The sequence below is a fragment of the Halomonas sp. AOP27-A1-41 genome (assembly GCF_052378605.1).
Lineage (GTDB): Bacteria > Pseudomonadota > Gammaproteobacteria > Pseudomonadales > Halomonadaceae > Vreelandella > Vreelandella citrativorans.
Genome location: NZ_JBQSXT010000007.1, coordinates 55998 through 112981, shown reverse-complemented (window position 1 = coordinate 112981; position 56984 = coordinate 55998). Strand labels below are relative to the sequence as shown.

General features: G+C 55.5%; 52 protein-coding genes (2 of these 52 cut by a window edge). 23 read left to right on the top strand and 29 right to left on the bottom strand.

Annotation, left to right across the window (positions count from 1 at the left end; all coding sequences use genetic code 11):
• Positions 1 to 987 carry the 5' portion of a PDDEXK nuclease domain-containing protein gene (locus tag ACT3TC_RS07010; protein ID WP_444639579.1) on the bottom strand. Its footprint begins 39 nt before the window's first position, so only the first 987 of its 1026 coding nucleotides appear in the window; its start codon is at positions 985 to 987; its stop codon lies beyond the left edge, outside the window.
• A gap of 246 nt (positions 988 to 1233) precedes the next feature.
• Between ACT3TC_RS07010 and ACT3TC_RS07005 the strand changes: the two genes are divergently transcribed.
• Positions 1234 to 2109, top strand: a complete 876-nt coding sequence (locus ACT3TC_RS07005; RefSeq protein ID WP_441677690.1) for a pirin family protein — start codon at positions 1234 to 1236, stop codon at positions 2107 to 2109.
• Between the two features lie 11 nt (positions 2110 to 2120).
• Here the strand turns inward: ACT3TC_RS07005 and ACT3TC_RS07000 are convergent, their stop codons facing one another.
• On the bottom strand, positions 2121 to 2732 hold the full coding sequence (locus ACT3TC_RS07000) for a DNA-3-methyladenine glycosylase family protein (protein WP_444639578.1): 612 nt from the start codon (positions 2730 to 2732) through the stop codon (positions 2121 to 2123).
• A gap of 207 nt (positions 2733 to 2939) precedes the next feature.
• Here ACT3TC_RS07000 and ACT3TC_RS06995 point away from each other — a divergent pair, with 207 nt between their 5' ends.
• Together ACT3TC_RS06995 and ACT3TC_RS06990 are read left to right on the top strand one after the other, a co-directional pair.
• Positions 2940 to 4136, top strand: a complete 1197-nt coding sequence (locus tag ACT3TC_RS06995; protein WP_444639577.1) for an MFS transporter — start codon at positions 2940 to 2942, stop codon at positions 4134 to 4136.
• A 61-nt stretch (positions 4137 to 4197) separates the two neighbouring features.
• Positions 4198 to 4455, top strand: a complete 258-nt coding sequence (locus tag ACT3TC_RS06990; protein WP_441677696.1) for a hypothetical protein — start codon at positions 4198 to 4200, stop codon at positions 4453 to 4455.
• Positions 4456 to 4542: 87 nt separating this feature from the next.
• Here ACT3TC_RS06990 and ACT3TC_RS06985 read toward each other — a convergent pair whose 3' ends face one another.
• Positions 4543 to 5238, bottom strand: a complete 696-nt coding sequence (locus ACT3TC_RS06985; RefSeq protein WP_444627322.1) for an extensin-like domain-containing protein — start codon at positions 5236 to 5238, stop codon at positions 4543 to 4545.
• Between the two features lie 170 nt (positions 5239 to 5408).
• On the opposite strand from ACT3TC_RS06985, the gene gmk reads away from it, so the two are divergent.
• The 4 genes from gmk to ACT3TC_RS06965 all read left to right on the top strand — a co-directional run bounded on the left by gmk (position 5409) and on the right by ACT3TC_RS06965 (position 9136).
• Positions 5409 to 6041, top strand: coding sequence for a guanylate kinase (gene gmk, locus ACT3TC_RS06980; RefSeq protein ID WP_444621743.1), 633 nt, complete (start codon positions 5409 to 5411; stop codon positions 6039 to 6041).
• Positions 6042 to 6130: 89 nt separating this feature from the next.
• Positions 6131 to 6391: a DNA-directed RNA polymerase subunit omega gene (gene rpoZ, locus ACT3TC_RS06975; protein WP_087110274.1), complete on the top strand. Its 261-nt coding sequence runs from the start codon at positions 6131 to 6133 to the stop codon at positions 6389 to 6391.
• 26 nt (positions 6392 to 6417) lie between these two features.
• Positions 6418 to 8553 (top strand): RelA/SpoT family protein, encoded by a 2136-nt coding sequence (locus ACT3TC_RS06970; protein WP_172116787.1) that lies wholly within the window; start codon positions 6418 to 6420, stop codon positions 8551 to 8553.
• 193 nt (positions 8554 to 8746) lie between these two features.
• On the top strand, positions 8747 to 9136 hold the full coding sequence (locus ACT3TC_RS06965; RefSeq protein WP_087110278.1) for a RidA family protein: 390 nt from the start codon (positions 8747 to 8749) through the stop codon (positions 9134 to 9136).
• Positions 9137 to 9274: 138 nt separating this feature from the next.
• On the opposite strand, the gene ACT3TC_RS06960 is transcribed toward ACT3TC_RS06965, so the two are convergent.
• Positions 9275 to 10156 (bottom strand): SDR family oxidoreductase, encoded by an 882-nt coding sequence (locus ACT3TC_RS06960; protein WP_444621744.1) that lies wholly within the window; start codon positions 10154 to 10156, stop codon positions 9275 to 9277.
• 152 nt (positions 10157 to 10308) lie between these two features.
• Here ACT3TC_RS06960 and ACT3TC_RS06955 point away from each other — a divergent pair, with 152 nt between their 5' ends.
• Both ACT3TC_RS06955 and recG read left to right on the top strand, forming a co-directional pair.
• Positions 10309 to 11238, top strand: coding sequence for a LysR substrate-binding domain-containing protein (locus ACT3TC_RS06955; protein WP_444621745.1), 930 nt, complete (start codon positions 10309 to 10311; stop codon positions 11236 to 11238).
• Positions 11235 to 13313 (top strand): ATP-dependent DNA helicase RecG, encoded by a 2079-nt coding sequence (gene recG / locus ACT3TC_RS06950; protein WP_444621746.1) that lies wholly within the window; start codon positions 11235 to 11237, stop codon positions 13311 to 13313. The genes ACT3TC_RS06955 and recG overlap by 4 nt, the downstream gene beginning before the upstream one ends.
• Positions 13314 to 13331: 18 nt before the next feature.
• On the opposite strand, the gene yccS is transcribed toward recG, so the two are convergent.
• From yccS to ACT3TC_RS06925, 5 genes are all read right to left on the bottom strand, one after another.
• The gene (gene yccS / locus ACT3TC_RS06945; protein WP_444621747.1) at positions 13332 to 15548 is read right to left on the bottom strand and encodes a YccS family putative transporter; all 2217 of its coding nucleotides are present in this window, start codon (positions 15546 to 15548) and stop codon (positions 13332 to 13334) included.
• 108 nt (positions 15549 to 15656) lie between these two features.
• Entirely contained in the window at positions 15657 to 16661 is a 1005-nt protein-coding gene (locus ACT3TC_RS06940) for a zinc-binding dehydrogenase (RefSeq protein ID WP_444621748.1), read from the bottom strand.
• Positions 16662 to 16820: 159 nt separating this feature from the next.
• Positions 16821 to 17177: a hypothetical protein gene (locus ACT3TC_RS06935; protein WP_444621749.1), complete on the bottom strand. Its 357-nt coding sequence runs from the start codon at positions 17175 to 17177 to the stop codon at positions 16821 to 16823.
• Entirely contained in the window at positions 17177 to 17449 is a 273-nt protein-coding gene (locus ACT3TC_RS06930; RefSeq protein ID WP_009098191.1) for an HU family DNA-binding protein, read from the bottom strand. Before ACT3TC_RS06930 ends, ACT3TC_RS06935 begins: the two co-directional genes overlap by 1 nt.
• Before the next feature lie 105 nt (positions 17450 to 17554).
• Complete coding sequence (locus tag ACT3TC_RS06925) at positions 17555 to 18748, bottom strand: NAD(P)/FAD-dependent oxidoreductase (RefSeq protein ID WP_444621750.1); 1194 nt, start codon at positions 18746 to 18748, stop codon at positions 17555 to 17557.
• 85 nt (positions 18749 to 18833) lie between these two features.
• Between ACT3TC_RS06925 and ACT3TC_RS06920 the strand changes: the two genes are divergently transcribed.
• The 6 genes from ACT3TC_RS06920 (at position 18834) to ACT3TC_RS06895 (ending at position 24126) form a co-directional block, all read left to right on the top strand.
• Entirely contained in the window at positions 18834 to 19397 is a 564-nt protein-coding gene (locus ACT3TC_RS06920; RefSeq protein WP_192526813.1) for a chorismate--pyruvate lyase family protein, read from the top strand.
• A 35-nt stretch (positions 19398 to 19432) separates the two neighbouring features.
• Positions 19433 to 20329 carry a 4-hydroxybenzoate octaprenyltransferase gene (gene ubiA / locus ACT3TC_RS06915; protein WP_444639576.1) on the top strand — a complete coding sequence of 299 codons (897 nt, stop codon included), beginning with the start codon at positions 19433 to 19435 and terminating at the stop codon, positions 20327 to 20329.
• 130 nt (positions 20330 to 20459) lie between these two features.
• Entirely contained in the window at positions 20460 to 21149 is a 690-nt protein-coding gene (phoB, locus tag ACT3TC_RS06910) for a phosphate regulon transcriptional regulator PhoB (protein ID WP_087110299.1), read from the top strand.
• Between the two features lie 2 nt (positions 21150 to 21151).
• Positions 21152 to 22447, top strand: coding sequence for a phosphate regulon sensor histidine kinase PhoR (gene phoR, locus ACT3TC_RS06905; RefSeq protein WP_444639575.1), 1296 nt, complete (start codon positions 21152 to 21154; stop codon positions 22445 to 22447).
• Between the two features lie 301 nt (positions 22448 to 22748).
• Positions 22749 to 23129: a hypothetical protein gene (locus tag ACT3TC_RS06900; protein ID WP_444639574.1), complete on the top strand. Its 381-nt coding sequence runs from the start codon at positions 22749 to 22751 to the stop codon at positions 23127 to 23129.
• Positions 23130 to 23793: 664 nt separating this feature from the next.
• A complete protein-coding gene (locus tag ACT3TC_RS06895; RefSeq protein ID WP_444639573.1) occupies positions 23794 to 24126 on the top strand; it encodes a hypothetical protein in 333 nt (110 codons plus the stop codon).
• An 81-nt stretch (positions 24127 to 24207) separates the two neighbouring features.
• Here the strand turns inward: ACT3TC_RS06895 and cysZ are convergent, their stop codons facing one another.
• The 6 genes from cysZ to ACT3TC_RS06865 all read right to left on the bottom strand — a co-directional run bounded on the left by cysZ (position 24208) and on the right by ACT3TC_RS06865 (position 30111).
• On the bottom strand, positions 24208 to 24948 hold the full coding sequence (gene cysZ / locus ACT3TC_RS06890) for a sulfate transporter CysZ (RefSeq protein ID WP_172116799.1): 741 nt from the start codon (positions 24946 to 24948) through the stop codon (positions 24208 to 24210).
• 76 nt (positions 24949 to 25024) lie between these two features.
• On the bottom strand, positions 25025 to 25750 hold the full coding sequence (phoU, locus tag ACT3TC_RS06885; RefSeq protein ID WP_192526818.1) for a phosphate signaling complex protein PhoU: 726 nt from the start codon (positions 25748 to 25750) through the stop codon (positions 25025 to 25027).
• A 44-nt stretch (positions 25751 to 25794) separates the two neighbouring features.
• Positions 25795 to 26610: a phosphate ABC transporter ATP-binding protein PstB gene (gene pstB, locus ACT3TC_RS06880; protein ID WP_444639572.1), complete on the bottom strand. Its 816-nt coding sequence runs from the start codon at positions 26608 to 26610 to the stop codon at positions 25795 to 25797.
• The gene (gene pstA / locus ACT3TC_RS06875; RefSeq protein WP_444639571.1) at positions 26604 to 28013 is read right to left on the bottom strand and encodes a phosphate ABC transporter permease PstA; all 1410 of its coding nucleotides are present in this window, start codon (positions 28011 to 28013) and stop codon (positions 26604 to 26606) included. Before pstA ends, pstB begins: the two co-directional genes overlap by 7 nt.
• Entirely contained in the window at positions 28013 to 29128 is a 1116-nt protein-coding gene (locus ACT3TC_RS06870; RefSeq protein WP_193056994.1) for an ABC transporter permease subunit, read from the bottom strand. The genes pstA and ACT3TC_RS06870 overlap by 1 nt, the downstream gene beginning before the upstream one ends.
• Positions 29129 to 29226: 98 nt before the next feature.
• Complete coding sequence (locus tag ACT3TC_RS06865) at positions 29227 to 30111, bottom strand: PstS family phosphate ABC transporter substrate-binding protein (RefSeq protein WP_444639570.1); 885 nt, start codon at positions 30109 to 30111, stop codon at positions 29227 to 29229.
• 149 nt (positions 30112 to 30260) lie between these two features.
• Between ACT3TC_RS06865 and ACT3TC_RS06860 the strand changes: the two genes are divergently transcribed.
• Positions 30261 to 30674 (top strand): acyl-CoA thioesterase, encoded by a 414-nt coding sequence (locus ACT3TC_RS06860; protein ID WP_087110319.1) that lies wholly within the window; start codon positions 30261 to 30263, stop codon positions 30672 to 30674.
• Positions 30675 to 30758: 84 nt separating this feature from the next.
• On the opposite strand, the gene ACT3TC_RS06855 is transcribed toward ACT3TC_RS06860, so the two are convergent.
• The 3 genes from ACT3TC_RS06855 to hexR all read right to left on the bottom strand — a co-directional run bounded on the left by ACT3TC_RS06855 (position 30759) and on the right by hexR (position 35115).
• The gene (locus ACT3TC_RS06855; protein WP_172116804.1) at positions 30759 to 31847 is read right to left on the bottom strand and encodes a TRAP transporter substrate-binding protein; all 1089 of its coding nucleotides are present in this window, start codon (positions 31845 to 31847) and stop codon (positions 30759 to 30761) included.
• Positions 31848 to 31975: 128 nt separating this feature from the next.
• Positions 31976 to 34174 (bottom strand): DNA helicase II, encoded by a 2199-nt coding sequence (gene uvrD, locus ACT3TC_RS06850; protein WP_444639569.1) that lies wholly within the window; start codon positions 34172 to 34174, stop codon positions 31976 to 31978.
• 86 nt (positions 34175 to 34260) lie between these two features.
• Positions 34261 to 35115 (bottom strand): transcriptional regulator HexR, encoded by an 855-nt coding sequence (gene hexR / locus ACT3TC_RS06845; RefSeq protein ID WP_172116806.1) that lies wholly within the window; start codon positions 35113 to 35115, stop codon positions 34261 to 34263.
• A gap of 272 nt (positions 35116 to 35387) precedes the next feature.
• Here hexR and ACT3TC_RS06840 point away from each other — a divergent pair, with 272 nt between their 5' ends.
• On the top strand, positions 35388 to 35606 hold the full coding sequence (locus ACT3TC_RS06840; protein WP_087110325.1) for a PA3496 family putative envelope integrity protein: 219 nt from the start codon (positions 35388 to 35390) through the stop codon (positions 35604 to 35606).
• Between the two features lie 71 nt (positions 35607 to 35677).
• On the opposite strand, the gene ACT3TC_RS06835 is transcribed toward ACT3TC_RS06840, so the two are convergent.
• Positions 35678 to 37021, bottom strand: a complete 1344-nt coding sequence (locus ACT3TC_RS06835; RefSeq protein WP_444639568.1) for a sodium-dependent transporter — start codon at positions 37019 to 37021, stop codon at positions 35678 to 35680.
• Positions 37022 to 37173: 152 nt separating this feature from the next.
• On the bottom strand, positions 37174 to 38028 hold the full coding sequence (locus ACT3TC_RS06830; protein WP_444639567.1) for a DUF72 domain-containing protein: 855 nt from the start codon (positions 38026 to 38028) through the stop codon (positions 37174 to 37176).
• A gap of 110 nt (positions 38029 to 38138) precedes the next feature.
• Between ACT3TC_RS06830 and aroQ the strand changes: the two genes are divergently transcribed.
• On the top strand, positions 38139 to 38585 hold the full coding sequence (aroQ, locus tag ACT3TC_RS06825) for a type II 3-dehydroquinate dehydratase (RefSeq protein ID WP_172116809.1): 447 nt from the start codon (positions 38139 to 38141) through the stop codon (positions 38583 to 38585).
• A gap of 219 nt (positions 38586 to 38804) precedes the next feature.
• On the opposite strand, the gene ACT3TC_RS06820 is transcribed toward aroQ, so the two are convergent.
• From ACT3TC_RS06820 to glyA, 7 genes are all read right to left on the bottom strand, one after another.
• Entirely contained in the window at positions 38805 to 40187 is a 1383-nt protein-coding gene (locus ACT3TC_RS06820) for an L-serine ammonia-lyase (protein WP_444639566.1), read from the bottom strand.
• 154 nt (positions 40188 to 40341) lie between these two features.
• Positions 40342 to 41208, bottom strand: a complete 867-nt coding sequence (purU, locus tag ACT3TC_RS06815) for a formyltetrahydrofolate deformylase (RefSeq protein ID WP_442352854.1) — start codon at positions 41206 to 41208, stop codon at positions 40342 to 40344.
• 66 nt (positions 41209 to 41274) lie between these two features.
• Positions 41275 to 41922, bottom strand: a complete 648-nt coding sequence (locus ACT3TC_RS06810; protein WP_442352853.1) for a sarcosine oxidase subunit gamma — start codon at positions 41920 to 41922, stop codon at positions 41275 to 41277.
• Positions 41915 to 44956, bottom strand: a complete 3042-nt coding sequence (locus ACT3TC_RS06805; RefSeq protein WP_444639565.1) for a sarcosine oxidase subunit alpha family protein — start codon at positions 44954 to 44956, stop codon at positions 41915 to 41917. Before ACT3TC_RS06805 ends, ACT3TC_RS06810 begins: the two co-directional genes overlap by 8 nt.
• Positions 44953 to 45342, bottom strand: coding sequence for a sarcosine oxidase subunit delta (locus ACT3TC_RS06800; RefSeq protein WP_444639564.1), 390 nt, complete (start codon positions 45340 to 45342; stop codon positions 44953 to 44955). The genes ACT3TC_RS06805 and ACT3TC_RS06800 overlap by 4 nt, the downstream gene beginning before the upstream one ends.
• A 12-nt stretch (positions 45343 to 45354) precedes the next feature.
• Positions 45355 to 46605 carry a sarcosine oxidase subunit beta family protein gene (locus ACT3TC_RS06795; RefSeq protein WP_192526867.1) on the bottom strand — a complete coding sequence of 417 codons (1251 nt, stop codon included), beginning with the start codon at positions 46603 to 46605 and terminating at the stop codon, positions 45355 to 45357.
• Between the two features lie 46 nt (positions 46606 to 46651).
• Positions 46652 to 47980, bottom strand: a complete 1329-nt coding sequence (gene glyA, locus ACT3TC_RS06790) for a serine hydroxymethyltransferase (protein WP_444631032.1) — start codon at positions 47978 to 47980, stop codon at positions 46652 to 46654.
• Positions 47981 to 48417: 437 nt separating this feature from the next.
• Between glyA and fdhA the strand changes: the two genes are divergently transcribed.
• Entirely contained in the window at positions 48418 to 49605 is a 1188-nt protein-coding gene (gene fdhA, locus ACT3TC_RS06785; RefSeq protein ID WP_192526869.1) for a formaldehyde dehydrogenase, glutathione-independent, read from the top strand.
• Positions 49606 to 49770: 165 nt separating this feature from the next.
• Here the strand turns inward: fdhA and ACT3TC_RS06780 are convergent, their stop codons facing one another.
• Positions 49771 to 50877 (bottom strand): hybrid-cluster NAD(P)-dependent oxidoreductase, encoded by a 1107-nt coding sequence (locus tag ACT3TC_RS06780; RefSeq protein ID WP_192526870.1) that lies wholly within the window; start codon positions 50875 to 50877, stop codon positions 49771 to 49773.
• A 368-nt stretch (positions 50878 to 51245) separates the two neighbouring features.
• Here ACT3TC_RS06780 and ACT3TC_RS06775 point away from each other — a divergent pair, with 368 nt between their 5' ends.
• Entirely contained in the window at positions 51246 to 52532 is a 1287-nt protein-coding gene (locus ACT3TC_RS06775; protein ID WP_444627343.1) for an aromatic ring-hydroxylating oxygenase subunit alpha, read from the top strand.
• Positions 52533 to 52630: 98 nt separating this feature from the next.
• Here the strand turns inward: ACT3TC_RS06775 and ACT3TC_RS06770 are convergent, their stop codons facing one another.
• Positions 52631 to 52864: a hypothetical protein gene (locus ACT3TC_RS06770; RefSeq protein WP_444639563.1), complete on the bottom strand. Its 234-nt coding sequence runs from the start codon at positions 52862 to 52864 to the stop codon at positions 52631 to 52633.
• Positions 52865 to 53064: 200 nt separating this feature from the next.
• Here ACT3TC_RS06770 and ACT3TC_RS06765 point away from each other — a divergent pair, with 200 nt between their 5' ends.
• The 3 genes from ACT3TC_RS06765 to ACT3TC_RS06755 form a co-directional block, all read left to right on the top strand.
• Complete coding sequence (locus ACT3TC_RS06765; protein WP_444639562.1) at positions 53065 to 54642, top strand: BCCT family transporter; 1578 nt, start codon at positions 53065 to 53067, stop codon at positions 54640 to 54642.
• Positions 54643 to 54818: 176 nt separating this feature from the next.
• Positions 54819 to 56570 (top strand): sodium:solute symporter family protein, encoded by a 1752-nt coding sequence (locus tag ACT3TC_RS06760; protein ID WP_444639561.1) that lies wholly within the window; start codon positions 54819 to 54821, stop codon positions 56568 to 56570.
• A gap of 96 nt (positions 56571 to 56666) precedes the next feature.
• On the top strand, positions 56667 to 56984 hold the start of the coding sequence (locus tag ACT3TC_RS06755; RefSeq protein WP_444639560.1) for a DMT family transporter. 570 nt of this gene lie beyond the right edge of the window; the window shows 318 of its 888 coding nt (coding positions 1-318); its start codon is at positions 56667 to 56669; its stop codon lies off the right edge, out of view.

Here is a 56984-nt window from a genome sequence, read left to right as displayed (position 1 = left end):
CAGCTCACGTTTGAGCTCCTCCTCGGAGGGAAGGTACGGCAGATACTTTGCCGCAAACAGCTGCTTCTGGTCAGCGAGTACTGAGTACTTCACCACGGCTTCGCTTTTTTCACTGCATAGCACCAAGCCGATGGTGGGGTTGTCATCGCTCCCTTTGCGCTGTTCATCATATAGGCGCACGTAGGTATCCATCTGGCCGATATCCTGATGCTTTAGCTTGCCGAGCTTCAGGTCTACCAGTAAAAAGCACTTCAGTTTGAAGTTGTAGAACACCAGGTCGATGTAGAAATCTTCATCGTCAAAGCGGATGCGCTGCTGGCGCTCTACGAAGGCAAAGCCTTTGCCCAGCTCTAGTAAAAATTGCTGCAGGTTGCTGATGATGGCCTGCTCTAGCTGGCTTTCCTGGTAGGTTTTATCCTGCAGGTTAAGGAAGTCCAGAATGTAAGGGTCGCGCAGGTAGTCCTTGGCGGTTTCCGCCAGCGGCTGGGTGTTGTCTTTTGCTTCCTGTTCTACCAGCGCCTTATCCTGACTGGCTAGCAGACGCTCGTAGTAGAGGGTGCTAATCTGGCGCTCTAAAGCTCTCGCGCTCCAGCTTTGGTTGATGGTCTCTTGCAAATACCAGTCGCGGGCTTGAGAATTTTCCACCCGTAACAGGGTGCGGTAGTGGGTCCAGCTCAATTCGGTACGCACTGCGTTCCGTTTTGGATAGTTTTGATAAAACTGGCGCATATTACGTAGGTTGCGCACATCAAAGCCCTTGCCCAGCCGCTCGGTAAGCTGTTGCGAGAGCTGCTGTAGCTGCTGCTTACCGTATTCCGCACGGCTGTTGCCTTGCTGCTCATGCTCGATAATCAAGCGGCCTATTTCCCAGTAGCTTTGCACCATGGCTGTGTTGACGGCTTGGCGCACCTGTCCGCGTGCTTGTTCTATCTGCTGGGTAATTGCGCTAATAAGGTCGCTAAAGGCTGCTGGGTTCTGCTCAGTCATAGGCTTAACCTCAGGCGTAATAAAAGATGGCAACTAGGCCAGCCTCAACAATAGCAATTTTACCTGTGAAAATATAAGCGTAAGCCTCCGCTAAACTGACCGCTTGAAGAAGACATGAGCCGTCAAGCATTAGCCGATATGTAGATAAGCACCCATCAATTTCCTTGAACAATCCAAAGAAAACTATTCGCTCCTCATTCTTTAGCTTAGGTTTTAAGCTAAAGGTAATTTGTTAAGGAGTATTTTATGTCGGACTCATCCGTTAACTCAGTTCGCCGCGTTACCGCCCAGCACCCGGCACACCGCGATGATATTGGTGATCTGGTCACTCGGCGGCCGCTGCCTGGGCCTAGTCTTGATCAGTTGGATCCTTTTCTGTTTTTGAATCATCACGGCCCGCAGGTGTATCCGGCCAATAATCAAGGCTTGCCGTTTGGTCCACACCCGCACCGGGGCTTTGAAACGGTAACGTTTATTCTGGAAGGCTCGCTTGCTCATGCCGATAGCGCCAAGCACCAGAGCGTGATTCATAAAGGCGGCGTGCAGTGGATGACGGCGGGTAGCGGTATTGTGCATGCGGAAATCTCGCCCGCTGAGTTTTTGCGTGATGGTGGCCCGCTGGAAATCCTTCAACTTTGGATCAATCTGCCTGCGCGTTTGAAAATGAGCGAACCGCGCTATATGGGCCTTCAACAGGATTCAATCCCGGCAATTGCGCTACCAGGTGGCGGCGAAATGAACTTGATCGCCGGGGAGTGGGGCGATACGAGCGGCCCTATCGAGACGTTAACCAATGTGTTTATGTCGACGCTTAAGCTGTCTGCCGGTTCGCGCGAGCAGTTGCCCGTTGCCGCTGGGCGGCAGGTGTTTCTGTATGTGGTGAGTGGCGACGTGACGGTGAGTGGTGAATCCACCAAACCCCATCAACTGGTTGAACTGGACCGGGAGGGCGATAGCATTGTGATTGAAGCCGCAAGCGACGCTCAGCTGCTGTTTGGCCATGGCGATGTCATTGATGAGCCGGTTTACTCGCACGGGCCGTTTGTGATGAATACTCGGGAAGAAATTGTGCAGGCGGTCGAGGATTATCAGGCCGGTAAATTTGGCGGACTGAACGCCTAAATGCTTTATTCTTAAACCGGCTCGCCGCGATAGTAGTGCCACAGAAATAGCGACCCCACGCTGCGCCAGGGCGCCCAGTGTTCCGTAAGCTTTCGTGCCTGCTTGGGCGTGGGTTTGTCGTCTAAACCTTTTAAGCGGCCTAATGCCACGCGTAGGGCGAGGTCGTCGGCGGGGAAGATGTCGGGGCGTTTGAGTGAGAACATCAGGTAGATTTCCGCACTCCAGCGCCCAAAACCGCGCAGTTGAGTAATCGTGGCAATCACGTCTTCATCGCTTAGATGCTCAAGCCCGTCGGCACTGAAGGTGCCGGCAAGCTCTGCTTCGGCAAGCCCCTTGGCGTACTCGATTTTGCGCCACGAGAGCCCGGCATCACGCAGTGCCTGGCCCTGTGTGTCGAGGACGGCTTGGGCATGAAGCTCTGGTAGCAGGGTATTCACGCGACTCATAATCGCACGAGCCGCTTCCGTGGAAAGCTGCTGGCTGACGATGGTGGAGAAGAACGTCGCAAAGCCTTTATCACGCACACGTGGCGAGGGCGCCCCTACCAATGGAAGGGCACGGGCGATATCCGTGTCGGCCCTGGCGAGCGTTTTTAGGGCCTGTTCAATGGTGTCAGGGGTCATATACGCCTTACGGATGCAGAGTGTTAAAGGTGCTTTGTGGATTAAGCCTTTTAACGCAGGCCTGCTTCAAAGCGTAGTCTGTTAAAGTGAAACACTCGCCTGCTAATATTTCATTGAGCATATTTATACTTTCGTCTAATCCTGCGATCATCGCCCCACTATATGGCCGTTTGTTAAGCAGGCGTTTGGCGCGTCTGAGGAGAAAAAATGCAAGAGTCGCCCCAAGGGCTGGCGCGTAACCCGCGTTTGGCCGAATTCGCCTTGGCGCTAGGTGGGTTTGGTATTGGCACCAGTGAATTCGTCATAATGGGCCTGATGAACCGTGTCGCGAGCGACCTGGCGGTTAGCGTGCCGCAAGTTGGCTACGCGATCAGCAGCTACGCGTTAGGCGTTGTGGTCGGGGCTCCGTTGATTTCCGCATTGGCCGCGCGCGTGCCCAAGCGGGGGTTATTAATTGCGTTGATGCTGGTGTTTGCCATCGGCAATATTGCCAGTGCCATGGCGCCTGGGTTCTGGTCGTTCGTGGGGCTGCGCTTTGTGGCAGGTTTGCCGCATGGCGCCTACTTCGGCGTTGCGGCATTAGTCGCCGCGGGGGCGGTGCCGGTTGATCAACGTGCCCGGGCCATTTCCCGTGTCATGCTGGGCTTAACCACGGCCATTTTAATCGGCGCGCCGCTCGGTACCTGGGCGGGTAACCAGTTTGGCTGGCAAATCGCGTTTTCCGGGGTAGGCGTTATAGCGTTACTGACCGCGCTATTAATTCGCGGGTGGGTGCCGGTGCAGCCGTTTGATGCACTCGCAAGCCCGCTGCGTGAGCTGTCGGCACTGGCCAAGTCTCGCGTTCTGGTGACGATTGCCATTGCCTGTATCGGCTGTGGCGGTATGTTCTCTATTTTTAGTTATGTGATGCCCACTCTGACGCAACAGGCGGGCATGAGCGAGGCCTTGGGGCCGCTGGTACTAGTGATTTTCGGTGTGGGGTCGATTATTGGCAATCTGGTCGGCGGTCGCATGGCGGATAAGAACCTGATGAGGGCCATTCCAAAAATTCTGGTTTGGTGTGCCTTGATTCAAGGGCTTTATTACTTTGCTGCCAATAATGTATGGACAGGACTTCTGTGCGTTGGGCTTGTGGGTACCTGTATGGCCCTTGCCCCTTCGTTACAAACTCGCTTAATGGATGTGGCCGGGGATGCTCAAACCATGGCGGCCTCGCTTAACCATGCTGCGTTTAATGGCGCTAATGCATTAGGTGCCTGGCTTGCCGGGTTGGCAATTAGTGCGGGTTTGAACTGGTCGAGTACGGGGCTGGTGGGCACGGGCCTGGCGCTATGCGGGCTAGCGATTTTTGTGTGGGGGCGCTGGCTTGAGAAACGCACCGACAGCGTGGCTGTGGGGTTATAAAAGTGGCATAAATAGCCATTCATTCCTAGGGTATAAGGGTGCAACCCATAAGGAGGTGACTATGCATACTCAATTGATCAAGACATCGCGTGTTTTAACGTTGAGCGCTATTACCGCACTAACAATTGGTTTAGCTGGCTGCGGTACAACAACGGGTGAACGCTCCGCGAGTGGCGCTGGGGTAGGTGCCGCTGTGGGTGCGGGCGCTGCCGCTGCCACGGGTGGCAGTGTCACGGGCGGTGCCGCGCTAGGCGCAGGCGTTGGTGCCGCAACGGGCGCCCTGACCGATGAAGACGATATCAATCTAGACCGCGATTAAGCGTGAAAGCCCACTGCTCGTTCGTCATCGCTTATTTTTCTTAAGGGCCTGTTTCTCTTAAAGGATGATGTTCTTAAAGCACGGGTTTTAACGGCATAATCGGAAACCGCGCATGCCCATGTGAAAGTGATCGGCATGCGCGGCATTGTAATCAGGCCCCAATACGTTGCCAAATGTACGGCAAGCGCCATCCCGCGCTGCTCGCAAGAACTCTCCTGTTTCCCCTTCATCATCCCAGTGGTTGATCAGCGTTATACGTTGGCCGTTCTCAAACTGAAACCCGATAACATCCAGTGCTTCCGCCGTGGCATGCTCACTGCGCCGGTCGCTCTCACGATGGTAAATATTGCGGCAGGCAAAGCTGCCCACGTGATTTACCTGAGCCACGCGGCTTCCCATGATTGCTTGCGCCGCCGGCTGCAGTTCGTGACGCTCGTACATCACCCAGGCAAGCGCTAGCGGGCAGTAAGCCACAAAGCTTTGGTTAAAGCGCACGCTGCTGGCCTGCATACGTACAATATTGGTCAGTGGACAGTTTGCGGTGGGGGAGTAATCGGCAAGGGGGGTATAGCTCAGCTCGCTGTCTGGCACGGTATTCAGCGCGGCTAAACAGGCGTCTCTATTGTTGCTTAAGCGTTTGATTTTTAGCTGAGTAACGGGCGTTATCGGATCATCGATATGAAGAGGAGCCCACGGTGCCCAGTGACGAGGAGTGTCAATAATACCTTTTTGCACGGCCACACCAAGTGCAATAAGAGCCAATATAACCAGCGTGCTGCGCATCCAACCTCCTTGGGTACTTACGCAAACTCTACAGTCCGCGCAGAGGGTGTGCGATACTGCGCACCTTAAATAAGCGTGTTGCTTTGCTTGCTCCGCTAATGATCTTTTTGCTAGCTGTTTTCACTAACTATTTTTACTAACCGTTTTTTCGCTAACAAGGGAAGCGCTGTATGTCCCAAGGTACGCTTTTTATTGTTTCCGCCCCGTCGGGTGCAGGCAAAACCAGTCTGGTTCGCGAGTTGATTGAAAGCCTTGATGGCATTCAGGTCTCGGTATCGCATACTACCCGCGTTAAGCGTGACGGTGAGGTGGATAGCGTTAATTACCATTTCACCACGGTGGCTGACTTTGAAGCGATGATTAAGCGTGGCGACTTTTTTGAGTATGCCAAAGTCTTCGATAATTACTATGGTACGTCGCGCGAGGCGGTTCAAACGCTGTTGAAAGCGGGCCAGGATGTTATTCTGGAAATCGACTGGCAGGGCGCGCAGCAGGTACGCGAACAAATGCCTGAGGCGGTATCCATCTTTATTCTGCCCCCATCGCTTGGCGAACTGGAACACCGCTTGGCGAATCGCGGTACGGATGAACATGCAGTGATTGCACGGCGCATGCGTGATGCGGTTAGCGAGATGTCACACTTTAATGAGTACGACTACCTGGTCATTAACGATGACTTCACCACGGCGTTTCGGGAACTGCAGTCGCTGGTGATCAGTCGCCGCTTAACGCTTACCAAGGTGAGCGAGCGCCATGCGCCACTACTGGATGCGCTCTTGTCACAGGCGCCCAGCGTCGAGTAATCTATCAGGTTCTATCACTATTCTTTTTCGCTGGGCCGGTGGCGTTATCCAACAACATCGGCCCAGCGTCGTCATTACAGGAAGGCCCCATGGCTCGCGTAACCGTTGAAGATTGTCTGGAAAATGTCGAAAACCGCTTCAAGCTGGTGATGATTTCCACCCAGCGCGCCCGCCAATTGGCACGTGGCTCGCGTGATGCCCAGCTGGCTTGGGAAAACGATAAGCCTACCGTGATGGCATTGCGTGAAATTGCGGCAGGCCTCGTGGATCACACCGTACTCGACGAACCTGTTGAAGCGCCTGTTCGCGTGCGTCCCGCCATGGCGCCCAGCGCCCAAATCGACGACTAAGGCTGAAACGAGCAGGGGCGCGGTAAATGTTCACCATTGATGACCTGGCCGATCGACTCGGCGGCTATTTACCCTCAGATGAGATCCAGCAGGTCAAGCGCGCCTTTTATTACGCCGAGCAGGCCCATGATGGCCAGCGTCGGCGCTCGGGTGAGCCCTACGTTACCCATCCGCTTGCTGTGGCCAATATTCTGGCCAATATGCACATGGACCATCAAAGCCTGATGGCCGCCATGCTGCATGATGTCATTGAAGATACCGGTGTTTCCAAAAAGGCGTTGGCTGCCCAGTTCGGCGATCCGGTGGCGGAGCTTGTCGATGGCGTTTCCAAGCTGACCCAGATCACCTTTGAAGATAAAGCCGTTGCTCAGGCGGAAAACTTCCAGAAGATGGTATTGGCGATGTCGCGGGATATTCGCGTCATTATCGTCAAGCTAGCTGACCGCCTGCATAACATGCGTACGCTTGGTGCGCTCAGGCCGGATAAAAAGCGCCGTATTGCCCGAGAAACGCTGGAAATTTACGCCCGTATTGCCGGGCGGCTAGGCATCAATACGATCCGTATTGAGCTTGAAGATCTTTCGTTTCAAGCCATCCACCCCATGCGTTCAGAGCGTATCAAGCGAGCGGTCGCCAGCGCCCGGGGGAATCGGCGTAGCGCCATGCGTGAAATCCAGTCGTCACTGCAGCAAAGCCTGGATGAAGAGGTGTTGCAGGGCACGGTTATGGGGCGGCAAAAGCACCTGCTCTCGATCTATAAAAAGATGCGCGACCAGCGTAAACCGTTTGCTGAAATCATGGACGTATTCGGGTTTCGGATCATTACCGAGGATGTCGCCAACTGCTATCGTATCCTGGGCGTGGTGCATAACCTGTATAAGCCGGTGCCGGGGCGCTTTAAAGACTATATCGCCATCCCCAAGGCCAACGGCTATCAAAGTCTTCACACTACGCTGTTTGGGCCGCGCGGCATGCCGATTGAAGTGCAGATCCGCACCCGCGAAATGGAGGCCATGGCCAATAACGGTATTGCGGCTCACTGGCTCTATAAAGCGGGGCAGACCACGCATCCGATTGCTGAAGGCAGCCATGCGCGCGCCCGGGCATGGGTGAAAGGCCTATTGGAGATGCAGCGCCACGCCGGGAACTCATTGGAGTTTATCGAACACGTCAAAAACGATCTGTTCCCCGACGATATTTACGTGTTTACCCCAAAAGGCGACATCATGGAGCTGCCCCAAGGCGCCACGGTGATCGACTTTGCGTATAGCGTGCATACCGATATCGGCAATAACTGTATTGCTTGCCGAATTGATCGCCATTTGGCGCCGCTTTCAACACGCCTGGAAAGTGGCCAGACGCTGGAAATTATCACCGCGCCCGGCGCACGCCCCAACCTTGCCTGGCTTAGCTTTGTCTCGACGGCCAAGGCGCGCTCGGCTATTCGCCACGCGCTGAAGCATCAGCAGCAAACCGAAGCGATTACGCTTGGTCGGCGGCTCCTTAACAAGGCGCTGGCGCCGTTTGAAACCAGCCTGGAAGAGCTTGACGACAGCGTGCTTCAGCAAGCGTTAAAAGAGCTGGAAATAGCCTCACAGGATAGCCTTCTGGAGTCGCTGGGCCTGGGCAACCGTATGGCGCATGTGGTCGCCAGGCGCTTGATGGACGTCGCTCATGGTGATCATCCCGATTCCCGTTCAGGTACCTTTGATGGTGGCAAAGCCGTGCTGATAAGCGGCAGCGAGGGCATGGTGATTAACTTTGCTCGCTGTTGCCATCCGCTTCCTGGCGACCCGGTGCTGGGCCATCTTTCTATGGGTAAAGGACTGGTGGTGCATCGCGCCGAGTGCAGAAACCTGATAGAGCATAAAAACGATCCTGATAAGCTGTTTACGCTTGAGTGGTCTGACGCGATTGATGAAGACTTCCCGGTAGCATTGCGGATTGAAATTGAAAGCCGTCGAGGCCTCGTCGCGGAGCTTGCAGGGCTGGTGACCGATGCTGATGCCAATATCGAGCGAATTGGCATTGAAGAGCGTGATGCGCGCCTCTCTACGGTGAATCTCACGCTGTCGGTCAAAGGCCGCGTTCACCTTGCACGTATTATCAAACGCATTCGTAATTTGCCGAACGTCGGAAAAATTACCCGTATGACCAACTAAACCTATTAAAGCGGCCTGGCCGAATTGCCATCCGGCACCGGCCACGTATCGCTATTGCAGTCATTACCTATTTTTGAAAAAAACAGACCCCCTTTTAAACTTTATACAAACACGCTGGTTGGATAATTAACGCTTAATAATGACTGGTACTGAAGAACGACGAGTACTGAATAACTGAGGAGCGAAACACCGCATGAGCAATAAAGCCGTTATTAATACTGACAAAGCCCCCGCCGCGATTGGCCCTTACTCGCAGGCGATCAAAGCGGGTAATACGGTCTATCTCTCTGGTCAGATTCCGCTAGACCCAGCGACCATGGAGCTGGTGTCCGAGGACTTCGAAGCACAGGCGCGCCAGGTATTTACCAACCTGAAAGCCGTTTGCGAAGAAGCCGCAGGCTCGCTTGGCGATGTGGTGAAACTGAATTTGTACCTGGTCGACCTGGATAACTTCGCCATCGTTAACAAAGTAATGGAAGAGTTTTTCTCTACACCGTTTCCTGCCCGCGCCGCGGTGGGTGTTAAAGCGCTGCCTAAAGGCAGCCAGGTAGAAGCCGAAGCCGTAATGGTCATCGGTGACTAAACCGTTCACGACGTTTTTGCTATAAAAAAACACCGGCTGAGCGTTTAGCGCCCAGTCGGTGTTTGCGTATTGATTATCTCGTCTGCTATCGACTGCTTCGCTATCTGAAGTAACGCTTTTTTACCCGGAAGTTTTCAATCAGGCTTTCTGAGTCTCTAAAAAGCCGCCCTCTTTGAGTATCTGAGCGTAGCCTTCACGGTAGCTTGGGTAGCGAAACTGATAGCCGGTTCCAAGGATACGTTGGTTATTACAGCGCTTACTGGCCCGGCGGCGCAGCGGCGACTGCATGGTATCGGTTGATTCCACCTTCAGTTGCTTGCCTATCCAGGCCATCACGTTATGCATGGTGACCGGCTCGCAGTCGCTACCCAGGTAAAGTTCCGCCAGCGGTTGACCGCTTTCCTGGCTGCGAATTAAATGCGCCAGAATACCGGTGCAATCATCCCGGTGAATACGGTTGGAGTAGATAACCGGCGTAACCGCAGCGATGCGGCCTTCTGCTACCTGGTGAATCAAGCGGTCACGGCCAGGCCCGTAAATGCCTGAAAAACGTACCACAGTGCCGGGTAGCGAATGGTTAAGCAGTAGTTGCTCCGCTTCATACATCAGCATGCCAGAGAAGCTGGTGGGGCCGGTTGGGCTATCTTCGGTCACCTCCTCGCCTTCCTGCTGACCATATACGCTGGTAGAGGAGACAAAAAAGACCCGACGCGGTGGTTTTTTGTGCTGTTCCATCACGCTCAGTACGCGCTTTAGACCGTCCGGATAGGCGCTTTGGTAAGCGCTCTCTTCAAAGCGGTCAGCGCTTACGCTATAAATGATGTAGTCCGCTTGGGGGAGTGCAGATGCATTGGCCTCATCAAGATCATTAAGGTCAAGCGCCAGGGGTTCAATGCCGGTGTCTTCTAAAGCCGCTGTTTTACGACGTGCGCCAATGACGTGGTGCCCCTCATCAATCAACTGGCGTCCTAAGGTAATGCCGAGATCACCACAACCGATAATCAGTATCGTTAGCTTCACCTTGTCCACTCCTTTTGATAAATATTCCCTATTGGATACAAACTCGCTGCGAGATGTGACATCGTCATCAGGATTTCCTGTCCCTTTTCGTCCCGCTGACTGCCATGATATTCGTCATGAGCTGCTACGAGAGGATGCCCACTGGCGCCGTTATGACTTTAACAGAACTTCGCTACATCGTAACCCTTGCCCAGGAGCGCCACTTTGGTCGCGCGGCTGAACGCTGTCATGTGTCGCAGCCCACGCTTTCTGTGGCGGTGAAAAAACTGGAGGAGGAGCTTGATATACCGCTGTTTGAGCGCTCCAAATCCACGATTCAAGTAACCCCCCTTGGCGAGAAGATCATTGCTCAGGCTCAGCGCGTGCTGGAGCAAAGCCGGCTGATTTATGAAATGGCCAGCGCGGGTAAGGATCAGCTATCCAATCCACTACGCATTGGGGCTATTTACACGATTGGTCCCTACTTGTTTCCGCACCTGATTCCTGCGCTTGCCAATATTGCGCCGCAAATGCCGCTGTATATTGAAGAAGGTATGACCGGAACGTTACGTTCCAAGTTAAAAAATGGTGAGCTGGATGTCATTATTGTGGCACTACCGTTCACGGACACCGATATTGTGACCAAGCCCATTTACGAAGAGCAGTTTGAAGTCTTGATACCGGCAAATCACCGCTGGGTAGAGCGCGAGGCTATTCGTAAAGAGGAGCTGCTGGAAGAGCGCTTGCTGCTGTTGGGTGAAGGCCACTGCTTTAGAGACCAGATTCTTGAGGCGTGCCCGGCGATTAGCCAAAAGCTTAACAACCCGAATAACACCTTGATTGCCGAGGGTGGCTCGCTGGAAACCATTCGGCATATGGTGGCGTCACGGCTAGGCATTACCGTATTGCCGCAGTCAGCGTTAGGTACCGACCAGTATGAAAACGCGATGCTTGAGAGCCGACCCTTTGTGGATCCCGCCCCTTCACGGACGGTAGCGATCGCCTGGCGAGCCAGCTTTCCGCGCCCTAAAGCGATCGACGCCCTGGTGGATGCCATCAGCCAGTGCCAACAGCCCGCCCAAAAGGGTAAAGCGCGCTCATGAGCGATCTTAATGGCCCCGTCACTGCGCTTAAAGGCGTCGGTGAAGCGTTGGCGCTCAAGCTTTCGCGGTTGGGCATTGAACACGTAAGCGATCTGCTTTTTCACTTGCCGCTACGCTATCAGGATCGCACCCGCTTAACGCCAATCGGCCTGCTACGCGCCGGGCAGGAAGCGGTGGTAGAGGGTGAAGTGACCGCCTCTGATGTCGTAAAAGGGCGGCGGAGAAGCCTATTGGTACGCCTGCGCGATGGTAGCGGTATTCTAAGCCTGCGTTTTTTTCACTTTTCGCCTGCCCAACAGCAGCAGTTGCGCCCGGGCGTTTCGGTACGTGCGTTTGGTGAAGCGCGGGCTGGGGCCACCGGGCTTGAAATTTACCATCCCGAATATCGCTTGAATGCAGCGGGCGAAACGCCGGTCGATGAGTATTTCACCCCCATCTACCCCACCACCGAAGGCTTGAATCAAGCCCGCTTGCGCGCATTGACGCAGCAGGCGCTTGGCGTACTGGATAGCGCGCCCGAAGCGCTGCCGGATGTCATTCCTGACGTGCTGCGTCAGCGTTTTCACCTGCCGGGGCTGCACGCCTGCCTACATTTGCTGCATCAACCCCCGCCTGATGTGGACATCGAAAAGTTGACCAGCGGCCAGCATGCCGCCACGCGCCGTCTGGCGGTGGAAGAGCTTTTAGCGCATCAACTAAGTCTGCGTGAAGTGCGCCTGCGTATTCAGGCCGACGGCGCTCCTCAACTGTCTTCCGGGCGCAGCCTTCAGGCACGCTTTTTAGCCCAGTTGCCGTTTGCCTTAACGGGGGCCCAAAGGCGAGTGCTTGAGGAGATTGCGCTGGATTTAAGCCGCCCTGCCCCCATGCTGCGCCTGGTGCAAGGCGATGTGGGGTCGGGGAAAACCGTGGTGGCCGCCATGGCAGCGCTAGCGGCCCTGGCAGGCAATTGCCAAGCGGCGATAATGGCACCTACCGAAATCCTTGCTGAGCAGCACTACCGGGCGTTTAAGGCGTGGTTTGAGCCACTGGGTATTGAAGTCGCCTGGCTTGCGGGCAAGTTAAAGGGCAAAACCCGCCTGGATGCCAAGGCAGCCATCGCCGATGGTCGCGCACGTATGGTGGTCGGCACCCACGCGCTGTTCCAGGACGACGTTCATTTTCAGTGCCTGGGGCTGGCCATCATCGACGAGCAGCACCGCTTTGGGGTCCACCAACGCTTGGCTCTGCGTGAAAAAGGCGAAGCGGGTGGGTTAACGCCGCACCAACTGATCATGACCGCGACACCTATTCCCCGCACGCTGGCCATGAGCGCCTATGCGGACCTGGATGTCTCGGTGATTGACGAGCTACCGCCGGGGCGTACGCCGGTTAAAACGGTAGTGGTGTCTGACGAGCGCCGCCCGGAGGTTGTTGAGCGGATTCGCCGTGCCTGCAGCGATGGTCGCCAGGCCTATTGGGTGTGCACGCTGATTGATGAGTCCGAAGTGCTGCAGTGCCAGGCGGCGGAAGTCACCTGCCAGGAATTAACCGACGCGTTACCGGAGCTTGCCATTGGCTTGATCCACGGGCGAATGAAGGCCAGCGAGAAGGCCGACGTGATGGCTGCTTTTAAAGAGGGTGAACTGGATCTGTTGGTCGCCACCACGGTGATTGAAGTGGGGGTAGATGTACCGAATGCCAGCTTGATGATTATTGAAAACCCGGAACGCCTGGGGCTTTCTCAGCTTCACCAATTGCGTGGTCGCGTGGGCCGAGGGAGCACGGAAAGCTTTTGTGTACTGCTTTATCACCCGCCGCTCTCCAAAAGTTCTCGCCAGCGCCTAAGCGTCATGCGTGAGACCACTGATGGTTTCCGTATCGCTGAAAAAGATCTGGAAATCCGCGGCCCGGGCGAGGTGTTAGGCACCCGACAAACGGGCCTGGCACAGATGAAAATAGCCGACCTGGAACGCGATGCTGACCTGTTAGAGCGCGTCACCGCGTTAGCGTGCGAGCTGCAAAGCGAGCCGCAAATAACCGCCGTGCTGGTACGGCGGTGGTTGGGCGAGGCCGCAGGCCGCTACGGGCAGGTATAGCGGTCAGTAACGGTGCGTTTAAACGCTAGCGTTAGGGCGGGTAGCTTCCTCGATGAAGGCTGATGTGCGGGTCAAGCGATTCGCCGCCTCACCCAAAGGCGCTAGCTGTTCGGTGATGAGGCGTAGCTGGCTTTGAATAGGGCGATACATCACCACGGCTTGTTCGTCAGAGCTTGTCTTGCCGGACTCATCCAGCTGTGTGAGTAGCTCGCTGACGGGCTCATTGAGCGGGGCAACCAGCTGACGCTTGTCCAACTGCTCGGCAAGCTGGCCCAGAAGTTCGCTGATCCGTTTAGCGGATGGCATCAAGGCGGCGTCATCCTCGCCTTCCAGCAAGCGGTGCCGGTGGGCGCCCAGGGCCGAGAGGTGGCTAAGCAGCGTATTGGAGAGCACCAAAAAGCGTAGGCCATTATCGGCATCCTGTTTGCGGTAGTGGCCCGGCTCGTGAAGCATATTGGTGAGCAGGGTAGAAAGCGCGGCATCGGCATTGTGGGCATTGCGCCGTGCCAAGCGGTACGCAAGGTCGTCCTGCTTGCCCTCTTCGTATTGATGAATAATTTCATCCAGATAGCGGCGGTGGTTGGTAACCGTCTTCGCCGCTTCCCGATACAGCCGGCGGCCCTGCCAATCGGGCAGAATAAAAAACACCGCGAGTCCTGCAATCAGCGAGCCAATTAAGGTGTCAAACAAGCGCGGCCAGATAAGGTCGAAGCCGTCGCCTACCTGGTTAAAGCTGCACAGCACCAGCAACGTGATGGCCGCTGTCGCCACGACATAGCGTTTTTCCCGGTTGGCAAAAAAGGTGACGCCAGCGGCCACCGCAATCACGCTCTGCACGCTTGGCTGGGGAAACAGGCTGATCGACACCCAGCCTGCCGTAAGGCCAAGTACCGTGCCCAAAATGCGTTGGGAAAGAAAGCGTCGCGTCGTGGCGAAGTTAGGCCGACATACAAACAGGGTAGTCAGCAAAATCCAGAAGCCTTGTTCGGGGTCCAGCCACTGAAGCAGGCCGTAGCCCGCCATGAGCGCGGTTGTCAGGCGTACCGCGTGGCGAAAGGTGGGCGAGCCAAGGGTAAAGTTAAGCTGTACTCGCTTCCACGCTTCCAGCAGGCTGGAGGGCGAGCGATCATAGAGCGCGCTATCTTCGCGGTCGTTGGTGGTATCCGGGTTATGAGCACTGGCGATCTGTGCTTCGAGCGTTGCGAGGTTGTCCGCCAGCGCATTAAGCGGGTGCATCAGTTTGCGCCATTCGGGTTTGCCGCGTTCGCTCAAATTATCGATAGAGGCCCTAAGGTCGGCCAAGGCTTGTTCACTCTGCTTATGGTCAAAAGCGCGCTTCAGCAGTAACGATTTGGCTAGCTGACGGCAGGCGCGGCCCTGCTGATCCAAAAGTCGCTGGCAGCGAAACAGCACGTCATGGTGAAAAAATGCTTCGGTGAGGGCGCTGTAGGGGTAATGGGTCGAGCTTGCCCGTTCATGAATATCCTGAGCAATAAAGTATATCTGCAGGTAACGGTTAAGCTTTTGACTTCCTCGCTGGCCTTCCAGACGACGAAAAATCATCTCTTTTGCCTGGTTGAGGGCATCCACCACTTTGCCGTTCTGGCGTGCCAGCGCCACGCGACGGGCTTCTACATCGACCCCGCGTACGGGTTCAAACAGCGCTGATTTAAGAATCAGAAACTCGCCCAGCGTCTTGTACACGCGCGCCATGCTCTGCTTGACGGGTTGACGAGAAAAAAGAACACACCAGACAACGGAAATAACCCCGTACCAGGCCGCACCCGCCAACAGCAGCAACTGGCGTGAGGCCACATCGGCATCCACACCGCCGTGCTGCTCAATATTGATCATTGAGTAGATCGATAAAATCAGCGTGCCTGAGGCAATCGTGGCGTATCGCTGGCCGATAGCGCCCAACATGATGAGGGTGAACGTGGATATTCCCAGCCCCAGCGCAAACAGCCATGGCCAAGGAAACAGCCACTGCACGATAAATGAGGCTGAGGTAAAACATACCAGGGTTACCAGCAGCGCCTGTAAGCGGCCTTGCCAGCTGTCATCGGTTTCGGAGAGCGCGCAGGCGATAATGCCCAGAAACAGCGGTATTACCAGGGCGATGTCGCCAAGATAAAGGCTAAATAGCAGGGCTGCGCTGAATGCGATAAAAACGCGCAGGCTATAGGCAAACTTATCAAGTGTCCAAAGACGCCGAAGCGGCAGTGAAATAGGCATAGACGCTCTTATTGTCAGTCGTTGTTAGACTTTAGTGTAAGCCATGGGGCTGGTTCGTTGCTATGGTTTTGGGGTTATCACGTTATGCGTTTTGGAGCAGATAAGCTCCTACCATTCGACCACACGCTTGCCTATATTATCGCCATTGAGCAACCCAATGAGCGCTGGAGCCACGCTGTCGAGTCCACCGCTTACTCTATCGAGCCGCCATGCGATACTTTTTTGATCAACCAGAGGCGCCATAAAACGCTGAAAGTCGTTCCAATGCGTTAGATAATCGGGCACGACAAAGTGATGGATTGCGACCCTTTTTTGCCTCAGCTGGGCAAAATTATCCGGACTTTTACGCGGGCTGCGGGTTTGGTATTGGCTTACTAACCCGCAAAGCACGAGGCGTCCATTCGGTCTCATTGCGTCAATCGCAGCAATAAAAGCGCTGCCCCCGATATTTTCAAAATTGAGCGTAATACCGGAAGGCGCCGCGTTATTAAGTTGCCTGGCGTAATCAGGATGGCGGTGATTAAGTACGGTCTTGAACCCCAAACGGTGTAGCCAATCACGCTTGTCGGTACGTCCGGCTGTCACGATCACGTTTGCCCCTTGGCGCTGTGCAAGCTGTGCGGCAATAGAGCCAACCGCACCGGCAGCGGCACTTACCAGTACGGTATCTTCAGCGGTGGGCTGCCCCAGTAACTGCATGCCTACCCAGGCAGTAAACCCCGTCATTCCTAATGGATGCAAGTAGGCGTCGGGGTCACTGCCCGCCGGTACGCGCATCAGGTGCTGTCCGTCAGTGGCAATGAGCTCCTGCATGGGGAGGTGGCCCACGACGAGATCGCCCCGCTTAAACCCCGGCTCACTGCTGGTGACTACCTCGGCCATGGTCCAGCCTGATAGGGTGCTGCCAGCCTTCCAGCGCTCAATATAGTCATACCCGCTGGGCTGCATCCGCGTGCGCATGTAGGGGTCAACACTGATCGCGAGAGGTTTTAGCAGTAATCGTGTTATGTCTGGCAGGCTAATCTCTGTCTTTTCGATGTGCTCGCAACGCAACTCCCCCTCAGGTAAGTGAGCAATCGTTAAGCCTGTCGTTTTTTTCCTGGATACGGTCATAGCGGTCCGTTCATGACATTAATAGCGCTAACGCTACCGGGAATAAACGCAAAAGGCCTGTTTAAAATCGCTGTGCAAACGTTATGGAGGGAGAAAGGCAGGTGAAACGCGTAGGAACCCGCCACCAACGGGTGGCGGGTAGAACCGCTGGAAGAAGCGTTACAAATACTTCAGCAGTTTTTGCAGCTTGTTCATATCGGTGGAGTCACCGACAAGGCGTACCTCGCCGTTGAGCATTCCATCGAGGAAAGCTTGCTGCGTTGGCTTTCTAAGGATACGTAATGCGGCTTCCTGATCGCGAAAGCGCAATTCAAGATCCAAATCGACTGGCAGGCCTTTACCTGAAGAGACCCCTTTGGGGGTCATCCGGTAGTAGCGAGCAATGCTCAAGTCTTCCGTCGCAATGCCCCAGTCCAGGTGACGCATCCTTTCAAGCTGTTCACGAAAGCGTGGCTTGCGGCGCAGGGCATGTTTGAGCATTAGGCTCAATAGCCACAGCGTCAGCTTGAGTTTCATTAGGAAACGGCGTCCTTAAGCGCTTTACCCGGCTTAAAGGCAACATTTTTGCTGGCCGGAATTTGTAAAGGTGCGCCCGTTTGCGGGTTTTTGCCGGTACGTGCTGCACGCTCACGTACGGTAAAGGTACCAAAACCAATCAATGCCACATCTTCGCCTTTCGCAACGCTGTTGGTGATTTCATCCAGAATAACATTCAGGACTTGGCCTGCTTTGTCTTTGGATAGGTCGGCACCCTCAGCGATGGCAGCGGCGAGTTCAGGTTTGCGCATAGGAAATTCCCCTCATTAAAAGTAAGCGTAAAGCATCGTGGTGTTGTTAAAAGCACTCACTAGGCCAAGCTAGCTTATCCAGCCTAGACGTGAACGCGATAAAAATCAGCCCAGCAGTGTGGGAGCTGCTCGGGAAAGCTCCACTTTCCGTCTCACGCAGCCGCCTGTCAACGCAAAACCGACTAAATTCCCGTCTTTATCTTCGGCAAGCGCCGTCATATCACCCCCTTCGCCCTCAATTCGCCAGTGTTCGGGTATCGCCGAAGGCGGATAGGCCACTACGGGCAATAGCGGCGTTTTCACAATGATGGGCCAGGCGCCAAAGCTGACCTGCGTTGGTGAGCCGGCAAGCGTTGCCGAGAGTGCTTTGGCACTGGCTTGTAATGGCTGGACGTACATGGCATTGAGGCCTTCTATGCAAGCAACATCGCCCAAGGCATAAATATGCGGGTGCGAAGTGCGCAAATATCGGTCTACCTGAATACCTTGTGGTGAAACGGCAAGCCCGGCAGCCTTTGCCAGCGCGGTTCTTGGCGTAAGGCCGGTTGCCAGTAAAACAATATCGGCGTTGACGGTGTCATCGTTGCTAAGCGTTAGCCGAACCGTGCTGTCATTATGCGGGGCTAACTCTTTAATCGTGCGGTGAAGCGCAAGCTTTATACCGGCTTCCTGAAAGGCATCACTCAGCGCAAACCCCAGCGGTTCTGGTAATAGCCTGGGTAACGGCGTGGCCTCTGGAGCAATCAGAGTGACTTGATGGCCACCTGCCTGCAGGTCGTTGGCAAATTCACAGCCAACTAATCCTGCGCCGATAACGGCAATGCGCGCAGGGCGATCGTTCAGCGCGTGATGGAACCGGCGATAGTCGTCGAGATCATTAATGGTAAAGCAGTAGCGAGCAACGCTTTCTGGAATGGCAAACGGCACCCGGGGTTCAGCTCCGGTCGCCAGCACCAGCGTATCGTAGGCAAGTGTTTGCCCGTCACTAAGCTGTACGGTGTGCGTGTCTGGTGTCACGTGTTCTACTGACGTATGGGTAAGCACATGGGCATCCAACTCATCGGCCAGTACTGCGGCTGAATGCCTGGCCAGTTGGTGGGGCGAGAGGCGTTTTGCAAAGCCGGTAGATAACAGCGGCTTGCTGTAGTCCTCGCCGCTGTCTGCGCTCACCAAAATAATCGAGCGCTTATCGCCTTGGCGACGTAGCGCACGGGCAAGCCCAATGCCTGCCATGCCGGTACCAATGATGATCAACTCAGCGTGGCCAGTCGGGTTGCTAACCGGATGTGATGCAGGCATGCCATCCCCAAATAATCGGTGTCGTAAAAGCTTTTAAGACCACCATGTTACACTAGCTTCTCTGTTTTTTGCCCAGGAGTATCTGGTGGTGACGTTCTCTTTTCGGCAAGCGTATGCCTTTCCTGTTTGGCAGCCCGTGGCTGCGTTACGCCCCGCCATGAGCGCTGCCTGGTGGAAGTGGGTTGCGTCTACGGATTCGCTAACGGCTCGCTTACAAGCGGCAGGCGCAGGGCAACCATTCCGTGTTCGCCTGCTGCGCCAAGGCGCCGGCGTGCCTCTGCATGATGAAGCGCAGGCGTTGGGGATTGAGCTTCGTCGCTATGCCTGGTTAAGGGAGGTCGCCCTGTGCGTGGGTGATAACCCTTGGGTGGTCGCACGTTCGGTTGCCCCCTTAACACAGCTAAAAGGCCAGCGATTGGAGCAACTTGGTGAGCGCTCGCTGGGCAGTTGGCTGTTTCGCCAGCCAGATTTAGTACGCGGCCCTCTTGAAGCTACGAGCGGTGCGCCACGCTTTGCCTTCCCTCAGGTTGCTGGCGTGAAAAGTCGTTGGGGGCGGCGCTCAGTGTTTCAACATGGTGGGTTATCGCTACTTGTACAAGAGTACTTTTTATCCACCATGGCAGATGACCTTCGTTTGTCTTCGCGGTAGGCTTGCTCGGCATCTCTTCTTTACGTGAGGTAGGCATGGATCGTTCTTTGTTGCGGCCAGTCGGATGGGCGCGAGTCGCTGATTTTTTACACTTAATGCGCCTGGACCGCCCCATTGGTACCTGGCTATTGATGTGGCCTACCTTATGGGCGCTTTGGGTGGCTACAAACGGGGTGCCTGGTCGCAACGTGCTGCTTATTTTTGTGGCAGGTGTTTATGTTATGCGCGCTGCTGGCTGCGTTGTGAATGATTACGCTGACCGCCATGTTGATGGCCACGTTAAGCGCACGAAACATCGTCCACTGGCGACGGGGCGAATCAGTGAAACCGAAGCCCAACTGCTGTTTATTGGGCTGGTCACTATTGCGTTTGTGTTAGTGCTGCTGACCAACTGGTTTACGGTGCTGCTGTCGATTGGTGGCGTGATCCTGGCGTTTATCTACCCCTTTATGAAGCGTTACACCCATCTTCCTCAGGTGGTGCTGGGGGCGGCTTTTTCGTGGGCAATCCCCATGGCGTTTGGGGCGGTGCTGGGCTATGTACCTGTGGAAGCCTGGTTGCTGTTTTTTGCGAACGTACTGTGGACGGTTGCCTACGATACCCAATACGCCATGGTCGACCGTGACGACGACCTGAAAATTGGTATTAAATCAACGGCGGTGCTGTTTGGTAGTGCAGACCGCTTGATGATTGGATTACTGCAACTGGCGACGTTGGTGCTGTTAGCCTTTGTGGGTGTTCGTGTGGGGCTGGGTGGTTTTTTCTGGCTGGGCCTTGCCGGTATGGCGGCCACCTTTATTCATCAACAGCGCCTGATTCGGCATCGTGAACGCGACCCGTGTTTTCAGGCTTTTTTGAATAATTACTGGTCAGGGCTGCTGGTTTTTGCCGGCATTGCGCTAAGTTGGTGGCCAGTGGCCGGGCCGCTCTAGCAAAGCGTGATTAGCGCCTGTCATTCGTTCTTGTTATTGGCTATTGTCATATAAGTGTCATCAAGTCATGGTGTTATTGTCACTGAGATGTCATTGAATTACCTTTCATTGAGCACCGTGAGGCCCTGGAATGACCGCCAAGACCGTTTTGATTGTCGATGATGAAGCACCTATTCGCGAAATGATCGCAGTGGCGCTGGAAATGGCTGACTATCGTGTGCTTGAAGCGGATAACGCCCAGGATGCCCACGCGTTAGTCGTTGACCATCAGCCTGACTTACTGCTTCTGGATTGGATGATGCCAGGTACCAGTGGTATTGAGTTGGCGCGACGCCTTAAGCGTGAAGAAGCCACCGCCGAAATGCCGATTATTATGCTCACCGCCAAGGGTGAGGAAGACAATAAGATTCAAGGCCTTGAGGCGGGCGCGGACGACTATATCACCAAACCCTTCTCGCCCCGTGAGTTGGTCGCGCGCTTGAAAGCCGTATTGCGACGCACCACCCCGCGTGGCGTAGAAGACCCCATTGAAATTAACGGCCTTCTACTCGACCCCGTCAGCCACCGTGTTAGTGCGCATGGCAAGGCGCTGGAAATGGGACCCACTGAATATCGCCTGCTGCAGTTCTTTATGACCCACCAGGAGCGAGCCTATACGCGCAGCCAACTGCTGGACCAGGTATGGGGCGGCAATGTGTATGTTGAAGAACGCACAGTGGATGTACATATTCGGCGCTTGCGTAAGGCGCTAGGCGATGTGCATCAAAACCTGATTCAGACGGTACGGGGTACCGGTTATCGTTTCTCAGCCCGGGTGTAACTGTGCGCCTATGGAGCCGTGAGCTTTGGCGTATTGCCTGGTTAGCGACCATAGGTGTTTGCCTGGGGTGGCTGCTAGGCTCAGCGGGCCTTGGCTTGGCAGCCGGGTTGGCCGTTTGTCTTTTTTACCATTTACGCCAGTTGCGCGTACTCTTTCAATGGTTAACCCTTAATCCTCATAACGAGCCCCCGGCTGCGGGTGGCATGTGGGGGGATTTGCTTGATCGTCTTTACCGCTACCAAAAAAGCCAGCGCATTACACAAGGTCGATTGCGGTCTACGCTTGCGCGTATCCAAGAATCCTCAGAGGCCATGCGCGACAGCGTGGTAATGCTCGACCGCCACGGTGATTTGGAGTGGTGGAACAGTGCAGCGACGGATATGCTGGGCCTACAAACCGCGCACGATCGTGGCCAGCACATTACCAATTTGTTGCGTGACCCACGCTTTATCAGCTACTTCAACGCCCGCGATTACAGCGAACCGCTTACGCTGACCTCACCCATTGATGAGCGCAGCATCCTGCAATACCAAATTACCTTATATGGCGACGATGAGCGTCTGGTGATGGCGCGGGATATCACTCGTTTGCACCGTCTTGAGGAGATGCGCAGAGACTTTGTGGCCAACGTCTCCCATGAGCTGCGTACGCCGCTAACCGTTCTTTCTGGCTACCTCGAAACCTATGGTGACTTGGCTGAGCAGCTTCCGCCTCGTTTGGGCCGGGGGATCGAGCAAATGCAGGACCAAACGCAGCGCATGCAAAATCTGGTTAACGACCTGCTACTTTTGTCACGCTTGGAAATTGATCAAGGCGGGCAAGACCATCAGGCGCTGTCGGTTGAGCAATTGCTTAATAGCGTCTGCCAGGATGCATTGGCGCTATCGCACCGTAAGCATGTTGTCCGTGTTGCTATTGAAAGTGATGTCCAGCTCATAGGGAGCGAGCAGGAAATACGTAGCGCCATTTCTAACCTGGCCTTCAATGCGGTGCGATATACCCCAGAGGGTAGCCAAATTATACTGCGCTGGGCGCCCATGGAAGATGGAAGCGCATGCATAGAAGTAGAAGATGATGGAGAGGGCATCGATCCTGTCCACCTCCCCAGGCTGACGGAGCGCTTTTATCGGGTTGATAAAGGCCGAAGTACCGCGACAGGCGGTACTGGGCTTGGTCTTGCCATCGTTAAGCATATCCTGCTGCGCCATGATGCTCAGCTTCAGGTTGAATCGCATCCTGGAGAAGGTTCGCTATTTCGCTGTACTTTCCCCGCCACTCGGCTGGCTGCAACCTCCTAGCCGCCTTTCCCTAGTCTTCTGTATAACCTTTATCCAAGCGTGCGGACAGCCATCTATGGTTCAAGTCTGCTCATGCGTCATTTTTAGTCAGTTATGGTGGCCCCTTATACACGATCAGCGAGCATGATTGGCACGCGGAATTTGTTTTAAGTTGTTTATTAATAATAGGTATTTTTTTATTTTTGTTTTTTGGCATTACATCTGCATTGAGTTGGGCAAGGAAGATTACCGCAGGAAATGGTACGCCAGGAGGGCACTTCCTTAAGGTAGGCGGTATCAACAGCGATCGAGGAGAAGGAACATGATGTCCAAGGAACTACTCAAGAAAGCTGGGATTTTAGGTGTAACATTCGGTTTACTGGCAAGCCCCTTCGCTTTTGCCCAAGAACCAGTAGATCCGAGCCACGATATTACAGCTGATGAAGAACCCGTGCAGCCGCAATCATCTGGTACAGGTGCAGGTGGTGATGCGTCTACCTATGAGGCAGACGACCTTTCAGATATGAACGGTGAAAGCGCAGGCGATACTACTCGCCCCGGTGTAGGTTCTTCTCAACATGAAACTCATAATGAGTCGATGGATGGCGGACCAACGGGTGTAACAGGTGGCGGCGATACGTCATTTGAGCCGAGCGACCTGCCTGAACAAAATAGCTCTGTGACCACTGGTCAAGATCAGTGACCAGCGGTTTAAACACTCAGCGCTAAAAATTTGTACTGCAGTTTAGGAACGAGCACGGGATAAGGATGTCCCATCGCATGGATGCTCACCGATTCATGGATTGAATCAAGCGACAATCAGAGCGTTAGTCAGGGTAAATTCCAAGGTTGGAGTCCCGCAAAAGGAGTGGAAGCTAGCGCTAGATATTGTCCATAGATGCGAGGTTAGGGCCCTGCCATGGCAGGGCCTAATCTTGTTATGTAGCCCTTGATGAGCAGTCGCGGTTGGCTGGTTTTAAAACTGAATCCGCTCTATTTACGCTTTTAACATTACCCCCGCTCAAATGGTTTTTTCACGATTCTCTTGTCCCACGGCTGATGACCCCTTTCATGCTTTTTAAACGCAAAGGTTGATAACGAGCTTTTTAGCTTGTCCATACAGCGTTTTGTGCCAACATAAACAACTGTTATCTTGCTATTTAGTTGGGTGGCTTTATTTGTGTGGTCGTGATTAAAAATATTTTTTAATCATTCAGCATTTCATGAATTTGGGATGTTTTGGCACTTGGAACACCATCTTGCAGTCAAAGACTCTGACCGCTTCTCACTCTTCAATGCAATGGTATTTACGTTAGTGTGATAATAGCCAAGACAGGTGAGCGGCACCCCCACATCAGGAGAGCGTTATGTCATTTAAAGCAGTTTTAAAAACGGCAGGTATTTTAGGTGTTTCTATCGGTTTGATTGCAAGCCCGCTAGCTTTTGCCCAAAGCTCTATTGAGCGTACTAAAGATCGTGCAGTCGGCAGTGATGTCATCGACATGCCGCAATCCACTAGCACGTCTAGTCCTCACTACTCACCCAGTGAGCTTAATCATAGTCAGCGTGATCATATGAACGGCAATTATGCACCGTCAAGCCAGCGGCAGCGGAATCAGGATGGCACCCAGCGTCGTAACACCCATTCGTTCGAATCGACCGAGTTAAATCACAAAGAAGGCGATAGCCTGGACTGGTAAACCACGACTAAAAGCATTAAAAACCCCGTTAAAGCGGGGTTTTGCGTCTAAAAGCGTAGAAAAAGCATGGCTTTTCAGGTGTTACGAGGGCCGCTGGATCGTAAGCTCATTCGCCGTACGATAATATTGGTCCCACATGAGTACGGCTCCCGCTACGGCCCCCGGAATCAGAAAAAGATTGGCAAGCGGTATCCAGGTAACCAGAGTCACCAGCCCGCCGTAGCTGAGGCTTTGCCACCAGCGCCTGGAAAGCCGTTGACGCATATCCTTGAACGAGACCTTATTATTATCCATAGGATAGTCCAGATAGGTAATGGCCATTACCCATGCGGAGAACAGCCCCCATAGAATCGGTGCAAAGAGGTTGAGCCCTGGAATCCAGCTGATGATAAAGAGGGCAATGGCGCGCGGGGCGATATACGCGAGCTTGACCAGCTCTCGGCCTAGCGCATCAAGCGCCGTTTTGGTCAGCCCGCGATCATCTAGCGGTATACGGCCTGTTTCTTGAATTTCCACTTTAGCCGCTAAAAAGCCGTAAAACGGCGCCGCAATAAAGCTTGTTATCAGGGTAAAGGTGAAAAATACAATGACAATAAGGCTAACCACAAACAGCGGCCAGATCAGCCAGGAGAGCCAATCCAGCCAAGCAGGTACTAATGTCATCCAGTGATCAATCCAGCCCGAAAAGCGCGTAATCACAAAGCTGAACATGGCGGCATAAACAATAATATTGACGAGGATAGGAAGAAAAATATAACGCCGCAGGCCTTTTTGATAGACCAGCCGCGTACCTCGGCTAAGCGCTGTTATTGCATCCAACATTCAAGCAGTCCTCATCAATACAAACGTCCAGGCGGGTGTCCGCCCAGACGTATTGCAAGAGGAAATGCCTCATGGGTCAAGGCTTTTTCGTTACCCTCTGGTCGACGGTGTCCAGGTCGCTATGTCGAATATCGAGCCCCTTCACGAGATACACAACGTACTCCGCCAGGTTGTCGGCATGGTCGCCGACGCGTTCCAACGCGCGCAGCACCCACATAATGCTGAGTATTGAACTAATTGAGCGCGAATCCTCCATCATGAAGGTCATCAATGAGCGCATGGCACTGCCGTACTCATCATCGACCGACTCATCTTCACGCACTACCTTCATCGCCAAGTCGGTATCGAAACGGGCAAAGGCTGTCAGCGCATCGCGCAGCATTTTACGTACATGTTCACTAATATGGCGAACTTCAATTAAGCCACGAACCGTGCTGTTGTTTTCGCTGATCAGGATTGCATTACGCGCAATCTTGCTGGCTTCATCGCCGATACGCTCAAGATCTGAAGTGGCGCGAATAACGGCAAGCACCAGGCGTAAGTCTGATGCTGCAGGCTGGCGGCGTGCCAATACACGGGTGCACTCTTCATCAATTTGCAGCTGAAGGTCGTTCACTTGCTGGTCGTTATCGCGCACTTTTTCAGCTAAGCGGGTATCGTTTTCCAGCAGGGCGAATACGGCATCCTGAACCTGTTTTTCCACCAGGCCGCCCATGGCCATCAGGTGGGTTTTTAGCTCTTCCAGCTCCTGGTTGAACTGGCGCGAGATATGCTGGCTGTGGGTATCGCTCGTAATATCCATTGAGCACTCCTGATGTTGGGTGAGTTAGGCCTGATGATTGACGACTACGTCATGCGGCCGGTGATGTAGTTTTCGGTGCGTTGTAAATGCGGGTTAGTGAAGACCTGGTCGGTAGGGCCGTACTCAACCAGCTCTCCATTGTGTAGAAAGGCCGTGTAATCGGAGACCCGTGCGGCTTGCTGCATATTGTGGGTGACAAGGATAAGGGTTAGCTGTGATTTAAGGTTACGAATCAGCTCCTCAATCTTCAGCGTTGAAATCGGATCAAGCGCTGATGCCGGCTCATCCAGTAGTAGCACATCCGGTTGAACGGCTAGCGTTCGAGCGATGACCAAGCGCTGCTGCTGACCACCTGATAGCTGCCACGCTGAACGATGCAGGCGGTCTTTTACCTCATCCCATAGGGCTGCTGAGGTCAGCGCCCACTCGATAATGTCATCGCGTTGCCGCTTGGGTAGGCGATGCTGTAAACGCAAGCCAAAAGCGACGTTTTCATAGATCGACATGGGAAACGGATTGGGCGTTTGAAATACCATGCCTACCCGGCGGCGTAGCTCGGTCACGTTCATCTGCGCAGCGTAAATATCCTGCCCTTCAAGCTGAATATGCCCACTGTGTTCCACGCTCTCGTTAAGATCATGTAACCGGTTAATGGCACGTAGCAGTGTTGACTTGCCACAGCCTGAAGGTCCAATAAAGGCCGTTACCCGGTGGCGTGGCACACCCAACGTTAAATTACGCAACGCCGATTTCCCCGCATAGGCGAGGTTAAATTGGTCGATACTCAAGGCGCAGTGCTCGGATGAAAAGTGCGTCACCGGCGCCTGTGGGGCATTGGCTATATCTAATGACGCTAGCATTCGCTTCCTCGTTGGCGCCTAAAATAATGACGCAGAAATATGGCAGTTAGGTTAAGCACCAAAATAATAACCACTAAAAGAAGCGCCGTGGCGTAAACCAGAGGCATAGCGGCCTGTACATCCTCGCCATGAAAAGCAGTATCAAATAGATGATAGCCAAGATGCATAAATTTGCGCTCCAGATGCACATAAGGAAACTCACCGTCGACCGGCATTTGCGGAGCTAACTTGGCAACCCCCACCAGCATAAGCGGAGCGACTTCGCCAGCGGCGCGGGCGATAGCGAGAATAACGCCGGTTAGCATGGCAGGGGTAGCCATGGGCAGGACAATACGCGTTAGCATTTCCAAGCGGGTGGCCCCCAGCGCTACTGCCCCCTCACGCTGAGCATCGGGGATACGAGCAAGCCCTTCCTCGGTGGCCACAATCACGACAGGAAGCGTCAATAGCGCGAGCGTTAAAGAGGCCCATAAAAGACCGCCGGTGCCGAACGTTGGCGAAGGCAGAGTATCGCTAAAGAACCAGCTATCCAGCGTGCCGCCAATGCCGTAAACGAATACGCCAAGGCCGAACACGCCGTACACAATAGAAGGCACGCCCGCCAAGTTGCGTACGCCAATGCGTACTAACCGGGTAAGTCGGTTTTGATGGGCAATTTCATTAAGATAAATAGCGGCCAGTACGCCAAAGGGGGTGACGATTACGGACATTAAAATGACCATCAGCACCGTACCGAAAATAGCCGGCCATACGCCACCGCTGGTATTGGCCGCGCGTGGTCCCTCGCTTAAAAACTGCCAAACGTTAGTGCCCCAGGTGTGCGTTTTTTGCCACCAGGACATGGCGTTAGGCGCCAGTGCCTGGCTAACGCTGTCCAAAGGTTGGCGTAACGTCTCGCCCTGTGCCGTGACCAGCAGCAGTTGCCCCGGCGGGCGCTGATTAGCCGGTAGGGCAAGCGCGTTGTTTAAATAGTCCCACGCTTCGCGGCCATGCAGCGATTGTTGAACGGTTTCGACTGCGGCCAGACGACCAATAAAGCTGCCCCACGGGGCACGTTCCAGGCGGATCAGGTCGTGCGGTGTTGTACGTGAGGTAATATCGTCGATATCTACCCAGTGCCAACTGGCGCCGTCTACATCACGGTTACCTTTAAAATAGAGGCGCTCAACCCCGGCTTCCTGAGGCAGTGGTGTTTCGCGAATAGCTTGCCCTGCAACAACGCTACCCGAGCGTAGTGTGATTTCTTCAAGCGTGGCGGGCCAAAAATGGCCTAACCCACGAACAAGCAAGAGTGTAAGTAACGCGCTTAACATTAAAAGTGACAAGGCAACGCTAGCGGCGCATAGCCACGGCCATAATTTATCGAGCCGATGCTTGGAAGCGGAAGCGAATAGGCGGCTCATTAGTAATGCCCCACTTTATGGTAACGGCGGCGCATACGTAAGCGCACCGCTTCGGCCAGGGTGTTTACTAAAAACGTAAATAGAAACAGCACCAGCGCCGCTAGAATCAGGTGATGATAGGTAAACCCGCCGGGGGAGGCTTCTGGGAGCTCAATCGCGATGGCGGCGGCCATTGATCGCATGCCTTCAAAGGGGCTGGCGCTCAGCAGAGCGGTGTTGCCACTGGCCATTAACACAATCATGGTTTCACCTACCGCACGACCCATACCTATCATCACCGCAGAAAAGATACCCGGCCCCGCCGCTGGTAGCGCGACTTTCCATAGCGCCTGCCAGCGGCTGGCCCCGAGCGCTTGGGCGCCTTCCATCAGGGAGGGCGGGACGTCGGCAAGGGCATCTTCGGCAAGGGAGTAAATGCTGGGTATTACCGCAAACCCCATGGCGATACCTACAATCAGCGCATTGCGAGTGACGTAGTCCATGCCCCAGCGCTGTTCTAACCAGCGGCGCAGATCGCCGCCCAGAAAGAGTTGCTCCAGCAAGGGCGTCAACCACACCGCCAGTGCCACCATGCCGATAAGCCAGGGTACAAGCCATAGCCCGGCCCAGGAAAACGGCAGTCGCCTATGCCAGCGAGACGAGGCCATGTACCAGAGTACGCCCGCAAGCCCCGCGCTGATTGGTAGCCATACCAGCAGCACCAGCGTACTGGCCAGGTTTCGCTCCACCCATGGAGCAAGTACTAAACCGGCAATAAATCCCACTACCACGCCGGGCATTGCCTCCATCATCTCAAGAGTCGGCTTAATCCGGCTGCGCAGGCGTGCTGACATGAATAACGCCGAGTACATGGCGGCGCCCAAGGCGATAGGAAGCGCGAAGAGCATCGCCGCCAAGGCCGCTTTAAGCGTTCCCCATACCAGTGGCGAGAGCTTATCGAAGGCAAAGGTCTTATCCAATGCCAACAGCGGCAGCGTTTCCCAAAATAGAAACACGCCAATCGCCAGAATCGCGAGCAGCACCGCGATGCCTCCCGCCGTAATAAGGCCGGTGGCGACACGATTTTTAAACTGGCGTAGCGGCTGATAAGAAGCAGGAACGCGAGGTGGGATCATATCAACATCATAGGGAAGGCATGGCCGTCGCGAAGATGGGTTGCATGGTGAGTTCTCCTTACTCTAAGACACTTTTATGACAATTGGATGATAGTGAGCTACCAGTGTTGCTGATTTGCGAGTTCATCATCGGGCAGCGGTACAAAACCCGCCGCGCGGGCAATTTGCTGGCCTTCTTCCGATAAAATAAACGCTAAAAATGCCTGCTCGGCGGCGGGTAGTGACTCATCTGGCGGTAAATTAACGTAGAGGTAAAGATCGCGTGATAGCGGGTACTCGTTACGCTGAACAGCCTGCTCGCTGGGCGCGATTTCTTCCCCCTCCTCGGTAACAAAGTGCAGCGCATGTACCATCGGTGTCAGGTGATTATATCCGGCATATCCCATGGCGTTGGGCGACTCACCCACGGCCGCGACAACAGCAGAAGAGCCCGGGTGCTCGCTGATGTCGCGGCGGAAGTGGCCATCACACAGCACCTCGTCCTGAAACAACCCATAGGTGCCCGATGCCAGGTTGCGCCCATGTAGGGCGATATTTCCATAGGGCCACTCGTGTGTGGCGGCTAATTCGCTCCAGCGTCTTATCGGCTTATCGGCGCCGCACGCTTGGCCGGTGGAAAAAATGGCATCGGCCTGTTGGCGCGTAATGGCCCGCAAGGGGTTATGACGATGAACGACCAGAATAAGCGCATCTCTGGCCACCTTAAGCTCTAGCGGTGGATAACCGTAGCGATCGATAAACGCTTGTCGCTCTTGGTCATTCATGGGGCGTGACATGGGGCCAAGCCGTGCAGTGCCCGCCGTAAGCGCTGGCGGTACGCTGGCCGAGCCAGTAGCCTGAAACTGCACATTAATCTCTGGATAGCGCACGGCTAGCGCCTCGCCCCAGCGCAATATGAGTCCGGCCATGGTGTCGGAGCCAATCGCACTCAGGGTGCCGCTAACCGGTTGTGGTTGCCCCCAGGCAACTGATGCGAATAGCATTAGTACCGTGGTAAGCGTAAAACACAGGCGATTTTTCTTCCCTGACGACCAACCAATGCGCTTCAAACGTATGCCCTCGTATGATTAACTAATGCCTTATATTGCCATGCAGCAACCACACAACAATAACCCTATTAAGCGACCGACTTATGACACTTTTAGAAACCGACCTGGATGATGCTCCGGCCCCTCAAGGTCTGCTCACACTCAAATTACTGGCTTCTCGACAGGATACCAACCTTTACGGCGATATTTCGGGCGGGTGGCTGGTTAATCACATGGATCAGGCGGCAGAACTGGCAGCCGGTCGTGAGGCCGGCGGGCGTACTGCGACAGTGGCCATCGAATCGATGGATTTCTTAAGCCCTGTGCGCGTGGGTTCCATGGTGAGTGTTTACACTCATGTACAGGAAATTGGCCGCAGCTCTCTTAAGATCGATGTCGAAGTATGGGTGCGTATCCCTCATGGGCGGCGCCTTGAAGAGCGCCAAAAAGTCACTGAGGCGCGTTTCGTCATGGTCGCTCTGGACGATAATGGTCGTATCCGTGCCGTGCATGGTTAAGGCCTGCTGACCCTTCATAAGATGGCACAATGGTTTGCAAAAAAAGGGCGCCTGGGCGCCCTTTTTATCAACCGTGGGTAGCGATTAACCGCCAACGGCATCACGACCTTTCAGGTAGGCATACTCGCCGATATCACTAAACGGGCGGATAAGATTCTGGAAGTTAGCGTACGACTCATAAATGCGCCGTGAGTCTTCATCGCCCTCGACCTGGTTTTGGATCACGGTTTGCGAGGATTCGTAGAGTGCCTGAACAACATCGTCGGGGAATTCGCGTAGCTGAACGTTATGTTCATCAACCAGAGTCTCTAGCGCCTGCGCGTTGCGGTAAGCGAACTCTGTGTACATGGCCAGGTTGGATGCGCGTGCTGCTTCGCGAATAACGTCCTGCAGATCTTCTGGCAAGGCATTCCAGGCATCCAGATTGATCATCGTCTCGACGGTTGCGGTCGGCTCGTTCCACACCGTGGTGTAGTAGTAGTCGGCCACTTGATGCAGACCAAACGCCATATCATTGTAAGGGCCTACCCAGTCGGCGGCATCCAGAACACCCGTTTGCATCGAGGTGAAAATCTCAGAGCCTGGCATATTCACGGTGCTGACACCGATGCCGTTCATGGCTTCACCGGCAAGTCCTGGCAAACGCAGTTTAAGGCCCTGCATGTCATCCAGCGAGTTGATCTCTTTCTTGAACCAGCCCGCCATTTGAGGGCCAGTGTTACCCACTGCGAACGGCTTAAGATTATGCTTGGCGTAAACCTCGTCCCACAGCTCCTGACCACCGCCGTGATACAGCCACGCATTCATCTCAGTCGTTGACATACCAAAGGGCACGGCGGTAAAGAACTGGGCAGCCGGGAGCTTGCCACGCCAGTAATAGGGCGTGGAGTGGCCCATCTCTGCCGTTCCAGCCGATACCGCATCAAACACTTCCAATGCAGGTACCAGCTCGCCTGCGCCGTGTACGCGGATTTTCATACGGCCGTTGGAAAGCTGCTCAACGCGGCGAGCGAAGTCGTTGGCGCCCGTGCCTAACGCCGGGAAGTTCTTCGGCCAAGAGGTCACCATGTCCCAGGTATACGTTTCATCTGCATGCGCGGTCGCTACAAAGGGGGCGGCAGCGACACCGGCAGCACCTAAGCCAGCGGTTTTTAAGAATTGGCGGCGTTGCATGGCGGCTATAACTCCGAATAAATACGATTATTATTGCGTTACGCGTGAGCGTACGTGTCCGCTCGCCAGTATGCGCTAACCCGGTTTTATTGGGCAACCTGTTAAGACACTTCCCCTTAACATAGGCGTTACAGCGGGATTAGCTTGGCAAACCCCAGCACTAGCCACTTAACGCCCTCGCCTTCAAAGCTCACTTGTACTCTGGCGCGTGCGCCTTCGCCTTCGGCATTAAGAATAATGCCTTCACCGAAGACGGCGTGGCCAACACGTTGGCCCACATGCAGGGCAGGTAAGTCGCCATCGCTTTCAACACGCTGCTGCGCAAAGCTTGTGCGGGCGGCGGTTACCGGGCGTGAGATATGGCCGCGCAGGCGAACCTCTTCAAGCAGGTGCGGCGGTAATTCACGCAAGAAGCGCGAGGGGCGAGGAAACACCTCTTTGCCGTGTAAGCGGCGAGTTTCTGCGTGGGTCAGGTAGAGTTTTTGCATGGCGCGGGTAACGCCCACGTAGCAGAGCCTGCGCTCTTCTTCCAAACGCCCCGGCTCTTCGAGCGACATTTTATGCGGGAACAGACCCTCTTCCACACCGGCAATAAATACCACCGGAAACTCGAGGCCTTTGGCAGAGTGAAGCGTCATTAACTGTACGCTATCTTCAAACTCTTCAGCTTCATGGTCGCCCGCGTTAAGCGCCGCCTCGGAAAGAAATGCCTCTAGAGCGGCCATGCCTTCGCCCGCCTCGGGCGTTTCAAACGCATCACCCTGGGTAAAGGCTCGGGCAGCGGTGACCAGTTCTTCGAGGTTTTCGACCCGCGCCTGGCCTTTCTCTCCGCGCTCACTCTTATGGTGCTCAATCAGGCCCGTGTGCTCGGTGACGTGATCGATAATTTCGTAAAGGGTTAAGCCTGCCGCGTCGTTATCCAACTGCTCTATCAGGTTGGCAAACGTCTGTACCGCATTGGCCGCACGGCCCTTTAACGTACCGTCCTGAAGGGCATCATGCAGCGCCTGCCAAAGTGAAATACTCTGTTCGCGCGCGCGCAGGCGCAGAATTTCCACGGTACGTGTGCCAATGCCGCGGGTTGGCACGTTGATCACGCGTTCAAGCGAGGCGTCGTCATCGCGGTTAAGCAGTAAACGTAAATAGGCGAGGGCGTTCTTGATTTCCAGGCGCTCGTAGAAGCGGTGGCCGCCGTAAATGCGATAAGGCATGCCTTGACGAATCAGCGTCTCTTCCAACAGTCGCGACTGAGCATTGGAGCGGTAGAGAATCGCAATATCACGGCGGTTAACGCCTTCATCGACCTTTTCTTTGATAGTGTCGACGATATAGCGCGCCTCTTCCAGGTCGTTAAACCCGGCATAGACGGAAATAGGCTCGCCCTCGATACCATCGGTCCACAGGTTCTTGCCCAGCCGGTCACTGTTATGACTGATCAGCGCATTGGCAGCATCCAGAATGGCACTGGTTGAACGGTAGTTCTGCTCAAGACGCACCGTCTGCGTTTGTGGGAACTCCTCCTCAAACCGGCGAATATTCTCGACCTTGGCGCCGCGCCAGCCATAAATGGATTGGTCGTCGTCGCCCACTGCGGTCATGGGGGTTTGCATGCCGCTCAGCAGCTTTAGCCAGGCATACTGCAAGGTGTTGGTGTCCTGAAACTCATCCACCAATATGTGCCCAAAGCGCTCACGATAATGATTTAAAAGCGCCGGGTTATCCCGCAGAAGCTCAAGACTTCTAAGCAGTAGTTCACCGAAATCCACCAGCCCGCCGCGTTCACAGGTTAATTGATAGCGCTCGTAAAGCTCGACCATTTGCGCCATATAGGCATCGCCGTCCACGTTCACCTGGTGCGGGCGCAAGCCCTCTTCCTTGCAGCTTGAGATGAACCCCTGGACCTGACGCGGCGGAAAGCGCTCATCGTCAATGGCGTAATCTTTGAGCAGCCGCTTCACCAGCCGGAGCTGGTCATCGGAGTCAATGATCTGGAAGTTTTGCGGTAGCCGAGCGTCTTGCCAGTGGGTTCGAAGCAAGCGGTGAGCAATAGAGTGGAACGTGCCTACCCAAACATGGCGCAAGGAGATTCCCTGCAGGGCTTCAAGGCGCGTGCGCATCTCGCGGGCAGCCTTGTTGGTAAAGGTAACTGCCAGTAGCGCATAGGGTGACAGGCCCTCTGCCTGCATCAGCCAGGCAATCCGGTGAACCAGTACCCGGGTTTTACCGGAGCCTGCACCGGCCAGCACGAGAAGATTGCCCCGAGGAGCGCTGACTGCCTCACGCTGGGCTGTGTTGAGCTGATCGAGTATCGCCGTGACGTCGTCCATAAAAGCCGCTGCCGGATCGAAAAGGGGCGGCTAGTTTAGCACAGCAGGCAAACTGGCTGTGCATACAGGCGTTAGTGTACGACGATTTAGTTGTCTTCAGGGTAGCGCAGGGTATTCAGGCTTTTCTTCACCGATTTAAGCTGCTCAGCCAGTTTGGGGCCGCGGGTTTTGGCAACGCCCACGGCGAGCACATCAATCAATACCAGGTGGGCAATGCGAGAGCTGAGTGGCGTGTAAATCTCGGTATCTTCGTGAACATCAATATACAGCGGCAGGCTGACCTCTTCTGCCAAGGGGGAACCGCTGGGGCACAGGCCAATCACTGTAGCGCCCGCTTCACGGGCCAAGCGCACGCTGGCGACCAATGCTTTGGTCCGGCCCGTTTGAGAAATCGCCACCACCACATCGCCCTCTTTAAGGGTCACCGCCGACATGTTCTGCATGTGCGGGTCCGCATAGGCCGATGTAGATATCTGTAAACGGAAAAATTTGTGCTGCGCATCAAACGCGACAGCGCCTGAGGCGCCAAAGCCGTAAAACTCAACCCGATTGGCCATCGTCAGCGCATTAACCGCTTGGCCTAGCGCGTCGTTATCGAGCCGGTCACGTACCGAAAGCAGGGTGCCGACCGTGGAGTCAAAAATACTGTGTGAGAACTCAGCAACGGAGTCACTGTCGTTCATTGAGAACTGCGCGAATTGGCTGCCAGACGCCAGCATTTGCGCTAACTGCAGTTTAAAATCCTGAAAGCCATTGCAGCCCAGGGCGCGACAGAAGCGCACCACGGTAGGCTCGCTAACGTTGGCTTCGGTGGCGAGGTCAACGATCCGCATGTGGATAACCTCGTCAGGATTACGCAGTACAAAGCGTGCCACTTTTTGTTCGGAGCGGCGAAAGTGCTCCATGCGGCGTCTCATCTCATCGAACAGGGCGCGACTCACGTTCAGCTCCTCGATTATCCAGTGCGCGCGTTTTGCACTGCGCGCTTTGCTGTATTTGTCAGCATTTGCCACAGTATGCCTGAGTGATGGCATAAAAGGGCAGCGAAACGATGTTTAGGCATGCGTTTAAAAGGCGTTAACGCATTTCGCCAGGTTTCGTCATCATACTGTCAAGTAAGGTATAGTAAGAAGTGAAGTGTCGCACTGCATCATTCAACAGTCGCCACAGATGCAGGTGGACGAAGACATATTCACCTGGAGGCACGTCGATCATGAAAAACGTCGAACGAATTACCTCGGTCAAAAGCGAGTTGCTGGATATTTTTATGGGCATGGAAGTGGATGAGCATGCTCAGCGCCAGCGTAGCGCCGCACAACGCAATTTACGGGCTCGCCGAGGAATTGAGCTGCATCGGGAGTTTCAGAAGTTATACCGGGATATCGCCCCCCTGCCAGACGATGACGAACGGCAAGAGAGCGAGTTGCACTAACGGCATGTAGCTCGGTGTTTAAGCAGTACCCATATAGTGCTGCCCTGCCAAGCGGCAGGGCGTAGGTATCGCTAGATCAAGCCGGTCAGGAATACGATAATCACACCGAGTGGCGCCACGTACTTGGCGAGTAGATTCCACAAGGTGAAATCGTAGATATCTAACCGCAGCTCCTTGCGCGCTTCTTCTTTGTCCAAACATAGCGAGAAGAAGATAATCGCGCCCAGACCCGTCAGCGGCAGCAAAATCTTGCTGGTGAAGGTGTCGAGGAAGTCAAAAATGTTGAGGCCGAATAACAGTACGTCGGACCACACATTAAATGACAGCAGCGCCGCCACACCGAGTACCCACACCGCAATACCGCTCGCCAGTGTCGATCCTACCCGGCTCAAGGGCGTGCGCTCTTCGATTGTTTCAACGACCGGTTCCAGCAGCGAGATAGCCGACGTAATTGCGGCAAACGTCAGCAGCAGGAAGAACATCAAACCGAGAATAGTGCCGCCCGCCATGTTGCCAAAGGCCAGAGGCAGCGTTACGAAGATGAGTCCTGGACCTTCGCCTGCGCTTAGCCCGTTGGCGAACACAATGGGGAAAATCGCAAGACCTGCAAGCAGGGCAATGACCGTATCCAGGATGATAACGGTACGCGCTGTGCTAATCAGATTGACGTCTTCGCCCAGATAAGAGCCATACGCCATCATGATGCCCATACCCAATGATAGGGTGAAGAAGGCTTGGCCCATCGCCGCTAGTACGACACCACCGTCCAGTGCACCCCAGTCAGGGCTGAACATGAACGCAAGTGCTTCACCGAAGGAGCCGCTTGTTACGCCATAGCCGACCAGAATCAAAAGAAGCACGACCAGCGCAGGCATCAGAAGTCGTGAAGCGGCTTCAAGCCCCTTGGTCACACCACGCGCCACGATACCAATGACCAGCACCATGAACGCGGTGTGCCAAAGTAGAAGCGTTGTAGGGCTGCCCAGCAGGTCGCCAAAAATAGCCCCGACGGCATCAGCATCCTGGCCGTTAAACGTCCCGATCACCGACCCCAGCGTGTAATTGAGTGACCAGCCGCCGATAACACTATAAAAAGATAGAATTAAAAAGGCCGCCAGAACGCCACTAATACCGATAGTTGCCCAAGCCCTGGAGCGCCCGTGACGCGTAGCAAGGTCGGACATGGTGTTAATCGGGTTTTTCTGGCCCCGGCGACCAATCATCCATTCTGCTACCAGAATGGGCAGGCCAACCAGCGTTACGCATGCAAGATAGACCAGAACAAAAGCAGCGCCGCCGCTTTCACCGGTCATATATGAGAAGCGCCAGATATTCCCTAAGCCTACCGCTGAACCGGCAGCGGCAAGCACAAAGCCCATACGCGATGACCATTGTGCATGTGCAAGTTTTGCCATACATCACCTACTGTTAGTTGAATTGTAATAAGCCGCTATGCGTCCCATTTACGCATGTTCGAAAAGCACAGACGGCTCTGCGCTTTTCAAAGAGTATGCGCAATTTATCCGATCAAGAGGCCCCGTGCCAGTTAGGTTAAATTAATATTAGCTTAAAACAACAGGTTTTGTGCCTCACCTGGAAAGTCGCTAAGCGGGGGGAGGTCGGCAAGTTCGCCAAGCGCATTGTATAACTGACGTGCCATCTCGGGAGACTCGCGATTATCAGCAGTATGCACAAATAAGAAAGGGGTTTTCCCCTGACTTATCCACAGGTTGAGGCGGGCTTTCCAGGGGGCGAAGTAGTGCGTATTAATCGTTTTGTCAATATGGCCAATAAAGCGAACGACCGGAAAATTACCTGTGGAAAGCACGTGTAACGGGAGTTTCGGCTTTTCCTGCTGAGCATGGGCAAGCCCCGCGTGGCCCTCGGCAGGGGTTGAAAAGACAGGTCGTACATCCAGCATTACACGGTTGGCACAATAAGTTATCAACAATTGGTTAAGGGCTTTTTCAGCCGCGCCTTTGTGGAAAAAAGCAGGATGACGAACTTCAACCGCGCATGGTAAGTGAGCGGGCCAGGCAGCCAGTAAGGCCTCTAGCTTTGGTAGCTCATCGGGACCAAAGTCGCGCGGTAGCTGCACCATGGTAGGGCCGAGACGATCATGCAGTGGCTCAAGTGCGGCTAAAAAGGACCAGACATCATCCAAATGGGTAAGCCGCTGGTCATGGGTGATACTGGCAGGTAATTTAAAACAGAAGCGAAAATGAGCAGGTGCCTGGCGTGCCCAGGCGGCAACGGTCTCTGCTTTTGGCGCACCGCTATAAAAGGTCGTATTGCCTTCCACGCTTGAAAATACGCTGGCATAGTCGCTGAGCAGATCTGTCTTGGCGTGGCGGGCATACAGGCTGCCTTGCCAATCCTGGTTGGCCCACATGGGGAGGCCTAGGTAGAGGGGGAGGGTCATACGCCAACGAGCCTGCTGCATTTATAAAGCGTACTAATGTAGCATGAATAGATGTTTTAACGCCGCCGTATAACGGGTCGATAGCCCTCAATAACAGACAAGGAAATCCAATGCCGACTACGCCACGTGTCCTGGTGCTCCATGGCCCTAATCTTAATTTGCTGGGTGCTCGGCAACCGGAAATCTACGGTGCTGCAACGCTTGATGACGTCAACAGTCTGTTACTTGAAAAGGCGACGACTGCGGGGTGGAAAATTGACTGCCTGCAGAGCAATCATGAAGGCGTGCTGATTGATGCCATTCATGCGGCAAGGCTGGATGGAACCCTAGCGATCATTATCAATCCAGCCGCCTATACGCATACCTCAGTAGCCATTCTGGATGCGCTCAACGCTTTCGATGGGCGGGTCATTGAAGTGCATATTTCCAATGTGCATAAGCGCGAGAGTTTCCGGCATCACTCCTATATTTCGCTGCGCGCGGACGGTGTGATTGCGGGGCTAGGCATACAGGGATACTTGGCGGCAATGGATGCTGTCGTGAATGGCGTTTGTTAAGCGAGCTTGTTGGCTGGTGCTATCGCAGCCAGTCTTGGGTGGGCAAGATTATAAAAAGGTAGGCGTTTTAACTGGGAATGTGTGCATGCTTTGGAGGGCCGTGGTCAGTGTAAAAACAGATAACGTTCCCTGTCATACCGCTAGGTATGACAGGGAACGTTATTGATCCTACCAAAATGATCTGCAGACACACGTCTTCTCTTGTTGGCCAGCTTTTACCTAACACTCAATCGCATTAACCGCCAAACCACCCTTGGACGTTTCCTTATATTTGTCCAGCATGTCTTTGCCGGTATCACGCATGGTGCGGATAACTTTATCTAAAGAGATAAAGTGAGTGCCGTCGCCGCGCAAGGCCATTTGGGCGGCGTTGATCGCCTTGACGGTGGCAATGGCGTTGCGCTCGATGCAGGGCACCTGAACCAGCCCGCCTACTGGGTCGCAGGTCAAACCAAGGTTGTGTTCAAGACCTATTTCAGCCGCGTTTTCGACCTGCTCAGGCGTAGCGCCCATGACCTCGGCCAAGCCAGCGGCGGCCATGGCGCACGCTGAGCCCACCTCGCCCTGGCAGCCCACTTCGGCGCCGGATATGGACGCATTTTTCTTGCACAGAATACCGATGGCACCGGCGGCAAGCAGGAAGTCCACCACATTGCGGTCATTGGCACCCGCCTGGAACTTCATGTAGTAGTGCAGCACGGCGGGAATAATACCCGCCGCCCCGTTGGTCGGGGCCGTGACCATGCGCCCGCCCGCGGCGTTCTCTTCGTTCACCGCCAGGGCAAAGATATTGACCCACTCCATGGCGGAAAAGGTCGTGGCGATCAGGCAGTCGTTCTGCTCGGCCGCCTGCAAGCGCTGATGCAGCTGCCTTGCCCGGCGTTTAACGTTAAGCCCGCCGGGCAGCACGCCTTCGTGGGTCAGGCCGTTATCGATGCACTCGCACATGGCGTGCCAGATGCGCCACAGCTCGTCTCTCACTTCCTGCTCGCCGCGCCAGGTTTTCTCGTTCTCCATCATCAGGCGGCTGATGCTCATGCCTTCACGCTTACAGATGGCGAGTAGTTCTTCGGCGGAGTTGAAGTCGAAGGGGATCTCGGCGGTGTCCATGTCTTCAAGCTTGGCATCTACCTGGTTTTGGTCAACCACAAAACCGCCGCCTACCGAGTAGTACGTGTTGGCGGTCAGCAGGCTGCCATCTTCGGCAAAGGCGCAAAGTTTCATGGCGTTAGGGTGATGGGGCAGGCTCTCTTCATGAAAGATAATGTCCTGGTCCCATTCAAACGTGACATCTTTCTGGCGCCCCAGCGATAGGCAACGCGTCTCTTTCAACGCCGCAATCGTGGTGTTGATAATTGAAGGATCGATGGTGTCCGGGCGTTCGCCCAACAAGCCCATGATAATGGCATGGTCGGTTCCATGGCCGATGCCCGTGGCGGAAAGCGAGCCATACAGATGCACTTCCAGGCGGCTCACCTGGTCGAGCAACTGGCTATCGCGCAGAACGGCCGAAAACTTGAAGGCCGCCATCATGGGGCCGACCGTGTGTGAGCTGGAGGGGCCGACGCCAATTTTGAAAAGGTCGAAGACACTAATAGGCATGGAAGACCTCTGAATGGGAAATAAAAAGTCGACTCACCCAACGTTGGACAGGGGAATCGCGAATTAATGCCGCGTAACCTGGTCCTGGCGTCGATTAATGAGCAGACTTGATGATTGTTCTGTGGATGAAAGGAGTAGCGTCAAGCAAGCGCGGCTAGTTGCCAAATACCACCGTGCGCCCATTGTGCAGAAAGACTCGCCGCTCAAGGTGATAGCCAATAGCGCGGGCGAGCGTCAGACACTCTATATCGCGCCCTTTGGCGACCAGGTCCTCAGGGTAGTGTGCATGATCAACTGGCTCCACCCCTTGAGCAATAATCGGCCCCTCGTCCAAGTCGTTATTGATGTAGTGCGCCGTAGCGCCTACCAGCTTAACGCCTTTTTCGTAGGCCTGGTGGTAGGGCTTGGCACCTTTGAAGCCCGGTAGTAGTGAGTGGTGAATGTTGATGGCTCGCCCGCTCAACAGCTCGCACATGCTCGGTGACAATACCTGCATGTAGCGCGCCAGAATTACTAGCTCCGCCCCGGTATTCTCAATAATCTCGAGTACCTGGGACTCCTGCTCGGTCTTGGTCTCGGGCGTGATAGGCAGATGATAGTAAGGCAGATCATGCCAGCTCGCTAAGGGCTCAAGATCCGGGTGATTGGAGATAATCGCCTTGATATCCAGTGGCAACTGCCCGGTACGGTAGCGATAGAGTAGGTCGTTTAAGCAGTGATCTGCCTTGGATACCAGAATGACCGCACCCGTGCGCTTGGCGGGAGGGGTCAGTTCAAATGTCATGCCGAAGTCGGTGGCGCGTGGCAGAAAATCCTCCTGAAACGCCTGCTCATCAAACGCTTCTCGCTCGGGGCGAAACTCCGCTCGAATAAAAAAGCGTTCACCCAGCCGATCATCAAATGAGCTCAGTTCGGTGATATAGCAGTGCTGCTCTTTTAAAAAGCGGGTCACCACATCGACCGTGCCCAGAATGCTGGGGCATTGGGCGGCAAGTATCCAGGTATCCGTCATTCGGCTCATGGCGCTTCTCTTTCATCAGCTTGATCAGCAGTCAGGGCAGGCCGGTGGTGCCGGCCTGCCGGCTTATTATTGTGTGTCGATACCATATTCCGCCGAGGCGTCGAGCAGCCAACGGTAGCAGTAGTCGGCAAAGCTGCGGCGCACCACCAATTCCCAGTGTGTCTCGGAAGGGCGGCGCAAAACCACGGTGGCCTTGGCAAACATGGTGGTTACCCCCTTGCCCACGGTAAATGTGCTGGGATGTACGTCATAGGAGACCGACTTCATCAGCACCTCGCGGGCGTTGTCGCCGCTTAGCGTTAGCACTGTCTGGCCGCCGCTTGCATTGACGATGCTCACGTGGGCATCGCCCAAGGCCTGGCGCAGCGCACTTTCTAGCGCGCCCTCTTCGCCGCCCGGCACAATCACTAGCCACTCGTCGGGTGAGAGCCACTGGATAGTGCGCTCGCCGCTATCGTCGTGTTCCAGAGCATTGGGCTTGGCTGGTAGGCTCATGCCCAGCGTGGCGCGAACCGCTTCATCGAGCACGATGGCCCCGCCGCGCAGCACCAGGTGGCCCAGCAGTGCTTTTTCACGCAGGACAACGCCTGCCTGACCGTTAGTGCGGGGCGCCGGGTGCTGCTGGTAGCTCCACGCCAGAGGAGATTCGACCTGCGGATTGCCGTCGGGCACGGTGTTGAACTCGCAAACGTTAGGTACACTCGCGTTAGACATGCTGGCGCTCTCCTTTTGGATCGATGAAGACAGGGCTTACGATTTCAGCTTCATGCACTGTGCCATCGGTCATGGGAATATAGACGGTCTGCCCCATCCGCTCGTGACCACCCATTACCACGGCAAGGGCGAAGCCGTGTTTGAGCGAGGCGCTGTAGTAACTCGACGTTACGTGCCCCTTCATGTCCATAGGGATCGACTGCTTGCCGTCAAAGACGACCTGGGCGCCTTCCTCCAGTACCACGCTTGGGTCTTTGGGTTTCAGGCCGACAAACTGCTTGCGGTCCGTACGGCGGGTATCGGGGCGTGACAGGGCTCGCTTGCCGATCCACGGGAAGGGCTTGTCGTAGCCGATCGCCCAGCGCATTCCAAGATCTTCCGGCGTCACCGAACCGTCGGTATCCTGGCCGACAATGATCAGGCCTTTTTCCGCACGCAGGACGTGCATGGTTTCGGTGCCGTAAGGCGTCAGGTTGTACTTTTTACCGTGCTCGAAAAGCTTCTTCCAGACGTGCATGGCGTAGTTGGCTTGCACGTTGATCTCGAACGCTAGCTCGCCGGTGAACGAAATGCGGAAGATGCGCGCGGGCACCTCGGCGACCGTGGCATCGCGCCAATCCATGAACTTGAAGTTCTCTTTATCAAGATTCATGTCGGTCAGCTCGGACAAAAGCTTGCGGGCGTCCGGGCCGGTCACGGTCATGGTTGCCCAGTGGTCGGTCACCGAGTTGAAGTAGACCTGAAGCTCCGGCCACTCGGTCTGGTGCCACAATTCTAGCCACTCGAGCACGCCTGCCGCGCCGCCGGTGGTGGTGGTCATCAGGAAGTGGTTATCACCCAGGCAACTGGTGGTACCATCATCCATCAGCATGCCGTCGTCTTTACACATCAGGCCGTAACGCACGCGGCCAGGGGCGAGCTGGGCCCACTTGTTGGTATAGACGCGACCCAGGAACTCGCGGGCATCCGGGCCTTGAATATCAATCTTGCCAAGCGTCGAGGCATCCAGAATACCCACGCCTTCGCGCACCGCCAGGCACTCGCGGTTGACTGCATCGTGCATGGTTTCTTTCTTGCCATTCACGGTGCGGGGGAAGTACCACGGGCGTTTCCACTGGCCGACATCCTCGAACTCGGCGCCGTTTTCCACGTGCCACTGGTGCAGCGCGGTGTAGCGCTCAGGGTCAAACAGCTCGCCGCAGTGACGGCCAACGATGGCGCCAAAGGTCACCGGCGTATAGTTGGGCCGGAACACGGTGGTGCCTACTTCGGGAATCGAGCGTTTCAGACAGCGTGCAGCAATCGCCATGCCGTTGATGTTGCCAAGCTTGCCTTGGTCGGTACCAAAGCCCAGCGCCGTGTAGCGCTTGACGTGCTCAATGGATTCAAAGCCTTCGCGGGTGGCAAGCTCAATACCCGCCGCGGTGACATCGTTTTGCAGGTCAACAAACTGCTTGGGCGCGCGTAGGGCGCTCTTTTCATGCGGCACTTGATAAAGCGCGCAGGAAGGCGCATCACGCCGCGCTCGAGTGGCGGGCAGGGCAGCTTCCTCGGCGCTGTTAAAGCCGCACTCCAGCGCTGCCTGACACCCAATGCGAGCGCCATCAGCAAGCGTTTCGCCGAGGGCATAATAGCCCGCCACGCCGCCAGCCGACTGCATGCCCTTGACCGTGCCGGGCACAAAACCTAATAACTCTTCGTTCCATGCCGGGCGTGTGCCGGTGTGTGAGGAGAGGTGGATCACCGGGCTATAGCCGCCGGAGGTGGCGATGGTATCGCACTCAAGCTCTTCGGCTTTGCCGGTCACCACGAAACGCTCAAGATCAATGGCCGAGACGCGTGCGCCGGTAACACGCTGATTACCGCGTGCTTCGATGACGGCACTGCCGGTGATCACGCGAATACTGCTGTCGCGTGCCTGGCGAACCAGGTCGCCATCGGGGTTGGCGCGGGCATCGACAATGGCGACGACCTTACGTCCGGCTTCTTTCCAATCGAGGGCTGCGCGGTAAGCGTGGTCGTTGCTGGTGGAAAGTACCAGGCTGTTGCCGGGCACCACCGCGTAGCGGCGAATATAGTTGGATACGGCGCCTGCGAGCATGGTGCCCGGCAAGTCGTTGTTGGCGTACACCAAGGGGCGTTCGTGGGCGCCGCTGGCCAGCACCACTTGGCGGGCGCGCACGCGGTGAAGACGCGCACGTGATTCACCGGGGAAGCCCGCTTCACGGGCGGTATCGGCCATATGCTCGGTACGCCGCTCGTGCAGCGTGACAAAATTGTGGTCGTGATAGCCGTTGGCGGTGGTGCGTGGCAGCAGCGTCACGTTATCCATCGCGCCAAGCTCTTTTACTGTTTGCTCAACCCAGCGCGTCGCTGAAACGCCATCCAGGGTTTCGCGGCTATCCAGTAGCGAGCCGCCCATCTCTTCATGTTCATCACACAGGATCACACGCGCACCGGAACGCGCGGCAGAAAGCGCCGCGGCAAGCCCCGCTGGGCCCGCGCCAATCACCATCACATCGCAGTGGTGATGCATGTGATCATAAATGTCCGGATCGGACTCGGTCGGTGCACGACCCAGCCCCGCGCCCATGCGGATGTACTTCTCATAGGTCATCCACATCGAGGCAGGGGCCATAAAGGTCTTGTAGTAGAACCCTGGCGGCATAAAACCACCGCCCAGCTTGCCTACCCAGCTCATTACGTCACGCTGAACGTTGGGCCAACCATTGGTACTGCGCGCCACCAGGCCGTTGTACAGGCCCTGCTGGGTAGCGCGGACGTTGGGCACCTGGGTGTCATTCTTGGCGCCCAGCTGAACGACGCCATTGGGCTCTTCGGCACCGGCGGCGACAATGCCGCGAGCGCGTGAATACTTGAAGCTACGGTTGACGATATTCACGCCGTTGGCGAGCAGTGCCGAAGCGAGCGTGTCGCCTTTCAGACCCTGGTAACGCTGACCGTTAAAGGTGAATTCAAGCACTTGGGAACGATCGACACGCCCACCGGCATCAATACGATTTTTCTGGGTCATGACGAGGCCTCCTCATTCAGTGCTTTATTTTCAGGCCCTGCGCCCACGGTCTGCCAGCCGCCATCGGCCACCTGACCACCTTGTTCGTGACGAGCATCGGGCGTTGTCGCCGTAATGCTTGGCTGCTCACCCATGGGGTAGGTTTCGAGAATTTCGTAGGTCACCGTATTACGGGTGATATTGAAGAACTTGCGACAGCCCACCGAGTGCACCCACATTTCGTGGTGAATGCCGCGCGGGTTGTTGCGGAAGAACAGGTAGTCACCCCACTCCTCGTCGCTGGTGTTGTCCGGGTCGGAAGGGCGCATCAAGTGGGCCTGGCCGCGAGGGTGGAACTCCTCTTCCTCGCGGTGCTCCTTGCAGTAGGGGCAGAAGATATAAAACATGATGGGCTCTCCTCAGTGCGCCACGCCAGCGGCGCCGTGTTCATCAATCAGCGCACCGGTATTGAAACGGTCGATGGAAAAAGGCGCAGCGATGGGGTGCATTTCACCCTTGGCCAGGCTTGCGGCGAAAACATGCCCGGAGCCGGGGGTCGCCTTGAAGCCACCGGTGCCCCAGCCACAGTTGAAATACAGACCTTTAACCTTCGTTTTGGACAGGATCGGGCAAGCATCCGGGCAGGTATCGACGATGCCGCCCCACTGGCGGTTCATGCGCACCCGAGAGAACATCGGGAACATCTCGACGATGGCCTGAAGGGTGTGCTCGATGGTCGAGTAGCTGCCGCGCTGGCCGTAACCGACGTAGCCGTTGATGCCCGCCCCGATGACCAGGTCGCCCTTGTCGGACTGGCTGATGTAGCCGTGAACGTGGTTGGACATGGTGACGGTATTGAGGACCGGCTTGAGCGGCTCGGACACTAATGCCTGCAGCGGATGGGATTCCAGCGGCAGCTTGATGCCCGCCATGTTAGCCAATACGCCGGAGTTGCCCGCCGCCACGCAGCCCACGGTATTGGCTTCGATATCACCGCGGTTGGTGTGGACGCCCAGCACCTTGCCATCGCGAATCTTGAAGCCGGTGACCTCGGTATTCTGCAGAAGATCCACGCCGAGAGCATCGGCACCACGCGCATAGCCCCAGGCCACCGCATCGTGGCGCGCCACGCCGGCACTCTTCTGCCAGGAAGCGCCCATGATCGGGTAGCGGGCGCGGCTGGAAATATCCAGTTGAGGCTCGATCTCCTTGATCTGTTGCGGAGTGACTACCTCGCTGTCGATACCATTCAAACGGTTAGCGTGAACGCGGCGCTGAATATCACGCATGTCCTGCAGGGTGTGGCCCAGATTGAGTACACCGCGCTGGGAAAACATCACGTTGTAGTTCAAATCCTGGGAGAGGCCCTTCCACAGATCCAGCGAGTGGTTGTAAAGCCGCCCTGATTCATCCCATAGATAGTTAGAGCGTACGATGGTGGTATTACGTGCGGTGTTGCCGCCGCCCAGCCAGCCCTTTTCAACCACGGCGACATTCTTGATGCCGAACTCTTTCGCCAGGTAGTAAGCAGTGGCTAGCCCGTGACCGCCACCACCGACAATGATGACGTCGTAGCGCTTCTTGGGCTCAGGGTTGCGCCACTGGCGCTCCCAGTTCTCGTGATGTCCAAGCGCATGTTTGACCAGTCCGAAGCCGGAATAACGTTGCATAAAGTTTCTCCTTGATCGGCTCCGCGGAGCCGGCTGGCGGCTATCGTCAGGCGATTGAGGCGCTATCGGCTACGTGCTCACTGGTGGTTTGGGCTTGGCCATATACCGGGTAGTGGGCACACAGGTCGGCGACGTTTTCGCGTACCTGGTTTTCTACGTCAGTGGTGTCCTGCTGGTCGGCCAGTACGTCAAGAATGTCGCAAATCCAGCCTGCCAGGTGCTCACAGTCTGCCTCAACCATTCCGCGGGTGGTTACCGCCGGAGTGCCAATGCGCAGGCCCGAGGTAACGAAGGGGCTTTGCGGGTCGTTTGGCACAGTGTTCTTGTTGACCGTGATATGCGCGCGCCCAAGGGCTGCGTCGGCATCTTTACCGGTAATGCCCTGTTTGATCAGCGAGACCAGGAACAGGTGATCGTCGGTACCGCCGGAAACCACATCAAAACCACGCTCAACGAAGACGCGCGCCATCGCACGGGCGTTGGCGATTACCTGACGCTGGTAGTTAACGAAGTCCTGGTTCATGGCCTCTTTGAACGCCACCGCTTTGGCCGCGATCACATGCATCAGCGGACCGCCCTGCTGGCCGGGGAATACCGCGCCATTGAGCTTCTTGTAAAGTGTCTCGTCGCCATCGGCGGAGAGAATCAGGCCGCCGCGCGGGCCGCGCAGTGTCTTGTGGGTCGTGGTCGTCACGACATGGGCGTAGGGCAGCGGGCTCGGGTAGAGACCAGCAGCTACCAGGCCCGCTACGTGGGCCATATCGACCATCAGATAGGCGCCGACTTCATCGGCGATGTTACGGAAACGGCGCCAGTCGACCACGCGTGAATAGGCCGAGAAACCCGCAATGATCATTTTCGGCTTATGCTCTCGCGCCAGCCGCTCTACTTCGTCGTAGTCGATTTCGCCGGTGCCTTCGACCAGGCCGTACTGGATAGCGTTGTAGTGCTTGCCCGAGAAGTTGGGGGCTGCACCGTGGGTCAGGTGGCCGCCGTGGGCCAGGCTCATGCCCAGAATAGTGTCGCCAGGACTTACCAGCGCCATGAATACCGCCGCATTGGCCTGAGCGCCGGAATGGGGCTGCACGTTGGCATAGTTGGCACCAAACAGGCTGCAAGCCCGCTCGATAGCCAGCGCTTCCACCTTGTCGACGAATTCACAGCCGCCGTAATAGCGCTTACCGGGATAGCCTTCGGCGTACTTGTTAGTCAACTGGGTGCCTTGTGCTTCCATCACCAGCTTGCTGGTGTAGTTCTCAGAGGCGATCAGTTCGATGTGGGCTTCTTGACGCGCTGTCTCTTCAGCGATTGCCGAGGCAAGGGCCGTGTCGTAGTTGGCCAAGCGGGCTTCGGGAGAAAAATTATTGTGAGTCATCTGGGTCTCCAGGCTAGTCGCTTATATTCGGTCTGGGAGTTTGTTAGCGTCAGGAATGGCATCACCATTCACGCTATCGTGCCGCGATAGTATCGCTGGGCTTGCCCCCCAAGATGCTTACCGACGTCACCGCTCGGCGTATTTGCGACATTGACGTGAATTTTTTATGGGCCTTTATAAGGCGTCGCTCATTTATTGCTCGACGTCGTTTATAAGTAATTGCGGGTAGGCCGGGTGCGTCATGCTGCGGCAACAGGCTAATCTTTAATTGGCCTGCTGATCAGGAAGCGTTTCTCGAAAGCGCTTCACATACGCCAGCTCGATTTAAAATAATGATGCCAGCGCAGTTGTTGGAGTGGCCCTTGATAGCGTCCTTGAGACCGCTCTCTGAGAAAACCTCTTGAGACTGCGCCAGCACCCGGAAGAGAGGATTTCGCATGTCCAACAATCGTGGTGTTGTTTATATCGGCGACGGTAAAGTCGAAGTTCAGGATATCGCCTACCCGAAAATGGAAACGCCCCATGGCAAGCCCATTGATCACGGTGTCATTCTGAAAGTAGTGTCCACGAATATTTGCGGCTCCGACCAGCACATGGTACGCGGACGCACCACGGCGCCTACCGGTATGGTGCTGGGGCACGAGATCACCGGTGAGGTGATCGAAAAAGGCAAGGGCGTCGAGTTTCTAAACATTGGCGATATTGTATCCGTTCCCTTCAACGTCGCTTGCGGCCGCTGCCGCACCTGTAAAGAGGGCCACACCGGTCTTTGCCTGCATGTTAACGATGACCGAGCGGGCGGTGCCTACGGCTATGTTGATATGGGTGGCTGGGTGGGCGGTCAGGCGCACTACGTAATGGTGCCCTACGCTGACTTCAACCTGCTCAAGTTCCCGGACCGTGATCAGGCCATGAGCCAGATTCGCGATCTAACCATGTTGAGCGATATTCTTCCGACCGGTTTCCACGGCGCCTTGAAAGCGGGCGTTGGTGCGGGTTCCACCGTGTACGTAGCGGGCGCAGGCCCTGTAGGGCTGGCCGCTGCCGCCTCGGCACGCCTGTTAGGCGCAGCGGTAGTGATGATTGGCGATTTCAACAAGGATCGCCTGGAGCACGCCCGCAAGATGGGCTTTGTACCGATTGATCTAAGCAAGCATGACCGTTTGGGCGAGATGATTGCTGCGGTGGTCGGCGAGCCTAGTGTGGACAGCGCCATTGATGCGGTGGGCTTTGAAGCGATCGGGCATGGCGGTAAAGAGCAGCCGGCAGTGGTGCTTAACCAGATGATGGAAGTCACTCGCGAAGGCGGTTCTATCGGCATTCCTGGTCTATACGTAACGGAAGATCCGGGTGCGACCGAGAAAGCTGCACAAACTGGTAGCCTGAGCCTGCGCTTTGGCCAGGGCTGGGCCAAGGGGCTCTCGTTCCATACCGGCCAGACGCCGGTAGTGCAGTACAACCGCCAGCTGATGCAGGCCATTCTGCACGGGCGTTTGAACATTGCCGAGATCGTTAACGCCCAGGTGATTTCGCTGGAAGATGCGCCAGCAGGTTACGAGCAGTTCGATGCGGGCGTGGCCAGCAAGTTCGTGCTTGATCCGCATGGATTGCTTGGTGTTGCCTGATTAAGCGCTAAAAGAAGCGGGTAACCAACGCTAATAACGCTCATGGCTACGTGCCATGGGCGTTTTTTGTGTCCGCTTAAGGCGAGTGTACGGCACAAAAACGGATACCGAGGAGCTCAGTATCCGTTTTGGGATCGGGCTAGTGGTGAATAAGGGGCTACCGCATTAGAAGTCGACTACCAGGTCACCTTTCGGTTTGCTGCAGCAGGACAGAATGTAGCCCTCTTCAATATCTTCGTCGGTGATACCGCCGTTATGCTCCATTTCCACCTCGCCAGATTTCAGCTCCACTCGGCAGGTGCCGCAGATGCCCATACCGCAAGCCTTGGGAATATGCAGCCCCAGCTTGGCGGCTGCGGCGTGAACCGTTTCGCCTGCTTGTATGCGTACACTTTTGCCCGACTGGGCAAATTCGATGTTGATCAGATCCTCAGGCTCTGCTAGCTCGGCTTCCACTTCGGCCTGCTCGGCAAGCTCCAGGACGTCTTCCTGAACGTCAACCGGCGTCTCGCCAAACAGCTCTTCATGGTAGTGGTCCATGTTGTAGTTGTTGGCGCGCAAAATCGCTTTGATGGCATTCATATACGGTACGGGGCCGCAACAGAAGATCTCCCGCTCAAGGAAGTCCGGTGCCATCAGCTCAAGCATGGGCTGGGTGAGAAACCCGCGGTAGCCAGCCCATGCCTCACCGATATCTTCTTTCTTCTCGCACACGATATGGAGCTTGAATTCGGGGATGCGCGAGAACATGTGCACCAGCTCGCGATGGAAAATGACATCGCGCGGGGCACGGGCGCTGTGGATGAACTCCACATCGACGTTGGCGTTGGTATCGAAGAGCCAGCGCGTCATCGACATTAGCGGTGTGATGCCTACACCGCCTGAGAGAAGCAGCACCTTCTCGGCAGGAAAGTCGATGGAGTTGAAGTTGCCCACCGGGCCATGGACCACCAGCTCGTCGCCGACCTTTAAATTGGCATGCAGCCAGTTGGAGACCTGGCCTCCCGGCACCTGCTTGACCGTGATTGAGAAGCTGTAAGGCACAGAGGGAGAGCTTGAAATCGTATAGGAGCGCATAACGGGCTGATTATCGATTTCGAGCTCTAGTGTCACAAATTGGCCCGGCTTGAAGAAGAACATTACCGGCTGTTCAGCCATAAAGCAGAACGTGCGAACGTCCCAGGTTTCCTGAATGATCTTCACGCACCGCACATGGTGGCGGCCGTTGGTCCAGGTTTGGGTCGTGACGGGATTAAAGAAGTTCGTTGTCATCGTCGTCTCAATATGGCCGTGCTATCGCGTTGCCTTCACCGGCCCGTCCTGTCTGCACGGTCCAGCACCATTAACCTGCATTCTGGGTACGCGCTTTATGACCAGCTTGCCTGTTAGCGACACGCACTTACCTTGCGGCACCTTCTGCCTATCAAAAATCTCCGCCCACGTCGTCGCCACGCCACATAGTGTCGTGGGCAGACAATTGAAAGCAAATGGCGTGGACCACAATCCATCAACAAGTAGCAAGCGCTGCGCGCTTCACACAATCGCCAGGTTCAGCAACTTAACAACAACACAATTACGTTTGGTTAATGACTCTGTCGCCACCCTGGGTAAGGGAGGCGGTATTTAAAAGGATATCTGGTATGAACAAGACAATGGATGACACACTCAACGACCCTCTGGCTGCCATGCGTGAAGCGACGGTTGATATGCTACAGTCCCGCGCGCACGCGTTTTCTCTACCCCAACCGTTCTATAACGACGCCCGCTTGTTTGCGCTCGACATGCAGGAAGTCTTTGAAAAAGAGTGGCTATTCGCAGGGATGACTTGCGAGATCCCGGCCAAGGGCAACTTTATGACCTTGGAAATCGGTGATAATCCCGTTGTGATTGTGCGTGGCGGTGAAGGCCAGATTCATGCTTTTCATAACGTATGTCGCCATCGTGGCTCACGGCTGTGCACCAAGGACAAAGGAAAAGTCGCTAAACTGGTATGCCCCTACCATCAGTGGACTTACGAGCTTGACGGCCGCTTGCTGTTTGCCGGAAGCGACATGGGTACGGACTTCGACCTTAACCAGTTCGGGCTGAAGCCGGTTAGCGTGCGCACGGCGGGGGGCTTTGTATTTATTAATCTGAGCGATAACCCGCCCGCCATCGACGACCTCCTGGAGACGCTTGAGCACTACCTTGAGCCGTACCAGATGGATAACGTCAAGGTCGCTGTAGAGTCGAGTATTATTGAGCAGGCCAACTGGAAGCTGGTCATCGAGAATAACCGCGAGTGTTATCACTGTAATGGTGCGCACCCAGAGCTTTTGAACTCGCTAATCGAGTTTGACGATACCGAAGACCCGCGCGCGACGGACAAATATAAAGACCTGGTGACCCGCAAGCAGGCCGATTGGAACGGCGAGCAGGTGCCTTGGCGGCTCAAGCGCTTTGACAAGCGTAACCGCCTGACGCGCACACCGCTACTTGATGGCGTGGTCTCCATGACCATGGATGGCAAGCCAGCGTGTAACAAGCTGATGGGCCGGTTGACCAGCCCGGACATGGGCTCGCTGCGCATTCTGCACCTGCCCAACTCCTGGAACCACTTCATGGGCGACCATGCCGTCGTGTTCCGTGTATTGCCGCTTGGCCCGCAGAAAACCATGGTCACGACCAAGTGGCTGGTGCACAAGGACGCGGTAGAGGGCGTGGATTACGACCCGGAAAACATGCGTCGCGTGTGGGACGCCACCAACGATCAGGATCGCCAGCTGGCGGAAGAGAATCAGCGCGGTATCAACTCCAAGGCCTACCAGCCCGGCCCCTATTCACCAACCTACGAGTTTGGCGTCATCGACTTTATTGATTGGTACTCCGAGCGCATGCTCAGTAATTTGGGAAGCGATAGCGTATCGCTGCAGTTGGCGCAGGGCTAACAGCACGCTGATGATGGGCTGGCCCGCTTTGGCGGGCCAGCCTGCGTTTAGCAATTGCCAATCCGTTCATCAACGCATTAATCAATCAGCTCATGCCCTTACTCAAAGGGCAGAAAACGCTCAATAGCGTGGCGCACCGAAGGCAGCAGAATGTCCTTTTGATCGATAAGCTTGCGCACCAACGCTGGCAGCTCGGCAACCGCCTGCTTGCGATGGGTCTCAGCGGCGATTTGAGCACATGTATCGGGGTCGGCGTGCTCTGGAATATCGATACCCAGCGCGGTCAGCTGTGCCCGAAAATCATCACCATCAATCAGTTCGACAATCATCATGACGGCATCCTCTCTTGTGTTGGTTGTTGGTCTGTCAGTGTACCTATAAATCGGCTGGCAATAGCGCTGGCAACGCGGCAATAGCTATGCCGGGGTCGGTTTTGAATAACTGGGCAAGTGAGTATCGCCTAAAAATTTAAACGCCCTATCCGCTACCTCGGCGGTTAGCGTACAGAAAAAAATAACAATGAGGATAACCTATGGACCATGATGATCCTGTTTTGACCCCCGGTCAGGATAACAAGCAGGTGATGGGGCTGGATTTCCATAACCCCGTCTTTCCGCTCTCCGCACTCGCCATTCTGCTGTTTATTCTTTATGCGCTGATCTATCCCGATGCTGCGAATACCCAGCTTGGCCTTGCCAAGAACTGGTCGATTGAGCATTTCGACTGGCTGTTCATGATTGCGGGTAATATTTTTGTAGTGTTCTGTCTGGCGCTTATCTGTCTTCCGGTTGGGCGGATACGCTTGGGCGGAAGTGATGCCAAGCCGGAATACTCGCGCACCTCCTGGTTCGCCATGCTGTTTGCGGCGGGTATGGGTATCGGGCTGATGTTCTGGAGTGTTGCTGAACCAGTGGCCTACTACACCGATTGGTACGGTACACCCTTGAATATTCCCCCAGGTACACCGGAGGGCGCTAGCGCCGCCATGGGCGCCACCATGTTTCATTGGGGGCTTCATCCATGGGCGATCTATGGCGTTGTCGCGCTATCCTTGGCTTTTTTTACCTACAATAAAGGCTTGCCGCTAACCCTGCGCTCTGCTTTTTACCCGATTTTGGGTGAGCGAACGCGCGGCTGGGCAGGCCATGCCATTGATATTCTTGCCGTATTAGCAACCATCTTTGGCTTGGCAACGTCGCTTGGCTTTGGCGCTACCCAAGCGGCTGGCGGGCTTGCCTATCTTTTCGGCATACCCAATACCCTTGGAACACAGATGGCAATCATCCTGGTGGTTACGGTGATTGCACTGTTTTCGGTATGGCGGGGAATCGACGGCGGCGTCAAGCTGTTCTCGAACATCAATATGGTGGTCGCGGCAGTGCTGCTGCTGTTTGTGGTAATCGCCGGACCGACGCTGATGATTATAACGGGAATTGGCACCACAGCAGTGGACTATGTCAGCCATATCCTGCCGCTTTCGAACTGGATTGGCCGCGATGATGACGTCTGGTATCACGGCTGGACCATCTTCTACTGGGCGTGGTGGATCTCCTGGTCGCCGTTTGTGGGGATGTTTATTGCCCGCGTATCCCGGGGGCGCACGGTACGCGAGTTCCTGATTGCGGTGCTGTTGGTGCCGACGCTGGTCACGCTGGTATGGATGAGCACCTTTGGCGGCGCGGCACTGTTTCAGGCCGAAAATAGCATGGGCGAATTAGCCAACGGCATCAGCGACGTTTCGCTTGCCATGTTCCACATGCTGGAGCTACTGCCGTTCACTGGCATCACCTCGACGCTGGCGATTGTGCTGGTGCTGGTCTTTTTCATTACCTCGGCGGATTCTGGCTCCCTCGTCATCGACAATATCACCGCGGGCGGGAAAACCGATGCGCCCAAGGGGCAGCGGGTGTTCTGGGCCGCGCTTGAAGGTGTCATCGCTGGTGTGCTGCTTTACGGTGGCGGTAGCGCGGCGCTTAGCGCGCTGCAAGCAGGCGCGGTGGCGACAGGGTTACCCTTTACGCTGGTGCTTCTGCTGATGTGTTTCAGCCTTTATAAAGGGCTTCACAAGGAGTGGCGCGAGCTCAATGCGGTGCCCAAAATAGCGCGATAGTCAGATTTTTTGCTGTACTTTGTTGTTGCCAATAGGGGCGCCATTTCAATGGCGCCCCTATTGGTTAGCGGATATCGTGTCGTGATTCCTGCATGCGTTGCCGCTAATAGCAAAGAGTAGGCAGCCAAAGCATTGCACCATGGCTAAGCAATATTAATAACCTGACGGCTATTCTCATGATTTACACCATCGCAATACTGCTCAGCCTGGTGGGCTACTTTGTTATCGGGCATCTCGCCGGACGGCGCGTCAAAGGTCTGGATGATTATCTGGTTGCTGGCCGCAATGCCCCCACGTTTTTTATCCTGGGCACGCTGGTAGCAAGCTATCTCAGCACCAGCGCGTTTCTCGGTGAAACGGGTTTTGCCTATCAGGGCTATCCGTTTGTGATGCTGATCTTCGCGGCCGTCAGCACCTCGGGATGCCTGCTGGGTGCGCTGGTGTTTGGGCGTTACCTTCGGCGTAGCGGGGCACGTACCGTGCCGGAATTTTTTGGCAAGCGCTTTGCCTCACGCCGTGTTCAGGTGATTGCCGGGCTGACCACAATTATCGGCCTGGGCGCGTATCTGTTAGGCGTTATGCAGGGCGCGGGCATCATGTTCTCTGAGCTGACCGGTATGCCGTACTGGGTCGGGTTGGTATTGGTGTGGGCAACGTATACGGGTTTTATTCTCTATTCGGGATCGCCCGGTGTCATGCTCACCGACACCATCATGTTTGTGATCTTCTCGCTGGCAGCCTTGGGCGGTTCGATCTATGTGATTCAAGATTTGGGCGGGTGGAACGGTGTGGTGGAAGGCCTGCTTACCCAAACCGACAAGCCCGGCATTGCGCTATGGCACGGCGTGCTGGAAGGGCCTGAGGCCAGCTTCTCTTCGCCTGGCGAGGCGCTTACCTGGGGACTAACACTCGGCCTTGTGTGGGCGGCGGTGCTGGCGGCGAGCCCTTGGCAATCCAGCCGTTACTTGATGGCCCGCAATGAGCACGTGGTGATGCGTTCGGCCATGTTGACGGCGGTGGCGCTGGCCATCTTCTACGCATTGATGATGATGACCGGGGCGGCCATCAATCTTTACGATGCTGGGCTGGACCCGGAGCGCTCCATGATTTGGGTGGCGCTCAACGTGCTGCCAACCTGGCTTGGCGTGGTCATTCTAACGGGCGTCTTTGCGGCGGGGCTATCGTCTTGCTCGACGTTTCTGTCGATCATCGGCTTTAGCCTCTCCAACGATATCCTCTCAGCCTCGCAAGATGAGACGTCGGCCATGCGTAAAAGCCGTATTGCGGTGCTCGCTGCGGGCTTGATAGCACTGCTGCTGGCGCTGTTTCAACCGCCTGCGGTTATGTCAGTGGTATGGTTTGCCGCCACGCTATTTGCCTCTTCCTGGGGGCCGGTTGCCTTGATGAGCATCTGGAGCAAGCGGATTACCGCCGCAGGCGCGGGCTGGGGCTTAGCGGTGGGCTTTGTGGGTAACGTCGCGCTGTCGATGATGATTCAGGCCGAGTGGCTTAGCCTGCCGGTATATTTGCACCCGGTACTGCTAAGCACCTTGATGGCGCTGGTGTCGATTACGCTGGCTTCCAGGTTTACCCATGTCAGCCAGGCCGAGAAAGAGTACCAGACGTTTCTGCATACATTTGATGCTCAGGCCGTCAGTGGCTGGGTGACAGGCACCCGTGTGATTGCGCTGTGCACCATGCTTTCCGGTGGCGCCATCGGGGTATTTCTCTGGCAACAGTACGCGGTCACGCTGGCCGGGTTCGCCGAGCAGTTTAGTGTGCCTGGCAGTGCCGTGCAGGGCGGCTATATGCTGGCGGTCGGCTGCGGGAGCATGTTGCTGATGGCGGGAGCCGTAGGGTTCTGGGTAGTTCGCCCTCGCCAGCAGAAGGCTTCAACTGCGCCGGTGGCCGTGTCACCTGGTCGTTAACACGGCCTGGGCCGTGAGCCTGCGCTCAACTGTTACGCTTAACCGCTCACCCATGGGTGAGCGGTTGTCTTTTTCTGCCAACCGGGAGTCAATATCATGCAGTTAAGTGGTTATCAGCGCGGTCTGTTGATGGTGGTACTGGGGGTGGTGTTTCTCAGTTTCGACGGCCTGCTGATCCGCCTTGCCGATACCGAGGGTTGGACCATCGTCTTCTGGCGCGGCTTTTTGATGTTCTGTGTGCTGGGGCTTGCGTGTTGTCGAGGCAACCGACTGGCCACGCTACGCGTGAACCCTTTTTCATCGCTGGTTTCGGCAATACTGTTGGGGCTGATTTCGGCGTTTTTCGTACTCGCGGTGATGAACGCCAACGTAGCCAACGTGGTGGTGATCCTTAGCACTGCGCCGTTGTTCGCT

Coding starts and splice junctions, on each gene's coding strand:
- ACT3TC_RS06760 (WP_444639561.1), top strand. CDS start 54,819: ATGATTTACACCATCGCAATACTGCTCAGCCTGGTGGGCTACTTTGTT.
- ACT3TC_RS06925 (WP_444621750.1), bottom strand. CDS start 18,748: ATGCCTGCATCACATCCGGTTAGCAACCCGACTGGCCACGCTGAGTTG.
- glyA (WP_444631032.1), bottom strand. CDS start 47,980: ATGACTCACAATAATTTTTCTCCCGAAGCCCGCTTGGCCAACTACGAC.
- yccS (WP_444621747.1), bottom strand. CDS start 15,548: ATGCCTATTTCACTGCCGCTTCGGCGTCTTTGGACACTTGATAAGTTT.
- ACT3TC_RS06870 (WP_193056994.1), bottom strand. CDS start 29,128: ATGATCCCACCTCGCGTTCCTGCTTCTTATCAGCCGCTACGCCAGTTT.
- ACT3TC_RS06860 (WP_087110319.1), top strand. CDS start 30,261: ATGACACTTTTAGAAACCGACCTGGATGATGCTCCGGCCCCTCAAGGT.
- ACT3TC_RS07000 (WP_444639578.1), bottom strand. CDS start 2,732: ATGACCCCTGACACCATTGAACAGGCCCTAAAAACGCTCGCCAGGGCC.
- uvrD (WP_444639569.1), bottom strand. CDS start 34,174: ATGGACGACGTCACGGCGATACTCGATCAGCTCAACACAGCCCAGCGT.
- ACT3TC_RS06795 (WP_192526867.1), bottom strand. CDS start 46,605: ATGCAACGTTATTCCGGCTTCGGACTGGTCAAACATGCGCTTGGACAT.
- ACT3TC_RS06840 (WP_087110325.1), top strand. CDS start 35,388: ATGAAAAACGTCGAACGAATTACCTCGGTCAAAAGCGAGTTGCTGGAT.
- ACT3TC_RS06855 (WP_172116804.1), bottom strand. CDS start 31,847: ATGCAACGCCGCCAATTCTTAAAAACCGCTGGCTTAGGTGCTGCCGGT.
- ACT3TC_RS06770 (WP_444639563.1), bottom strand. CDS start 52,864: ATGATGATTGTCGAACTGATTGATGGTGATGATTTTCGGGCACAGCTG.
- ACT3TC_RS06780 (WP_192526870.1), bottom strand. CDS start 50,877: ATGACAACGAACTTCTTTAATCCCGTCACGACCCAAACCTGGACCAAC.
- ACT3TC_RS06775 (WP_444627343.1), top strand. CDS start 51,246: ATGAACAAGACAATGGATGACACACTCAACGACCCTCTGGCTGCCATG.
- ACT3TC_RS06805 (WP_444639565.1), bottom strand. CDS start 44,956: ATGACCCAGAAAAATCGTATTGATGCCGGTGGGCGTGTCGATCGTTCC.
- ACT3TC_RS06970 (WP_172116787.1), top strand. CDS start 6,418: ATGTTCACCATTGATGACCTGGCCGATCGACTCGGCGGCTATTTACCC.
- ACT3TC_RS06900 (WP_444639574.1), top strand. CDS start 22,749: ATGATGTCCAAGGAACTACTCAAGAAAGCTGGGATTTTAGGTGTAACA.
- pstB (WP_444639572.1), bottom strand. CDS start 26,610: ATGCTAGCGTCATTAGATATAGCCAATGCCCCACAGGCGCCGGTGACG.
- rpoZ (WP_087110274.1), top strand. CDS start 6,131: ATGGCTCGCGTAACCGTTGAAGATTGTCTGGAAAATGTCGAAAACCGC.
- aroQ (WP_172116809.1), top strand. CDS start 38,139: ATGCCGACTACGCCACGTGTCCTGGTGCTCCATGGCCCTAATCTTAAT.
- purU (WP_442352854.1), bottom strand. CDS start 41,208: ATGAGCCGAATGACGGATACCTGGATACTTGCCGCCCAATGCCCCAGC.
- ACT3TC_RS07005 (WP_441677690.1), top strand. CDS start 1,234: ATGTCGGACTCATCCGTTAACTCAGTTCGCCGCGTTACCGCCCAGCAC.
- ACT3TC_RS06955 (WP_444621745.1), top strand. CDS start 10,309: ATGACTTTAACAGAACTTCGCTACATCGTAACCCTTGCCCAGGAGCGC.
- ACT3TC_RS06965 (WP_087110278.1), top strand. CDS start 8,747: ATGAGCAATAAAGCCGTTATTAATACTGACAAAGCCCCCGCCGCGATT.
- ACT3TC_RS06995 (WP_444639577.1), top strand. CDS start 2,940: ATGCAAGAGTCGCCCCAAGGGCTGGCGCGTAACCCGCGTTTGGCCGAA.
- ACT3TC_RS06990 (WP_441677696.1), top strand. CDS start 4,198: ATGCATACTCAATTGATCAAGACATCGCGTGTTTTAACGTTGAGCGCT.
- ACT3TC_RS06865 (WP_444639570.1), bottom strand. CDS start 30,111: ATGCTATTCGCATCAGTTGCCTGGGGGCAACCACAACCGGTTAGCGGC.
- ACT3TC_RS06940 (WP_444621748.1), bottom strand. CDS start 16,661: ATGACCGTATCCAGGAAAAAAACGACAGGCTTAACGATTGCTCACTTA.
- fdhA (WP_192526869.1), top strand. CDS start 48,418: ATGTCCAACAATCGTGGTGTTGTTTATATCGGCGACGGTAAAGTCGAA.
- cysZ (WP_172116799.1), bottom strand. CDS start 24,948: ATGTTGGATGCAATAACAGCGCTTAGCCGAGGTACGCGGCTGGTCTAT.
- ACT3TC_RS06935 (WP_444621749.1), bottom strand. CDS start 17,177: ATGAAACTCAAGCTGACGCTGTGGCTATTGAGCCTAATGCTCAAACAT.
- ACT3TC_RS06830 (WP_444639567.1), bottom strand. CDS start 38,028: ATGACCCTCCCCCTCTACCTAGGCCTCCCCATGTGGGCCAACCAGGAT.
- ACT3TC_RS06835 (WP_444639568.1), bottom strand. CDS start 37,021: ATGGCAAAACTTGCACATGCACAATGGTCATCGCGTATGGGCTTTGTG.
- phoU (WP_192526818.1), bottom strand. CDS start 25,750: ATGGATATTACGAGCGATACCCACAGCCAGCATATCTCGCGCCAGTTC.
- ACT3TC_RS06765 (WP_444639562.1), top strand. CDS start 53,065: ATGGACCATGATGATCCTGTTTTGACCCCCGGTCAGGATAACAAGCAG.
- ACT3TC_RS06895 (WP_444639573.1), top strand. CDS start 23,794: ATGTCATTTAAAGCAGTTTTAAAAACGGCAGGTATTTTAGGTGTTTCT.
- ACT3TC_RS06810 (WP_442352853.1), bottom strand. CDS start 41,922: ATGTCTAACGCGAGTGTACCTAACGTTTGCGAGTTCAACACCGTGCCC.
- ACT3TC_RS06800 (WP_444639564.1), bottom strand. CDS start 45,342: ATGTTTTATATCTTCTGCCCCTACTGCAAGGAGCACCGCGAGGAAGAG.
- recG (WP_444621746.1), top strand. CDS start 11,235: ATGAGCGATCTTAATGGCCCCGTCACTGCGCTTAAAGGCGTCGGTGAA.
- ACT3TC_RS06820 (WP_444639566.1), bottom strand. CDS start 40,187: ATGCCTATTAGTGTCTTCGACCTTTTCAAAATTGGCGTCGGCCCCTCC.
- phoB (WP_087110299.1), top strand. CDS start 20,460: ATGACCGCCAAGACCGTTTTGATTGTCGATGATGAAGCACCTATTCGC.
- ACT3TC_RS06930 (WP_009098191.1), bottom strand. CDS start 17,449: ATGCGCAAACCTGAACTCGCCGCTGCCATCGCTGAGGGTGCCGACCTA.
- ACT3TC_RS06985 (WP_444627322.1), bottom strand. CDS start 5,238: ATGCGCAGCACGCTGGTTATATTGGCTCTTATTGCACTTGGTGTGGCC.
- pstA (WP_444639571.1), bottom strand. CDS start 28,013: ATGAGCCGCCTATTCGCTTCCGCTTCCAAGCATCGGCTCGATAAATTA.
- ubiA (WP_444639576.1), top strand. CDS start 19,433: ATGGATCGTTCTTTGTTGCGGCCAGTCGGATGGGCGCGAGTCGCTGAT.
- gmk (WP_444621743.1), top strand. CDS start 5,409: ATGTCCCAAGGTACGCTTTTTATTGTTTCCGCCCCGTCGGGTGCAGGC.